Origin of the sequence: Plantactinospora sp. B5E13, assembly GCF_039871775.1 — a bacterium.
GTDB lineage: Bacteria > Actinomycetota > Actinomycetes > Mycobacteriales > Micromonosporaceae > Plantactinospora.
The window spans coordinates 113,214-170,233 of record NZ_JBDPLT010000004.1; the positions used below are offsets into that span (position 1 = coordinate 113,214).

A 57,020-nucleotide genomic window follows, 5' to 3' on the forward strand; every position below is an offset into this window, starting at 1 on the left:
AGCGACGTGCGTTCCGGGTCCCAGGTACGCGCGGTGAGCAGGACCGGGATCGGGATCTCGGCGCGCTCCTGGGCGTCCTCGACCTGCCTGCGGTGCCGAAGGGCTTCGAGCACGGCGAGGATCGCGGCCGCCGACTTACCCGCCCCGGGCTCGCCGAGCACCACCACCCGACCGGATTCGAGGCCGGCGTAGATGGTGAAGAGGTCGGCGAGACCGCCGCCGCGTACCGTGTCGACGGTCGCCGCCTCGATTCCCGGTAGCGGCGCGAACCGGCCGTGGGCCGGGCCGTCGAAGCCGCCGACCGCCTCCTCCACCCGGCCGCTCACCGGTCGGGTGGACCAGACCCAACGCACCGGGATCGGGCGAACGAGTCGGCGGTCGCGCAGCGCCGGTTCCCACTGCTCCTCGACCGCCCGGGCCAGGTGGTCGCCGGCCAGCGTCAGCGCCGCCGCCGGATCCAGTCCCTCCCAGTGCCGGCGCCGCCACAGTGCCACCGCGACGGCGCTGATCAGCGGGGCGAGAATCGCCGTGGCGACCGAGACGACCACGGCGACCAGCTGCTCGTTGCCGTCGGTGAGGAGCAGGGCGAGCACCGCCGCACCGACCAACGCCAGGACAAAGAGGGTGAGCCCGACCAGCGGCCACGGTCGCAGGCGTTCGGTGCCCCGCATGACACGAAGTGTGACAGGCCCACACCCGGTACACCATCCCGGCGGATCAACCGGTGCGCACCGGCCTCAACGCATACGATCAGGGGCGGAACATCGCGGTTCGCCACGGAGGCGGGCAGGCACCTGGTGGTCCTCACGGTCTTCAAAACCGATGTGACCGAGTAACTCGGTCGGGCGGGTTCGATCCCCGTACGCCTCCGCCACCCTCGTCCCGGCTCCGGCACCAAGGGCGCCCGGGCCGACGGTCAAGGCACCTGTTCCGTGGCCAATGACCACAAACAGTCCACGCACCTTAACGGACAGTTGCGATCTTCGTGGCTGTCGTTACCGCCCCGTGATGAACTCGATTGCGTTCCAGCACGTCAGGTCCCCTAGAGTTGCGTCACCGATTCAGCGGAATCCGGTGTGACAGACCGTGGACGAGACAGGTGGGGCATGACCGAGCGGAGCCAGGCGGGCGAAGTGAGTGGTACGACCGACCAACCGCTCATCCGGCTTGACGGGGTCAACAAGTGGTTCGGCCCGCTGCACGTGCTGCAGGACGTCAACCTCTCGGTGAGCCGGGGTGAGGTCGTCGTGGTGATCGGACCCTCCGGGTCCGGCAAGTCGACCCTGTGCCGGGCGATCAACCGCCTCGAGGCCATCAACGCGGGGACGATCACCTTCGACGGCCAGCCGCTGCCGGCCGAGGGCCGGGCCCTGGCCCGGCTGCGCAGCGACGTGGGCATGGTCTTCCAGTCGTTCAACCTCTTCGCCCACAAGACGATCCTGGAGAACGTCACCCTCGGACCGATCAAGGTGCGTAAGGAGAAGCCGGAGTCGGCGCGCAAGCGCGCCCTCGAACTGCTCGACCGGGTCGGCATCGCCTCCCAGGCCGACAAGTTCCCGGCGCAGCTCTCCGGTGGGCAGCAGCAGCGGGCGGCGATCGCCCGGGCCCTGGCGATGCAGCCCAAGGCCCTGCTCTTCGACGAGCCCACCAGCGCCCTCGACCCGGAGATGGTCGGTGAGGTGCTCGAGGTGATGACCTCGCTCGCCAAGGACGGCATGACCATGGTGGTGGTGACGCACGAGATGGGCTTCGCCCGGCACGCCGCCAACCGGGTCATCTTCATGGCCGACGGACAGCTCGTCGAGGACGCGCCGCCCGCCGAGTTTTTCGCCAACCCGCGCAGCGAGCGGGCCAAGGACTTCCTGTCGAAGATCCTGACGCACTAGGCGTCCTGTGTGGAGCGCCCGGTCGGCTGGCCGGCGCGCTAAGTCGAAGAAGGGGAAGAGGAATGCGAATCACGCGCGTGGCGGCGATGGCCGCGGTCGCGGCACTCTCGTTCACCGTCGCCGCCTGCGGCGGTGATGGCAACGGTACGGGTTCGGGCGGCTCCGCATCCGGGATCGTCGGCAAGGCGGAGTCGAGCAAGAAGCTGGTCATCGGCGTCAAGTCCGACCAGCCGGGTCTCGGTCTGCAGACCGGTAGCGCGTACGAGGGCTTCGACATCGAGATCGGCAAGATCATTGCCAAGGGTCTGGGTGTCGAGGAGAGCGGCATCGAGTGGAAGACCACCACCACGCCCAACCGGGAGCCGTTCATCCAGCAGGGCACCGTCGACCTCGTCGTGGCGACCTACACCATCAACGACGAGCGCAAGCAGAAGGTCAACTTCGCCGGGCCGTACTACATCGCCGGGCAGGACCTGCTGGTGAAGGCGGACAACACCGCCATCACCGGGCCGGAGGCGCTGGAGGGCAAGAAGGTCTGCTCGGTGAACGGCTCGACGCCGGCCAAGCGGATCCAGACCGACTACCCGAAGGCGACGCTGCAGCAGTTCGACGCGTACACCAAGTGCCTGCCGCTGCTGGAGAACGGCCAGGTCGACGCGGTGACCACCGACGACATCATCCTCGCCGGCTACGCCGCGCAGGACCAGTACGCCGGCAAGTTCAAGGTGGTCGGTAAGCCCTTCTCCTCCGAGCCGTACGGCATCGGGCTGAAGAAGGAGGACACCGAGGGCTGCAAGAAGGTCAACGAGATCCTCACCGCCGCCGCCGCGGACGGCAGCTACAAGGCCGCCTGGGACAAGACCCTCGGCAAGAGCGGCACCCCCGCCCCGACCCTGGACACCAGCAAGCTGACCAACTGCCCCGCCTGATCGTCTGACCCGGGGCCGGCGGCGAAGACCCGCCGGCCCCGGCTGTCGTTCAGGGCCCGATGTGCTCTCCAGGAGCAAGGACACATGGACGTATTCGGTGATCCGGGGAACGTCGACGCCACGGTGTCGGGCTTCGTCTGGATCCTCAAACTGACCGGCGCCTCCGCGGTGCTCGCACTGGTGCTCGGCGTGATCCTCGCCGCGATGCGGGTCTCCCCCATCCCGGTGCTGCGGCTGTTCGGCGCCGGCTGGGTCAACATCTTCCGCAACACGCCGCTGACCCTGATCATCTTCTTCTGCTACTTCGGGCTCTACAGCACGCTCGGCCTGACCCTCTCCGAGGACCTCTTCCGCAACATCTACTGGCTGGGCGTGATCGGGCTCGCGACGTACACCGCCGCGTTCGTCTGCGAGGCGATCCGGTCGGGCATCAACACCGTGCCGGCCGGTCAGGCCGAGGCGGCCCGGGCGATCGGGCTCACCTTCGCCCAGACGTTGCGCATCGTGGTGCTGCCGCAGGCCGGCCGGGCCGTCGTCGCACCGCTGGGCAGCATCCTGATCGCGCTCTGCAAGAACAGCACCATCGTCGGCACCATCGGCCTGATGGAGTCGTCAAGCGTGATGAAGGACCTGATCAACTCGTACGGCAACGCCGGCATCCTGATCTTCGCGGTCTTCGCCGGCGCCTTCGCCCTGCTCCTGATCCCGACGGGCTACTTCTTCGGATGGCTCGCCAACCGGCTGGCGGTGAAGCGCTGATGAGCAACACCACCTCGGTCCTCTACGACCACCCCGGCCCCCGGGCCAAGGTCCGCAACGCGGTCCTGACCGTCGCCTTCGGTCTCGCCCTTCTCGCCCTGCTCTGGTGGGTCTACCGCAAGTTCGACGCGGCGGGGCAGTGGTCCGGCAACCTCTGGAAGCCGTTCGCCGAGTCGGAGACCTGGACCGGGTTCATCCTCCCCGGCCTGCTCGCGACCCTGCAGGCGGCGGCCGCCGGCATGGTGTTCTCGCTCGCCTTCGGCGTCATCTTCGCGGTGGGGCGACTCTCCGAGCACCGGTGGATCAGCATCCCGGCCGGCGCGGTCGTGGAGTTCTTCCGGGCCGTACCGCTGCTGCTGATGATCTTCTTCATCTTCTACGCCGTGCCGTTCCTGATCCAGGCACCCGTCTCGGGCTTCTGGGCGGTGGTCATCGGACTCACCCTCTACAACGGGTCGGTCCTCGCCGAGGCGTTCCGGGCCGGCATCCGGGCGGTGCCCCGGGGCCAGTCCGAGGCGGCGTACGCGATCGGCATGCGGAAGACCCTGGTGATGCGGCACATCCTGGTGCCGCAGGCCGCCCGGTCGATGCTGCCGGTGATCGTCAGCCAGCTGGTCGTCCTGCTCAAGGACACCGCGCTCGGTTACATCGTCGCGTACCCCGAGTTGCTGCAGCGCGGCGTCAACGACCTGTCCGCGAACTACGGCAACGTGGTCGCCGCCGCGATCGTGGCCGCGGTCATCTACATCATCATCAACTCGCTGCTCACCATGCTCGCCAACTGGCTCGACCGGCGCAGCCGCACCCGTGGCGGCCGGGCTCCCAAGGTCGCCGACACGCCCCAGCCGCCCGTACCGCAGGGTGCGGGTGAGGGCGCCGTCGTCGGCACCTGACCGACCAGCCCTGGCCGGCCAGACCGGCGCTGACACACCGCACCGGCGGTCGCCTCCCCTCGTGCGGGAGGCGACCGCCGGTTCCGCTTCTCCGCCGTACGGGCCAGCGGGCCCGGCCTCAGCGCGCGATCTCGGTGACCCGCGACTCGCGGACCACGGTCACCCGGATCTGCCCCGGATAGGTCAGCTCCTCCTCGATCTGCTTCGCCACGTCCCGGGCCAGCACCGCCGCGCCGATCTCGTCGACGTCGTCCGGCTTCACCATCACCCGGATCTCCCGGCCGGCCTGCATCGCGAAGACCTTCTCCACCCCCGACTTGCCGCCGGCGATCTCCTCGATCCGCTCCAGCCGCTTGACGTACGCCTCCAGGCTCTCCCGCCGGGCACCCGGCCGGCCGCCCGAGCAGGCGTCCGAGGCCTGGGTCAGCACCGCCTCGACGGTCTGCGGCTGCACCTCGTTGTGGTGCGCCTCGATGGCGTGCACGACCTCCTCGGCCTCGCCGTACTTGCGGGCCAGGTCGGCGCCGATCAGGGCGTGGCTCCCCTCCACCTCGTGGGTGAGCGCCTTGCCGATGTCGTGCAGGAACGCCGACCGCTTGATGATCGGCACGTCCAGGCGGAGTTCGGCGGCCATGATCCCGGCGATGTGCGCCGTCTCCACCAGGTGCTTGAGCACGTTCTGCCCGTACGACGTCCGGTAGCGCAACCGGCCGAGCAGGGTCACCAGCTCCGGATGCATCTCGGTGATCCCGACCTCGACCAGGGCATCCTCGGCCGCCCGTTGGCAGAGCCGTTCCACCTCGTGTTTCGCGGTCTCGAAGACCTCCTCGATCCGGTGCGGGTGGATCCGGCCGTCGAGCACCAGTTTCTCCAGGGTCAGCCGGCCGATCTCCCGGCGTACCGGGTCGAAGCAGGAGAGCAGCACCGCCTCCGGGGTGTCGTCGATGATCAGGTTGACCCCGGTCACCGACTCGAAGGCCCGGATGTTGCGGCCCTCCCGGCCGATGATCCGGCCCTTCATCTCGTCACCGGGCAGGTGCAGCACGCTGACCACGCTCTCCGCGGTCTGCTCGCTCGCCACCCGTTGGATCGCGTCCACCACGATGTGCCGGGCCCGCTGTTCGGCGGTGCTCCGGGCGTCCGCCTCGATGTCGCGGACCAGGATCGCCGCCTCCCGCTTGGCCTGGCCCTCGATCGCCTCGACCAGTTCGAGCCGGGCGGCGTCGGCGGTCAGGCCGGCGATCCGTTCGAGCTCCCGTCTGCGCTGCTCCTCGGCCTCGACCAGCGCCGCCTCCCGGGACGCCAGGGCCGCCTCCCGGGCGGTCAGGTCCGCCGCGGCCGCGGTCAGCCGACGCTCCCGTTCGGCGAGCCGTTCGACCTCCTCGGCGTGCAGACGCTCCCGCTCGTCCATCCGCTGGGCCCGCCGCTCGACCTCGGCGGCCTGCTCCCGGGTGGTGGAGGCGAGCAGCGAGATCTCCCGCTCACCGCTGCGCCGGGCGGCGGCCCGGACCTGCTCGGCGTCCGCCTCGGCCTGCCGGTGGGCCCGGTCCAGCACGGTGTCCGCCTCGGCCCGGGCGGCGTCGAGCACCCGCTGGGCCTCCGCCCGGGCGGCGCTCGCCTCGGCCTTCGCGGCGGCGGCCTCGGCCCGGGCCGAGGCGGCGGCCGACTTGGCCACGTCGACACTCGAGGACGCCTCGTCTGCGGCGTTGCGCAACGCCGCCAGGGACTGCTCCTGCCGGTCCTTCTCGGCGACGTACGCGGGGTCGTCGGGCAGCGGGGCCGTGGCGACCGCGCCGAGCCGCCGCAGTGCCCGGGCGCCGAGCGCGACGGCGCCCAGGACCAGTCCGGTCAGCAGGATGATCGCGGCCAGCAGGGCCCACTCCAGGCCGCTCATGGTGTCGCCTCACCGCGCTCGAGACTCCACCGGGCCGGCACGCCGACCGCCGCCGCCGACCGCTCGACCGCCGGCTGTTCACCCGCCGGCCGGGGCGCCGCCGCGGCGGGATGCCCTTCCGGCCCGTGACGCGTCGGCCTGCCGTGCCTGGTTCTGCTCCGATCCGTGGCCCGCTCCGTCATGGCCGCCTCCCCTTTGCCGTCCGGCGCCGGAGGGGCTGCACCTGTGGGTGAGGCGCGCGCCCTACGGCTGTCACGACGCCCGACCGAGGCGGCTGGCCGAGGGTACGGCCACTCGGCAGTGCCCATGGGGACACTGCCGACGACCGGAGTGTGGTACCACGGTTACCGGACCGGCCCGCCGGTAGCGTGTATCTGGCCGGCAGAACCGGCCGAAGTGATGCCGTACTGTTACGCGATCTATGTTGTGCGCTTAGCCTGCGATGGTCGGGAAAACTCGTCTAAGGCGAGGCTAGGTCGCGATGGGGCATTCGGTCAAGAAACTCATGATCCGACGGGTCCCCTGACACAGGGCAGCTGTGCGCTCACCCCACGCCAAGGAGGTCACGGGCATAATGGGGCGAGTCAGGAATCCGAACTTCTCCGGTGGGCATGATTCTGAGCGTGGACCCCGCCCCCACGGAAGCGCTCCCAGAGTACCCGCCACGGCGATAGCGGGACCGGCCCGGACCGGCCGGCCGATTCAGCTTCCGGTCGGCTCAGCTTCCGGTCGGCTCGGCTGCCACCGGGTCCGGCTCGACGAGTAGCCGGGCGTAGTTGGCCACCGAGCGCTGGTACTGCCTCAGATGGGGCGCCAGCGCGGTGAGCGCGAGCGAGGCCGCCTCCCGGGCACGTCCGGCGTCCACCAGGGCCAGCGCCAGAAAGGCGCGTACCGCGTCGTCCAACTGGTCCGAACCGGCCGCCAACTCCGCGGTGAGCAGGCTGATACTCTGCTCCGGCCGGCCGAGGTTACGCACCGAACTGGCCAACTGGATCACCGCCGCCCGCCGGCGTTCACCGGCCAGCCCGGCGGCCAGCGCCTCCTCGTACAGCGGCACGGCCAGATCCGGACGGTCCGTCGCGTCGAAGGCCGACGCCCGCTCGTACGTCCCGACCGGACTCCCCTCCGGCAGTTCGGCCACCAGTTGGTCGATCAACGCCCGGAACTCCGTCTCGGTCCGCTGATCGAAGGACTCCCAGGTCTCGGCCAGTCGGCGTGCCCAGTCCGCGTCATCCATCGGGCGACCCTAACCGATGTGCGGCCGCCGATGATCACGAGCTGCCCGCCCCGGACCGCCGGCCGTCGGTGCCGACCGGCGGCAAACGGTGGCGACAGCGGGTCGCGCTACCGGTCGAGTTCCGCCTCGGCCTCGGCGAGCGCGTCCGCGTCGATCTGGTCGGCGAACTCGGCCGCCTCGGCGTCCCGCTCGGCCAGCGCCTCCTTGACCGCCCGGATCGCCACCCCCGGCGGATAGCCCTTCCGGGCCAGCATGCCGACGAGCCGCCGGAAGACCGCGTCGGGGGTGCCGGTCACACTTCTCAGCTTGCGGTCGACCAACGCCCGGGCGGTTTCGGCCTCGGTCGTCTCGTCCAGCTCGCCGAGTGCTTCGGTCGCCGTCTCGGCGTCCACCCCCCGCTGACGCAGCTCGTTGGCGAGCGCCCGGCGGGCCAGCCCTCGGCCCTGGTGTCGGCTGCTGACCCAGGCCCGGGCGAACGCGGCGTCGTCGATGATGCCGACCTCGTCGTACCGGTCCAGGACCTGGTCGCTGACCTCCGGGGAGATGCCCTTGCGGGCCAGCGCGGTGGCCAGCTCCGCCCGGGTCCGTGGCCGTACGGCGAGTTGCCGCAGGCAGATCTCCCGGGCCTGTTCGGCCTCGTCGACCGGGCGGGCCGGCTCGACCCGCTCGACCGAGCCGCCGTCCTCGTCCCGGGGCTGGCCGTCGGCCGGCTCACCGCGCCGGGACTGTCCCCAGGCTCCGGCGCGTCCCCGGCGGGGCCGTCCCGCCTCACCACCGCCCGTACGGGCCGGAGCCGCGTCCCAGCCCCGGCCCGTACGGGCACCACGTCGTCCCGCCATGGTGTTGTCGACTCAGCCGACGACTCAGAAGTCCACCGGCGGCAGCTCCGGCCCGCCGGCCGCGTCAGCGCCGGCCACTCCGACACCGAGCTTCTCCAGGATCTTCTTCTCGATCTCGGCCGCCACGTCCGGGTTCTCCCGCAGGAACTCGCGGGCCTTCTCCTTGCCCTGGCCGAGCTGGTCGCCGTCGTAGGTGTACCAGGCACCAGACTTGCGGATGATCGACTGCTCCACGCCGACGTCGATCAGCGAGCCCTCCCGGGAGATGCCCTTGCCGTACATGATGTCGAACTCGGCCTGCTTGAACGGGGCCGCGACCTTGTTCTTCACGACCTTGACCCGGGTCCGGTTACCGACCACGTCGGTGCCGTCCTTGAGACTCTCGATACGTCGCACGTCGAGCCGGACCGAGGCGTAGAACTTCAGCGCCCGACCACCCGTGGTCGTCTCGGGACTCCCGAACATCACACCGATCTTCTCCCGGAGCTGGTTGATGAAGATCGCCGTGGTGCCGGTGTTGTTGAGCACACCGGTGATCTTCCGCAGCGCCTGGCTCATCAACCGGGCCTGGAGGCCGACGTGGCTGTCGCCCATCTCGCCCTCGATCTCGGCCCGCGGCACCAGCGCGGCGACCGAGTCGATCACGATGATGTCCAGCGCGCCGGACCGGACGAGCATGTCGGCGATCTCCAGCGCCTGCTCACCGGTGTCGGGCTGGGCGACCAGCATCGCGTCGGTGTCGACGCCGAGGGCCTTCGCGTACTCCGGGTCGAGCGCGTGCTCGGCGTCGATGAACGCGGCGATGCCGCCGGCCCGCTGGGCGTTGGCGACCGCGTGCAGCGCCACCGTCGTCTTACCGCTGCTCTCCGGCCCGTAGATCTCGACGACCCGGCCGCGCGGGAGCCCGCCCACGCCGAGCGCCACGTCGAGCGCGATCGAACCGGTCGGAATCACGGCCGTCTGGATGACCGGCTTCTCCCCCAGCCGCATCACCGAGCCCTTGCCGAACTGCTTGTCGATCTGAGCGAGAGCTAGGTCGAGTGCCTTCTCCCGGTCAGGTCCTGCCGCCATGGTCGCCACCCCTGCCTTCGCCGGCGTCTTCGCTGCACTTTTCGTCACGCGCACACGCTAGGCGCTCGGTCCGACAGAAAACAGCCGGCTGGCCGCGGCCTGTGGACGGGCGCCCCGCTGTGGACAATAGCCGAACAGGTGTACGACTCCACGCACGACACGCAAAAATACCCTAAGCACTTACGTGATCACTCACTGAAGCGGAGTTCAGCGTAGTCGGGCCGGCACCCGGTCGGGGTACGCCGCGCAGACCGCCCGCCAGACCACCACCGTCTCCTCGCCGGCGTCGAGCGCCTCCCGGATCGTCCGGCCCCCCAACTGGGGCAGCACCTGGTCGGCGGCGAGACTGCCGGCGTACGCCGGACCGAACGTCTGCTCCAGACGCGCCCAGAAGTCTGTCAGCCGCACCCCGACACTCTCCTTCCCCACCGGGATCTCCACACCGGTCACGCCGCCGACATCGACGGCGGGGCCGGAACCGTCCGCAACGCTAGCGCCAGCAGCGGCACCACGGCGACCGCGGCCAACAGGTTCAACACCGGGTAACCCGCCGTCTGGATGACAAACCCGCTCAACGCCCCGGCGAGCGCGCCGGCCAGCCCCATGGTCAGGTCCGACAGTCCCTGGACGGCGGGCCGAACCTCGGCCGGCACCGACTCCGAAAGCAGGGTCGAGCCGGCCACCATGGTGCCCGACCAGCCGAGGCCGAGCAGCGCGAGCCCGATCGACACCCGTACCGTGTCGTGCCCGGCCGTGCCGGCGACCGCGCAGGCGGCGAGCAGCGTACCGGTCCCTCCGATGATCACGGCCCGCCGGCCGACCCGGTCGGTGAGCCAGCCGACCACCGGGGCGAACGCGAACATGCCGGCGATGTGCAGGCTGAGCACGACGCCGACGATCCGCAGCACGTCGGCGTCGGAGTGCCACTCGCCGAGATGCACCGGGGTCATCGTCATCACCCCGACCATCACCAGGTGGCCCACCGCGACCGCGGCGACACCGAGCCGGGCCACCGGGCGGGCACGCAGCAGTCGTACCGCCGCACGCAGCCCGTCGCCGCGACCGGCCGGCGGCGTCCCGGCCGGACCGACACCGGCGGCGCCGGGCGCCGACCCCGGCCCGGCGGCGGCGAGGCGTCGCGCGGTCAGCAGCGGGTCCGGCCGCAACAGCACCAGGAGTACGCCGGCGGCGAGCACGAAGGCGAGCACGCTGACCACGAACGGGCCGGCCAGCGGGGGCAGGCCGGTCCAGCCGAGCGCGTCGTCGGCCGGTGCCGCCAGGTTGGGCGCGGTCACCGCACCGATCGTGGTGACCCAGATGACCAGTGACAGTTGTCGCCCCCGTCGGGTCGGCTCGGCCAGGTCGACGGCGGTGTACCGGGCCTGGAGGTTGGCGGTCGTGCCGCCGCCGAAGAGCAGTGCGCCGGCGAAGAGCAGCGGCACCCAGCCGGTCGCGGCCGCGACCACGATCAGGGTTCCGCCGACCGCTCCGACCAGGTACGCGGTCACCAGTCCGGGCCGCCGGCCGCCGCTGCGCATGATCCGGGTCACCGGTACGGCGAGCAGGGCGCCCCCGACCACCGCGGCGCTCTGCACGAGGCCGGAGACGGCGGTGCCGCCGAGCCGGGCGGCGAGCAGTACACCGACGGACATTCCGATGGTCATGCCGACCCCGCCGATCACCTGGGTGACGCAGAGCAGCGACAACGTCCGGCGCTGGATCCGGGCCACCGTGCCGGGCTCCGACCCGACGTCCCCGCCACCGGCTCCACCGGCGTCCGGTCCGACCGTCGTGGTCCGCGACTCTGTTGTCATCTCCGCTCCCCGTTCCCCGCTGTCCGGTGGGGAAGGACCCTTCCTCGACAAAAAGCGTCAAGAAGGGGCCCTTCCGTACCGGCGTACGGTACGACGGAGGAATGGACACGGTCACCGTCCGCCTCACCGACGGTCCCGCCGACGGCAGGCTGCTGGAGTTGCCGGCCGAGCCGGGCGGGCTGCCGCCGGCGCGCTGGGTGCTGGCCGACGCGCGGCCGTCCGGGCCGGGCGCCGAGCACCTGTACGCACGGGGGCCACGACCGGACGACGACGGCCGATGGACGATGCGCTGGGTCCGGACCGACCTGGTCGGGATGACGGAGTGAGCCGCCGGTGGGCGGGGAGCTCCGGTGCCCGGCCGGACGGGGTCAGCTGAGCACGCCGGCGGCCACCTTCAGGTCGGCGACGAGTCCGGCGTACGCGGTGTCCCGGTCGTCGGCGCGGAGCACCGCGGACGGGTGGATGGTGGCGACCAGCCGGGTCTGTGCCACCGACGCCTGCTGACCGGTCGGTCCGACCGGCACCTGGGCGAAGTCCTGCGGCCGTTGCGCGGACTCCGGCCAGGGCAGCACCACACCCCGGGAGCGGGTGACCCGGAACGAGGGCCCGAGCAACGCCTTCGCGGCGGTCGCGCCGAGCACCACGACAACCTCCGGACGCAGTCGGGCGAACTCGGCGACCAGCCAGGGCCGGCAGGCCACGATGTGCGTCCCGTCGGGTGTCTTGTGGATGCGTCGCGTGCCGCGCGACTCGAAGCGGAAGTGCTTCACCGCGTTCGTGATGTACAGCTGGGTCGGGTCGATCCCGGCCTCGTCGACGGCCCGGCGCAACAGGTGTCCGGCCGGTCCGACAAAAGGCAGTCCCTGCCGGTCCTCCACGTCGCCGGGCTGTTCGCCGACGAAGACCACCCGGGCGCGTTCGTCTCCCCGCCCGAAGACGGTCTGGGTGGCGTCGCGGTGCAGTTCGCAGCCGCGGCAGCCGCCGGAGGCGGTGCGCAGGTCCGCCAGGGTCCTCGCGTTCGACGGGATGAATTCCTGGGCCCCGGGGGCGGTCTCGGTTTCCGACATGCCGCAGGTTCTACCCCATACCTCCGACGTCACGCACTCAGGGTCGTCGGTGTGGCGGGGGCGGCGGCCCGGGCCACCGCGTCGGCCAGCGGAACGATGTCGGCGGCCGTCAGCGGGCTGACCGTGATCCGGATGCCGGGGGCGCTGCCGAGCCGGAAGAGGGCGCCGGGGGCGACGACGTACCCGGCGTCGCGCAGTCCGGCGACGGTCCGGGTCTCGTCGGGGACCGGCACCCAGACGTTGATCCCGGTACGCCCGTACGCGGTCAGCCCGCGTTCGGTGAGCGCGGTACGCAGCGCGGTGACCCGCCCGGCGTACCCGTCGCGGGCCCGGTCGATCCGGTCGGCCACCCGTGGGTCCCGCCAGAGCGTGAGGGTGAGCCGCTGCAGCACGGTGGAGACCCAGCCGGCGCCGACCCGCAGCCGCCCGGCGACCCGGGCGACGGTCGCCTCGTCCCCGGCGAGGATGGCGAGCCGCAGGTCCGGCCCGTACGGCTTGCTCGCCGACCGGACGAACGCCCAGTTGGCGGTCGCCGCGGCGAGCGGGTGCAGCGGTTCGACGGAGAGTTCGGCGGCGTGGTCGTCCTCGATGAGTAGGACGTCGGGGTGTCCGGCCAGCACCTCGCGCAGCCGCGCCGCCCGGTCGGCGGTGACCGCGGCCCCGGTCGGGTTGTGGGCCCGGCTGGTGACGATGACCGCCCGGGCACCGGCGGCGAGGGCCGCCCGCAGGCCGGTCGGGGTCGGCCCGTCGTCGTCGACCGGCATCGGCACGATCCGCAGCCCGAGCGCGGCGACCAGGTCCATCAGGTTGGCCCAGCCGGGGTCCTCGACCGCGACCGCGTCACCGGGGCTCAGGTTGGAGACGAGCAGCCGTTCGATGCCGTCGGAGGCGCCGCCGGTGACGGTGACGGCGTCGGCCGGTACGCCGTCGGCGGTCAGCCGGTCCCGGGCCGCGTCGACCAGTTCGGGCAGCACGCCGCCGCGTTCGTAGCCGGTCGGTTCGCCGGTCTCGGCGGCGAGCTTCGCCAGGTGCGGGCCGAGCGGCGGCAGCAGTCGCTGGTCGGGGCCGCCGACGGAGAGGTCGAGGGCGCCGGGCGGGGCGGGCAGCCGCAGGTCGGCCCGGCGTCCGCCGACCGGCGGTTCGGGGCGGACACGGGTGCCGTTGCGGCCTGCGGTCTCCACCACACCGCGTTGGCGGAGCACCTGGTACGCCTTGGCGACGGTGCCCGGGCTGACGCCGAGTTCCGTGGCGAGGGCCCGGACGGCGGGGAGCAGGGTGCCGGCGGGCAGGGCGTTGGTGCGTACCCCGCTCTCCACGCTGGCGGAAATCTCGGCTGCCGTCGTACCGGCGATCTGATAATGTGCTGCCACAGTTCTGAGATTGTACTAGAACAAATTACCTGGAGCAAGGAGGTCGCGCGGATGGACAGCTCGACGGCGACGTACGAACAGACCGGTCGGACCACCGCGAGCCGGGACCGGGGCCGGATCAGCTACCAGCGGACCGCCGCCCACGACCTGCTCGACGAGGCCCACCACTGCCACCTCGGGTTCACCGTGGACGGTGAACCCCGGCTGCTGCCCACCCTGCACGTCCGGGTCGGCGAAACGCTCTACCTGCACGGCTCCACCGGAAGCCGCCCGCTGCTCGCCGCCCGGGGCGCGGCCGGCCTGCCGGTCTGCGTCGCGGTCACCTCGCTCGACGGCCTGGTCTACGGCCGCTCACAGTTCCACCACAGCGCCAACTACCGGTCCGTCATCGCGCACGGCACCGCCCACCTGGTCACCGACGAGGCGGAGAAGCGGGCCGCGATGACCGCCCTGGTGGAGAAGGTCGGCCGGGGCCGGGCCGCCGACAGCCGGCCGCCGACCCGCAGGGAACTCGCCGAGACCGCGGTGCTCGCCCTGCCGCTGCGCGAGGTCTCGGTCCGGACCCGCACCGGCGGCGTCGTCGACGAACCGGCGGACCACGCCCTGCCGCACTGGGCCGGGGTACTGCCGCTGCGTCTGGTCGCCGGACGGCCCGAGCCGGACGCCGGAGTCACCGCGCCGCTGCCCGAGTACCTACGGAGCACCCCCTCGCCCTGGCACGTCCCGGTGTCGATGGCCGGCGACCACGTCCGGCTCGAACCCCTCGCCGAGTCCCACGCGGACGGGCTCTGGGCGGCCACCCGGGACCTGGAGGTCTGGTCGTTCCTGAGCGTGCCGGCGCCGACCGGCCCGGCGGACCTCGCCGGCATCGTCCGGGACGCCCTGGACGCGGCCTGGCGGGGTGAGCGGGTGCCGTGGGTGATCCGGGACGCCGACACCGGCGAGGTCGCCGGCACCACCTCGTACTACGAGATCAACCCCGTCCACCGGGCGGTCGCGATCGGACACACCTTCCTCGGCCGCCGCTGGTGGCGTACCGGGGCGAACACCGAGGCGAAACTACTGCTGCTGGGCCGGGCCTTCGACGAGTTGGGGGCGGAACGGGTGGTCTGGCACACCGACATCCGCAACGTCCGGTCCCAGCGGGCCATCGAACGGCTCGGCGCGACCCGGGAGGCGGTGCTGCGCCGGCACCGGCTGCGCCCCGACGGCACCTGGCGGGACACCGTGCAGTACGCGATGTTCGCCGACGAGTGGCCGGAAGCACAGGCTGAGCTGCGGAAAAAACTTCGTCCAGGGACACCCGTGGGGTGATGATGTCCGGCGTGCTGGGAATCACCGACATCTGGACGTACGTGCTGGGCACCGTCGCCATCATCCTGCTGCCCGGACCGAACTCGCTCTTTGTGCTCAGCACCGCCGCCCGGACCGGGGTACGCGCCGGCTACCGGGCCGCCGCCGGGGTCTTCCTCGGCGACGCGGTCCTGATGCTGCTCTCCGCCGCCGGGGTGGCGTCGCTGCTGACCGCGTACCCACCGGTCTTCCTCGTGATCAAGTACGTCGGCGCGGCGTACCTCGGTTATCTCGGGCTGACCATGCTGCGCGGCGCGTGGCGGCGCTGGCGTGCCCGCAACGCCCCGGCGCCGTCACGGCAGGCCGACACCGCACGTCAGACCGACACCGCGCGCCCGGCCGGGGTGGTCGACCGCCCGTTCCGACGCGCGGTGGTGATCAGCCTGCTCAACCCGAAGGCGATCCTCTTCTTCATCTCGTTCTTCATCCAGTTCGTCAACCCGGACTACCGCTACCCGGCGCTGTCGTTCCTGCTACTCGGACTGATCGCCCAGGTGGTCAGCGCGCTGTACCTGACCACGCTGATCTTCACCGGCACCTTCCTGGCCGCCCAGTTCCGCGCCCGGCGGCGACTCGCCGCCGGGGTCACCACCGGGATCGGCGCCCTCTTCCTCGGCTTCGGTTTCAAGCTGGCCACCGCCAGCATCGGCTGAGCCCCGCCCGGACCCGGCCGAACGCACTCAGGTTCCGCTGCCGCCGCCACACACTCAGGTTCCGCTGCCGCCGCCACACACTCAGGTTCCGCTGCCGCCGCCACCGCCGATGCCGCCCTCACCACCCGAGGTCTCCCGCAGGCCCCGGCCCGAGTCGGTGCCGCCCGGTCCCGACGAGCCCGCCGGGCCCTGCGGTTCCGGGGCGGACGGTGAACTGTCCGGAGTGTCGGTGCCGGACGGGCCGGGATGAGCCTCCGGCCGGTCTGGCGGACGGACCGGGGCCGCCGGCCGGGGCGCGGCCCGCACCGGGTAACCGGCGGCGCCCGCACCGGTAGCGGCGTGCCGCGCCACCGCGTACCGGATCCAGCCGTCCACCACGGTGAGCCAGTCGAGGTCGGCCGCACCGGCGTGCTCGACCCGGAACCGGCTGATGCTGGCGTGGCCGACACCGGCGAGCGCCACCCGGCGGTCGAGCGTGAAGATCACCTCGACCTGGTACGGGTCGGCGAAGAAGGTCACCTCCAGCTCGCTGAACGCACCGCCGTACAACGGCGCGGCCCAGAAGCCGATCCGTTGGTGGAACGGCAGCCGCTGGTCGACCCCGGGCAGCCGGCCGGCGAGCAGCCCGACCTGACGGAGCTGGAAGCCGAGGTCGGCCAGGGTGCTGAGCACCCCCTCCTGGGCCGGCAGCGGGTGTACGTACACCGGGCGCAGGTCGCCACGGTCGAGCAACCGGCTGACCGCCGCCTCGGCCCGCAACCCCACCCGCAGGTTCAGGTAGAGATGTCCGTTGATCACCGTCACCGGGGTCTCCCACGGGATCGGCACCCGGACGTCCAGCGTGCGGCGCTCGTCGGCGGCGAGCACAAACGTGCCGCTGAGGTACACCCGGTGGAACTCCGTCAGCACGTACTCGGTGGAACCGTCGGCCGGCTCGACCCGGGCGACCAGGCCCAGGGCGAGCTGCTCGACGGTGGCCGCGGAGCGGCCGGCGATGAGGGTGACCCGGCCCGGCAGGGTCAGCCCCGGCCGGGTGCTCGGATTCGTCAACGCGGTCCGCACGGTCAATCCCGCGCCGGGCAGGAACCTCCCGAAACCCACCGGCCGGTCCTTCCCGCCCCGCCGGACCGGAAACCCGCACCTGGTGCGGGTTTCCGGTCCGACCCGGCTCCGGGCCGGGGCGGATCAGCGCAGCCGGCGGCCCCGGGGCACCGGGTCGGTCTCGTCGTCGAACTCCCCGATGACCTCCTCGAGCAGGTCCTCCAGGGCCACGAAGCCGACCGGCCGGCCGGTCTCGACGTTGTCGCTGACCAGCGCGAGTTGCGCCTGGTCGGCACGCATCGCGGCGACCGCCTCGGTCACCGTCGCGGTCGCCGGCAGGATGAACGGCACGCTCATCAGCTCCCGGGCCGTCGCCTCCCGGCCGGCGGTGGTGACCCGGACCGCCTCGCGGACGTGCACCACCCCGGCCACCTCGCCGGGACGGTCGAGTACGGCCAACCGGGACCGCCCGCTGGTCCGGCACACCTGCTCGATCCGGTCGGCGGTGTCGTCGCCGCGGACCGACACGATCTGGTCCACCGGTTCCATCACCTGCGCCACCGTGGTGGCCTGGAGTTGGAGCATGCTGGTCAGCATCTCGTGCTGGTCGGCGGCGAGCAGCCCGTGCTCCCGCGACTGCTGCAGCAGCATCCGCAGTTCCTCGGGCCCGTGCGCGTGCGCCAACTGGTCCTCGGGGCGTACCCGGGCGAGCCGAAGGGTGAGGTTTGCCAGGCCGTTGAGTCCGGCCAGCACCGGCCGGGCCACCCGGGCGAAGCCCCGGAACGGCAGGGCGAGCAGCAGCGCCGACCGCTCGGGGTCGGTGATCGCCCACGACTTCGGCGCCATCTCCCCGACCACCAGGTGCAGGAAAGTGACGATGGCGAGCGCGAGCAGCAGCGCGATCACGTGACTGGCCGCGGTCGGCAGTCCCACCGCGTGCAGCAACGGGCTGAACAGGTGCTCGATCGCCGGCTCGGCGAGCGCGCCGAGCCCCAGGGTGCAGACGGTGATGCCGAGCTGGGCGCCGGCCAGCATCAGGGTCAGCTCGCGGACCCCGTCCAGCGCCGCCCGGGCGGCCCGGCCGCCGGAGGCGGCGGCCTGTTCCAGCCGGTAGCGCTTGCTCGCCAGCAGGGCGAACTCGGCCGCCACGAAGAACCCGTTGAGTGCCAACAGCACCAGGGAGATCAGAAGTGCCCACGTCGCGCTCATGCCGTCACTCCGCTGCGCTCCGTGCCGTCATGAGCCGCAACCCTGAGCCCACTGATTCGCTCGCTCCGCTCGCTCATGCCAGCACTCGCAGTCGTACGGAGTCGGCCACGTGCCGGTCGACGGCGAGCACCTCGACGTGTGCCCGGGGCAGGGCGTGCTCGGCGTCGCCGTCGCCCTCCGGAGAGAGCCGGATCTCCAGCCGGTCGCCCACCTCGGGCACCCGGCCGAGTTCCCGCATCACCAGCCCGGAGAGGGTGTCGTACTCGGGCGCCTCCGGCAGGGTGATGCCGGTGCTGTCGGCGACCTCGTCGATGCGCCACCGGGCCGGCACCACCCAGGAACCGTCGGCCTGCCGGATCGGCGCCCGTTCCGGCGGGTCGTCCTCGTCCCGGATCGGCCCGACCAGTTCCTCGGCGATGTCCTCCAGGGTGATCACCCCGGCGAACCCCCCGTACTCGTCGACCACGCAGGCGAGCTGACGGTGCCCGGCCCGCAGCCGGTCCAACACCGTCGGCAGCGGCAGTGTCGCCGGCACCAGCAGCGGCGGTACGGCGACCGCCTCGACCGGGGTGTTGGCCCGCTCCGCCGGCGGTACCCCGAGTACGTCCGCGATGCCGACCACGCCGACGACGTCGTCCACCCCCTCGGCACCCCGGACCGGGAAGCGGGAGTGGCCGGTGTCGAGCATCTCGACCAGCTTGCTCAGCGGCTCGTCGGCGCGGACGGTGTACACGTCGACCCGGGGCACCATCGCCTCGGCGGCGGTGAGCTGCCGGAAGTCGAGCCCCCGGTCGAGCAGGGTGGACATCTCGGCGTCGAGCTGCCCCTCCTCGCGCGACTCGGCGATGATCTGCTCCAGGTCCTCGGGGGTCGCCCCGCTGGGCAGCTCCTCGACCGGTTCGATGCCGAGCCGGCGCAGCAGCCGGGTGGCGGCGGCGTCGAAGAGCCGGATCACCGGACCGGCCACCGTGAGGTAGATCAGGGTGGACCGGGCGAGCGCCCGGGCCAGCGGTACGGCCCGGACGATGGCGAGGTTCTTCGGGGCCAGCTCGCCGAAGACCATCTGCACGACGGTGGCGATCACCAGGGCCAGCGCGACCGACAGTGGTGTGCTGACCGCGGCGGAGACCCCCGCCACCCCGAGCAGGTCGGCGAGCCCGTCACCGAGGTACGGCTCGGCGACGTAACCGACGAGCAGAGCGGTGACGGTGATGCCGAGCTGGGCGCCGGAGAGCATGAAGGAGAGCCGTCCGGTGACGGTCAGCGCCCGTTGGGCGGCGACGTCCCCGTCTTCGGCGAGTTGGCGGAGTTTGCCCCGGTCGACGGCGACATAGCCGAATTCCTGGGCGACGAAGTAACCCGTCGCCGCGGTGAGCACGATAATCAGAAGCAGACCGAGTGCGATCAACACGGGTGGCTCAGCGCTCCCCGCTGCCGCGACTGGTGCGATGGGTGCCGGGTCCGACCCGGCTGGCTACAGCTGCCCTCCTGGGCAGTTGAGTCGATCACCCGACCATCGTACCGAACCCTTCCGGCCATCGGTCGGATTACCGACACCGGTCCGCTCGGTAAGGTATGAAATTAAATCTGCTCCTGACATAACGGCGTAGGTGCGAACTGGCGGACGCACGGCTTCGGCTACTGGACGGTGTGCCGGACGGCCGCCAGGGTCAACTACCGCCGGCCCGCCACGGCCACCACCGGCCCGCGCCCGGCCGACACGCCGGTCATCGGCAGCAGCCCGCAGACCATAGCCACCGCGCCGAGCGGCAGCAGGTCCAGGTTCAGGCCGAAGAGGGCGAAGCCGACAACCGTCAGCACCGGACTCCACCAGCGGAGCCGACGCGGCGCGACGGTGGCGACGAGCACGGTCAGCAGGATCACCGAGGCCGGGAAGAAGACCTGGCCGATCAGGTCGAGCGCGCTGACCAGGCCACTGGGCAGGAAGCCGGGAGAGCGCTCGTACCGCAGGAAGAGCTCGTGCATCCCGGCCCGGTCGACCGCCCGCAGCCCGACGATGATGTCGACCACCACGACTCGGACGAACGCGACCAGCCCCACGGCCCCGGCGACCACCGCCACGGTGCCGGCGGCCCGGTACCGTGGCAGGGCGTTTCGCAGCCCGACCAGCACCACGCCGAACAGCCCGAGCGAGATCAGGTACAGCAGGTGGCCGATGGTCCAGGCCGGTCCGGGGCCACGACTGCCGTCGATCCCGTCGATCATCCGGGCCAGACCGTAGCCCAGCAGCAGCACGGGCGCGGCGAGATAGCAGTACTTCACGAGAACTCCTCAGATCCGGTGTGTGAATCCGATTCTCGGGTTCCACGGGACGTCCCGGATCGCCGTGCCGGGTGAACTCCCACCCCGGTCTCCCCCGCACGGGGGAGCCCCGGACCGGGGCCGTGACCAGGGTCGGGTCAGCGCGACCCGACCAACCCCGTCTCGTACGCGACGATGACCGCCTGCACCCGGTCCCGCAGGTGCAGTTTGCTCAACACGTTGCTGACATGGGTCTTCACCGTGTGTTCGCTGACCGTCAGCGCCGCCGCGATCTCCGCGTTGGACAGCCCCCGGCCGAGCAGCCGCAACGTCTCCCGCTCCCGCCCGGTGAGCCCGGCCAGCCGCTCGGCCGACGGGCCCTCCTGCCGGGGGCGGTGCCGGATCAGGTCGGCGATCAACCGGCCGGTCACCGTCGGGGCGAGCAGGGCCGCCCCGGCCGCCACCACCCGTACCGCGTGTACCAGGTCGTCCCGGCGCACGCTCTTGAGCAGGAAGCCGCTCGCGCCGGCGTAGAGCGCGTCGTAGACGTAGTCGTCCCGGTCGAAGGTGGTCAGCATCACCACCCGGGTACGGGTCTCGGCGCAGACGATCCGGGCCGCCTCGATCCCGTCCATGGTCGGCATCCGGACGTCGAGCAGCGCCACCTCGGGCCGGTGCCAGCGGATCCGCTCGACCGCCTCGGCACCGTCGGCCGCCTCGGCCACCACGCTGATGTCCGGTTGCGCGTCAAGGATCGCCGCGAACCCGCTGCGGACAAGTTCCTGGTCGTCGGCGAGGACCACCCGGATCGTCCCGCCCTCCGGCGTGCTCCCCACCGGCACCTCCTCCGTCACCCCGTCGCCTCCCCGCCGGCCACTGCCGGCCATCGGCCACTGCCTGCCGTCCGGCCGCTGCGTCATCGACCGCCGCCGGCCAGCGGCAACCGGGCACGGACCCGGAAACCGGACTGCCCCGGTCCCATCTCGGCGGTGCCGCCACAGGCCGCCGCACGTTGCCGGATCCCGGCCAGCCCGTGCCCGCCCCAACGACCGGGGCCACCGTTCGGCCCGAGTCCACCGTCAACCGCTGCTGCCCGGCCTGCGCCGTCGTCGGTGACGGTGAGGACAAGCTCGTCGTCGGTCCAGTCGAGGCGTACCTCGGCCGAGCTGGCCGCCGCGTGTTTCAGCGTGTTGGTCAACGCCTCCTGGACGATGCGGTAACCGGCGGTCTCGGCACCGACCGGCAGCGGCCGTGCCGTGCCGTGCACGGTCAACCCGACCGGCAGGCCGGTGCCGCGTACCTGGTCCACCAGCGCCGCAATCCCGGCCACCGTCGGCGGCGGCACCCGGACGCCGACGTCCGACGCGGACCTGAGCGCGCCCAGGGTCCGGGACAGCTCCTCCATCGCCGACCGGCCGGCCTCGGCGATCACGTCGAAGGCCCGTTCGGCCCGCCGCGGCTCGGTACGCAGCAGCACCGGTCCCGCCTCGGCCTGCACCACCATCACACTCACCGCGTGCGCGAGCACGTCGTGCATGTCCCCGGCGATCCGGTTCCGCTCCTCGGCCGCGGCCCGGGCGGCGTCCGCCTCCCGTCCGCGTTCCAGCTCCGCCGCCCGCTGCGCCACCGCCACGATCCGGGCCCGGTTCGTCCGGGCCAGCGTGCCGAGCAGGTACGCGGTCAGCGGCAGCAGCATGGTGAACATGAACTCGGCGAGCGTGTTGCGTTTCAGCAGGAAGGACGCGGGCGGAAAGGTGAGCAGGATGACCCAGAGGAAGAGCCGCCGCTGCCACGGTCGACCGCGGTCGGCAATGGTGTAGATCACGACCAGACCGCTGTACTGCAGCATCTGCCCGGGCCGGTGGTGCAGTGAGACCAGCGCGGCGAAGACGTACACCAGCACCGCCACCGTGAACGGGGCCCGCCGTCGCCAGATCAGCGGCAGCACCGTACCCACGTTCAGGACGACGCCGAGCAGGGTCACGTGCCCCGGCGGCGAGGTCAGGAACGGCACCGACAGTGGTACGGCGACCGCGGCGGCCAACGCGCCGTCGACGACGTACGGGTTGGTGTTCCGGAGGCGGTCGACCACCCCGGCCAGCAGCGACGACGGTACGGACATGGACCCAAGTATGGGTGCGGGGGCGGAGTCAGCCTCCCCGCCCCGTACCCGCGTCCCGGTCGGCGAGTTCGTCCGTGATCAGCGACGCGGACTCCAGCCGTCCGCTCCGGTACGCCGCCCGGCCGATCATCTGCGCGGCGAGTGGCGCGGTGGCCAACTGGAACACCCCGATCAGCACCAGGGTGGCCAGGACGGCGCCGCTACGCAGACTCGCCGCCAACGCGCCCAGATTCAGCAGGGCCCCGAGAACCTGCGGTTTTGTCACGGCGTGCATCCGCGAGAGCACGTCCGGAAAGCGGACCAGACCGATCCCGGCGGCCAGGCTGAGCAGCCCGCCGGCGATCAGGCAGCCTGCGGTCACGACGTCCCAGACCGCCGCGCCGGTCACGCCTCCTCCCCGGCGGCGAAGCGGACCAGGGCGACCGTGCCGACGAAGCCCAACATGGCGAGGGCGAGCAGGATCGGCAGCGTGCTGGTGTGACGGTTCAGGGCCGCCTCCGCACCGAGCACCGCGACCAGGATCGACACCAACGCTTCCAGGGCCACCACCCGGTCCAGTGGTCCGGGCCCGCGGACCACCCGGGTCAGGGCCAGCAGCACGGCGGTCGAGAGCAGGACGGAGATGACGACGGCGACGGCGTTCACGGGGTACCTCCCGGTTCGGTGTGGTGGGTGGACGACAGTTGACGCAGCTCCGCGGCGGAGCCGAGCGCACGGACGAGCCGGGTTTCCAGGGCCAGGATCCGGGCCCGGTCCGCCGCCAGGTCGCCGTCGACGTCGAAGACGTGCGCGTACAGGGTGCCGCTCTCCCGGTCCACGTCGACGATGAGCGTGCCGGGGACCAGGGACACCAGTTCGGCGGTGAGCGTCAGGTTGAGGTCGGTGCGGACCCGCAGTCGCACCGCGATGATCGCGTTGCGGGGCCAGGGGCCGGGGCGCAGCGCGGCCCAGGCGACCTGGACGCTCGCGACCACCAGTTCGACGACGAACCGGGCGACGAGGTGGGCCAGGGCCAGCGGCCTGACCCGGCCGTCGAAGGTGACCCGGGGTAGCGGGAACACGGCCAGTACGACGACGGCGACCAGCACCCCGCCGACCAGGTTGCCCCAGGTGAACTCGCCCCACAGCAGACCCCAGGCGACCACCAGCCAGCCGGCGGTGAGGACCTGGTCCCGGGCACGGCGCCAGTTCAGTCGCCCGTCCCCGGCCCGCCCCGGCCCGGACCGTACCGCCCTGGGCCGGTCGCCCCGGCGCCGGTCCGCCCGCCCGGTCACGGTCCGTCCCCGGGCAGGACGGCTTCGACGTACGGCAGGCGGAGACGCAGGTCCTCGGCGGCCTCGACACCGATGTCGAAGATCGGCCCGGCGCCGACGGTCAACCCCAGACCGAGCAGGACCAGGACCGTGGTGGCACCGACCATCAGCGCCGGCAGGCCGGGAGCCGCGTCCGGGTCGGCCAGCCGGGGAGCACGCCAGAACGCCAGGTTCCACGCCCGCGTGGTCGCGTAGAGGGTGAGCAGGCTGGTCAGCGAACCGGCGGCCACCAGCAGCCCGGGTAGCAGTCCGCCGGCGTCCACCCCGGCCCGCAGCAGCCCCAGCTTGCCCAGGAAGCCGGAGAACGGTGGCACGCCGGCCAGGTTCAGCGCCGGTACGAAGAACATGATCCCGAGCAGCGGGGCCAGCCGGGCCAGTCCGCCGATCCGGTCCAGGTGGGTGCTGCCGGTCCGCCGCTCCACCAGGCCGACGGCCAGGAAGAGGGTGGTCTGGATGGTGATGTGGTGCACCACGTAGTAGACCGCCCCGGCAAGGCCGGCCACCGAACCCAGCGCGACTCCGAAGAGCAGATAGCCGATGTGGCTGACCAGGGTGAACGACAGCAGTCGCTTGAGGTCGTTCTGGGCGACCGCGCCGAGAATGCCGACCAGCATGGTCAACAGGGCCGCCACCATCAGGAGGCCGTCGGTCCGGCCGTCCGGGAAGAGCAGCGTCTCGCTTCTGATGATCGCGTAGACGCCGACCTTGGTCAGCAGGCCGGCGAAGACCGCGGTGACCGGGGCCGGCGCGGTCGGATAGCTGTCCGGCAACCAGGCGGAGAGTGGAAAGACCGCCGCCTTGATGCCGAAGGCGAGCAGCAGTACGAGCTGCAGCGCCAGCCGGAGATCGTCGGGGAGCGCGTCGAGCCGGCTGGCGAGCTGCGCCATGTTCACCGTTCCGGTGGCCGCGTAGACCAGGCCGACGCCGGTCAGGAAGATCAGCGACGACAGGAGGCTGACCAGGACGTACGTCGTACCAGCCCGGGTGCGTGCCTCGGTGCCGCCGAGGGTCAGCAGCACATAGCTGGCAGCCAGCAGGATCTCGAAGCCGACGAAGAGGTTGAACAGGTCGCCGGCGAGAAACGCGTTGGTCACGCCGGCGGTCAGCACCAGGAAGGTGGGGTGGTAGATGACCACCGGACTGTGTTGTCCGGGATCCGCCCGACCCTCGCCGACGGAGTAGAGCAGCACGCAGAGGGTCACCGCCACCGAGACCGCCAGCATCAGCGCGGCCAGTTGGTCGGCGACCAGGACGATGCCGACCGGCGACGGCCAGCCCCCGATCCGGACGACCTGCGGGCCGGACCGGTAGGCGTACCAGAGCAACAGCACCGCCACCACGAGGGTGGCGCCCAGGGCGGCGACGCTGATCGTCCGCTGCAGGACGGGACGGCGGACCAGGACGAGGGTGAGCGCCGCCCCCAGCAGTGGAAGGGCCACCGGCAACGGGACCAGGAAGGTCATCGGGGTCCCGCCGTCCCGCCCGGCGGCTGCGGCGGTTCCGTCGCCGGACCGTCGAACCGGCGGGGCGGCGGTTCCGGGTCGACCTGTTCGGGATCAAGACCGCCGAACCCGTCCGGTGCCAGCGGCCCCTCGGTGGTGCTGTCGTCCGGTCCCGAGACCTGATCCCGCTCGGCCCGGCGAACGATCCCACGGTCCTCCGGGTCGTCCCGCACCTCGTCGTGCCCGATCAACTGCCAACTCCGGTACGCCAACGCGAGCAGGAACGCGGTGAGGCCGAGGGTGATCACGATCGCGGTGAGGATCATCGCCTCGGGTAGCGGGTCGGCCATCTCCTCGGCGGGCGTGACGCCGAGGATCGGTACCCCGCCGGGATGGCCGGTGAGCAACAGGAGCAGGTTGACCCCGTTGCCGAGCAGGATCACGCCGAGCAACGCCCGGCTGAGGCTGCGTTCCATCAGCAGGATGGCGCCGGTGGCGAAGAGCACGCCGACGACAACCACCAGCACCAGGTCCGGCGTCATCCGCGTACCCCGGGGGTCTGCTCTCCGGAGGTGCGCAGTCCGCCACCCGGCGCCTCCTCCACCTCGATCTGGTGGTCCACCTCGGCGCCGAGGCTGCGCAGGATGTCGAGCGCCAGGCCGACCACGACCAGGTACACACCGATGTCGAAGAAGACCGAGGTGACCAGGTGCACGTCGCCGACCAGCGGCAGGTGCACGTCGACCCGGGCGCTCTGCAGCACCTGGCCGCCGAGCGGCAGCGCGAGCAGTCCGGTGCCGATCGCGAACAGCAGACCCGTTCCGAGCACCACACTGGCGTCGACAGGGGCCGCCTGGTCCAGTTCGTGTCGTCCTCCGGCGAGGTAGCGGAGCGCGAGCGCGAGGCCGGCCACCAGCCCTCCGGTGAAACCGCCGCCGGGGCCGTTGTGCCCGGACCAGAGCAGGAAGATGGAGAAGATCACGATGGTGTGGAAGATCAGCCGGACGACAACCTCCAGCACGATCGACCGGCGTCGGATGTGCAGGGTCGATCCGGCCCGCAGCCAGACCCGCTCCGGCCCGGGCGCCGGCAGGTCCGGCCGGCGGGCACGGGACGGGCGCCGGCGGAACTGGAAGATCAGGCTGGCCACTCCGGTGCCGGCGACGACCAGCACCGAGATCTCCCCCAGGGTGTCCCAGGCCCGGATGTCGACCAGGATCACGTTGACCACGTTGCGCCCGTACCCGAAGTCCCGGGCGAGTTGGGGGAAGTTCTCGGAGACCGGCGCGGCCTGCCGGCTGGCCCGGGCGACCAGGACGAGTCCGGCCATCACCGTGCCGACCGCCAGACCGAGTCCGATCCGTCCCCACCGGATGCGGCGCAGCCGCCGGCGGGAGAAATGCGTCGGTAGCCGGCGCAGCACCAACACGAAGATCACGATGGTGACCGTCTCGACCAGGAACTGGGTCAGCGCCACCTCCGGCGCGCCGTGCAGCAGGAAGAGCAGACCGGTGCCGTATCCGGTCAGCCCGACCAGGATCACCGCGGTGAGCCGGCGGCGGGCCCGGACGGCGAGCACCGCCGCCACCACCAGCACCACGCCGACGACCGCCTGGAGCGGGTTCTCCCAGTGCGCGGCCACGTGCGGCCGGACGTCTCCGAACAGCAGTACGCCGCCGGGCCCGACGACCAGGACCAGCAGGATGATGCCGAGATACTGCGGCAGCGAGCCGCGTTGGGTCGCCCCGGTCACCTCGACGGCGAGCCGGTCGAGGACCCGGGCGACGTACTGGTAGGCGGTGTCGCCGTCGAACGGTGCCCGCAGCCGGGCCAGGGCTGGACGAACCGGGCGGAAGAGCACGAAGAGCAGCAGGCCGCCGGCAAGGGCGGTGGCCGACAGGCCGAGCGCCAGCCCCGGGCCGTGCCAGAGCGCCAGGTGGTGGTCGGTGGCCCCGAACACCCCGGGGTACGTGCGAAGCGCCTCGCCGACTCCGCCGGCGAACGGGCCGAGCGCCAGCCCGGCGACGGCCAGCGCGGCGGCCGGCAGCAGCAGGACCGGCTCGACCGGGCGGGTCGGGGTCGGCTCGGCACCGGGTCGGTCGGCGAAGGCGCCCCAGACGAACCGGGCCGTGTAACCGGCGGTCAGCGCCGAACCCGCGACCAGGGCGGCGAGCAACGGCGGGTCGCCGACGAACGCCTCGAAGACCGCCTCCTTGGCGACGAAGCCGAGCAGTGGCGGCACTCCGGCCATCGAGGCGGCGGCGAGCAGCGCGACCGCGCCGACCAGCGGCATCCGCCGCCACAGCCCGGACAGCACGGTCAGGTCCCGGGTGCCGGCCCGCTGGTCGACGATCCCGACCACGAGGAAGAGTGTGGCCTTGAACAGGGCGTGCGCCAGCAGCAGTGTGGTTCCGGCGAGGGCGGCGTCGGGGTCGCCGGCGGCTACCAGCACGGTCAGCATCCCGAGCTGGCTGATCGTGCCGTACGCCAGCAGCAGCTTGAGGTCGACCTGCCGCAGCGCGGCCCAGCCGCCGAGCAGCATGGTGCCGGCACCGGCGACGAAGAGCAGGGGGCGCCACGGACCGACGTCGGCGTAAACCGGGGCGAGCAGGGCCACCAGGTAGATCCCGGCCTTGACCATCGCGGCGGCGTGCAGGTAGGCGCTGACCGGCGTCGGCGCGGCCATCGCGGCCGGTAGCCAGAAACTGGCGGGGAAGAGCGCCGACTTGGTGACCACACCGGCGACGATCAGCAGCACTGCCACGACCAGGTAGGCCCCGCCCGGCGGCGGGCGGGCCTCGATCTCCGACCAGCGGTACGTGCCGGCGTGCTCGCCGACGAGGATGAAGCCGACCAGCATGGCCAGCCCGCCCAGGGTGGTGACGATCAGCGCCTGGGTGGCGGCGCGACGGCTGGCCGCCTGCTCCGGGTGCTGTCCGATCAGCAGGTACGAGCAGACACTGGTCAGTTCCCAGAAAACGTAGAGCAGCAGCAGGTTGTCGGCGACGACCACGCCGAGCATGGCGCCGACGAAGCAGACGAAGATCGCGACGAACCGCCCGAGGCCGGGCTCGTCCGCGTCGAAGTAGCCGGCGCAGTAGACCAGTACCAGGGCGCCGATCCCGCCGACCAGCACCACCATCAGCCAGGAGAGGGTGGTGACCCGCAGGGCCAGGTCGAGCCCGAGCCCCGGCACCCACGGGTACGTCTCGACGACCGCACCGCCGTCGGTGACCCGGGCGGTGTGTCCGACCGCCCAGCCGAGCGCCGCGGCCGGGGCGAGCGCGAGCGGGTAGCAGGCACGTCGCCCCCAGCACCGGACCAGCACGGGTGCGACGGAGGCCGCCCCGAACTGGAGGGCCAGCAGCACCAGCATCAACACTCCCGGTGGTGTCGGCGCGGATTCCCGGCGGAGATCCCGGACTCACCGCCCCGGCGCCTCACCAAGGATCAGACGACACGGCCGCCGACAAAGACGGCGGTTTGCCGGAATCAACCCCGACACCGACCCGGCCCGCCCCGGTCGGCGCGGGGTCGCGGGACGACACCGCCGGCAGGTGCCGGGCGGAGTGCGATCGTCAGCAGACGGCGCAGGGCGAGTCGACCGGGTGCGGGCCGGCCACGACGCCGTCCGGGGTGCTGTGCACCGCCAGGTCCGGCCGGCCGAGTTGGCGGACCACCTGGTTGATCACCTGTTGGGCGGCGGCGAGTGACCGTCGGGGCAGCACCCGGCCGTGGGCCTCGCGACGCAGCACGAGGGCGTGCACGGCGGCCCGGACCCGGGCCCGGTCGGCGGCGCTGGCGGCGGTGGTGTCGGCGACCAGGTGCCGCAGGGTCACCGCGAGCCGCTCGACGAGTTCGAGGTCGGGCCCGCGCAGCGCGGTCCGCGCCACGGACAGGTACGTCTCCACCCGTCGGGCCAGCACGTCGGTCTCGCCCCCGCCGGCCTCCGGTACGGCGGACACCGCCGCGGCCCCCGGTACGGCGGACGTGGCCGGGGCGTCGCCAACCATCGGGATGTCGCGCGGAACGCTGGTCATCCGGGCCCCCTCGGCACGACTCAGGTTTCGGCGAAGTTACTTTAGGTCGCACACCTACCGCAAGCAGTTAAGTGAGACTTAGCCCTCATCTCCGGCGATACCAACGATCAAACAGGTACCGATCCCCCGTTCCGCCAGGATCGGGACCATCCGTGCCGCGCCGAATGTCGGACCGACCGGGCAGGATTGGCGGGTGACCGACGTGCTGCAGCCGTTCGGGGCGGCGACCCGGGAGTGGTTCGCCGCCGCGTTCGCCGCGCCCACCGACGCCCAGGCCGGGGCGTGGCGGGCGATCGGCGGTGGGCACAACGCCCTGGTGGTCGCACCGACCGGATCCGGCAAGACCCTGGCCGCCTTCCTCTGGTCGCTGGACCAGTTGGCCCGCCGGCCGGCACCCGACGACCCGCGACAGCGCTGTCGGGTGCTCTACGTCAGCCCGCTCAAGGCGCTCGCCGTCGACGTCGAACGCAACCTCCGCGCTCCGTTGACCGGGATCCGGCACGCCGCGTCCCGGCTCGGTCTGCCGCCACCCGAGATCACCGTCGGGATGCGGACCGGCGACACCCCGGCCGACGAGCGCCGGGCGTTCGCCCGTACCCCGCCGGACATCCTGATCACCACTCCGGAGTCGCTCTTCCTGCTGCTCACCTCGGCCGCCCGGGACTCGCTGCGCGGTGTCGAGACGGTGATCGTCGACGAGGTGCACGCGGTGGCCGGCACCAAGCGCGGCGCCCACCTGGCGCTCTCCCTGGAGCGGCTGGACGCGCTGCTGCCCGCCCCGGCGCAGCGGATCGGGCTGAGCGCCACCGTCCGGCCGATCGAGACCACCGCCCGGTTCCTCGGCGGCGCCCGCCCGGTGACCGTGGTGCAGCCGGCCACCGCGAAGACCATCGAGGTCAGCGTCGAGGTGCCGGTCGAGGACATGACCCGGCTCGACGAGCAGCCGGAGCCGGACGACGACGGGCTCGGCACACCCCGCCGGGCGTCGATCTGGCCGGCCGTCGAGGAACGGGTGTACGCGCTGGTCCGGGCCCACCGTTCGACAATCGTCTTCACCAACTCGCGGCGCAGCGCCGAACGGCTCTGCGCCCGGCTCAACGAGCTGGCGGCGGAGGAGTCCGAGGGGGCCCGGCCGTTGCCCCCGGACCGGCTGCCGGCGGAGATCATGGCGCAGTCCGGGGCGGCGGCCGGCGCACCGCCGGTGATCGCCCGGGCCCACCACGGCAGCGTCTCCCGGGAGGAACGCCAGCACATCGAGGAGGCGCTCAAGTCCGGTCAGCTGCCGGCCGTGGTCGCCACCTCCAGCCTGGAGCTCGGCATCGACATGGGCGCGGTCGACCTGGTCGTGCAGATCGAGGCGCCGCCGAGCGTCGCGGCCGGGCTGCAGCGGGTCGGCCGGGCCGGGCACCAGGTCGGCGCGGTCTCCCGGGGGGTGGTCTTCCCGAAGCACCGGGGCGACCTGGTCAGCTGTGCGGTGGTCGCGGAACGGATGACCGACGGTACGATCGAGGAGCTGCACTATCCGCGCAACCCGCTGGACGTGCTCGCCCAGCAGGTGGTCGCGATGGTCGCGCTCGACGAGTGGCGGCTCGGCGACCTGGCGGCCCTGGTCCGTCGGGCGGTGCCCTTCGCCGAGCTGCCCGACTCGGCCTTGCACGCCGTACTCGACATGCTCTCCGGGCGCTATCCGTCGACCGCCTTCGCCGAGCTGCGGCCCCGGCTGGTCTGGGACCGGGCGGCCGACGTGCTCACCGGCCGGCCGGGCGCGCAGCGGCTCGCGGTGACCAGCGGCGGCACCATTCCGGACCGGGGACTCTTCGGCGTCTTCCTGGCCGGTGCCCAGCGTGCCGCTCGGGTCGGCGAACTCGACGAGGAGATGGTCTACGAGTCCCGGGTCGGCGACGTCTTCCTGCTCGGCTCGTCGTCGTGGCGGATCGAGGACATCACCCCGGACCGGGTGCTGGTCTCCCCCGCCCCCGGGCAGGCGGCCCGGATGCCGTTCTGGAAGGGTGACCAGCTCGGCCGCCCGGTGGAACTGGGCCGGGCGATCGGTGCCCGGCTGCGCGGGCTGGTCCGGGCCGGCGACGACGAGACGGCCCGGGCCGGGCTGCGCGCCGGTGGGCTGGACGACTGGGCGGCCGGCAACCTGGTGGCGTACCTGCGTGAGCAGCAGGCGGCGACCCGGTCGGTGCCGGACGACCGGACGGTGCTGGTCGAACGCTTCCGCGACGAGCTCGGCGACTGGCGGGTGACCGTGCACTGCGTGCTCGGGGCACGGGTCAACGGCCCGTGGGCGCTGGCCATCGGCCGCCGGCTCGCGCAGCGGTACGGCGTCGACGCCCAGGTGGTCCCCTCCGACGACGGCATCGTGATCCGGTTGCCGGACACCGCCGAGGATCCGCCCGGCGCCGACCTGGTCGCCTTCGACCCGGAGGAGATCGCCGGGCTGGTCGAGGAGTCGGTAGGCGCCTCGGCGCTGTTCGCCGCCCGGTTCCGGGAGTGTGCCGCCCGGGCGCTGCTGCTACCCCGCCGCGACCCGCGCCGCCGCCAGCCGCTCTGGCAGCAGCGGCAGCGCGCCGCCCAACTGCTCGACGTGGCCCGCGAGTACGCCGACTTCCCGATCACCCTGGAGGCGGCCCGGGAGTGCCTGCAGGACGTCTTCGACCTGCCCGGCCTGGTGGCCCTGATGCGGGAGGTGGCCGCCCGCAGGGTCCGGCTGGTCGAGGTGGAGACGCCCCGGCCGTCGCCGTTCGCCCGGTCGCTGCTCTTCGGTTACGTCGGCGCCTTCCTCTACGAGGGCGACGCCCCGCTGGCCGAACGCCGGGCCGCCGCGCTGGCCCTGGACTCGGCCCTGCTCGGCGAGCTGCTCGGCCGGGTCGACCTGCGGGAGCTGCTGGACCCGGGCGTGGTCGCCGAGACCGAACGACAGCTGCGCTGGCTGACCGAGCAGCGCCGCCCCCGCGACGCCGAGGACGTGGTCGAGCTGCTCCGGCTGCTCGGTGACCTCTCCGACGAGGAGTTGACCGGACGCGGGGTCGCGCCGGACTGGCTGACCGGGTTGGCCGGGGCGCGGCGGATCCTGCGGGTCCGGGTCGCCGGCGAGGAGCGCTGGATCGGGGTCGAGGACGCCGGCCGGTACGCCGACGCGCTCGGCGTGGCGCTGCCGGTCGGGGTCGCGCAGGCGTACCTGGAACCGGTGGCCGACCCGCTCGGAGATCTGGTCGCCCGGTACGCCCGCACGCACGGCCCGTTCGGGGCGGCGACCTGCGCGGCCCGGTTCGGGCTCGGGGTTTTTGTGGTCGAACAGACGCTGCGCCGCCTCGGCGCCGACGGACGGGTGGTCTCCGGGGAGTTCTCGCCGACCGGCACCGGCACCGAGTGGTGCGACGCGGAGGTGCTGCGGCTGCTGCGCCGCCGCTCGCTCGCCGCGCTGCGCCGGGAGATCGAGCCGGTGCCGGCCCGGGTGCTGGCCGGCTTCCTGCCCCGCTGGCAGCAGGTCGGCGCGGCGGCCCGGGGGGTGGAGGCGGTCGCCGCCGTGCTGGAGCAGCTGCAGGGGGTCGCGGTGCCGGCCTCGGCGCTGGAGAGCCTGGTCCTGCCGGCCCGGGTCGCCGACTACTCCCCCGCCCACCTCGACGAACTCTGCGCCAGTGGTGAGGTGGTCTGGGCCGGCGCCGGGGCGATCGGCCGGGGGGACGGCTGGCTGACCCTGGCGTACGCCGACACCGCACCGCTGCTGCTGCCCCCGCCCGACGAGGCGCTGACCCTGACCCCGCTGCACGAGGCGGTGCTGGCAGCGCTCGCCGACGGGCAGGCGCTGTTCTTCCGGTCGCTGGCCGACCGGGTCGGCACCGCGCTGCCCGAGTCGGGGCTGGTCGGGGACGAGGCACTGGTCGGCGCGGTCTGGGACCTGGTCTGGGCCGGCTGGCTGACCAACGACACCCTGGCGCCGCTGCGGGCGCTGCTCGGCGGCGGGGGTGCGCACCGGGTCCGGGCCGGTGCGCCCCGGACCCGCTTCCGGCGCCCGGGGCGGCCGACGATGCCGACCCGGACCGGGCCGCCGACGATGGCCGGACGCTGGTCGCGGCTGCCCGACCGGGACACCGACCCGACCCGGCGGGCCGCCGCCCTCGCCGACGTGCTGCTGGAACGGCACGGGGTGGTGACCCGGGGGGCGGTGGTCGCCGAGGGCGTCCCGGGCGGGTTCGCCGCCGTCTATCCGGTGCTGGCCGCGCTGGAGGAACGCGGCGCGGCCCGGCGCGGCTATTTTGTCGAGGGGCTCGGCGCCGCGCAGTTCGCGGTCCCGGGTGCGGTGGACCGGCTGCGGGCGCTGGCCGAGCCGGAGGAGTCGGTACGCCGGTCCGGGGTGCTGGCCCGGGTGCTGGCCGCCACCGACCCGGCCAACCCGTACGGCGCCGCGCTGCCCTGGCCACCCCGGGTCGTCGACTCCGGGGACGGGACCGTCGAGCCGGGCGGCTCCGCGACCGGGCACCGGGCCGGGCGGAAGGCGGGTGCCCTGGTCGTGCTGGTCGGCGGCGAGCTCGTGCTGTACGTCGAACGGGGCGGCCGTACCCTGCTCTCCTTTGTGGACGACGCGGAGGCGCTGGCCGCCGCGGCCCGGGCGCTCGCCTCGGCGGTCGGCTCCGGCGCGCTCGGCGTACTCGCGGTGGAACGGGCCGACGGCGGTTCCGTGCACGCCTCCCCGCTGCGGGACGCGCTCACCGCCGCCGGTTTCCGGACCACCCCGCGCGGTCTGCGACTACGGGGTTGAGCCGCACCGGGCAGCTGGTGACGCCGCCCCGGCAGCCGGTAATCGGCTTGCGACCGCCGATAGCCTGACCTCAGCATGATCGACAATTCGTCAACGGGTCGGGTGCGGACAGTGGCACGACAGCGGGTCGGGCGGGGCGGACCGGGCGGCACACCCGCCCCGTACCGTGGCCCGGGATGGTTGCGGTCCCCGACGCTCGGGGTCGACGTCGGCGGGGTGATCGTCGCACTCTCCGGTCGGGACGAGGACACCTCGTTCTTCGGCAGTCGACCCCTGGAGACCCCGGCCACGGCGGGGGTCTTCGAGGCGCTCGCCGCGCTGACCACCGGACTCTTCGCCGGACGGGTGCACGTCGTCTCCAAGGCCGGCCCGAAGGTCGCCGCCAACACCCGCGCCTGGCTGGAGCACCACGACTTCGCCGACCGCACCGGCATCCCCACCGACAACCTGCACTTCGTACGGGAACGGCGGGACAAGGCGCCGGTCTGTCAGCGCCTCGGGGTCACCCACTTCGTGGACGACCGTCTCGACGTGCTGGCGCATCTGGAGACGGTGCCGCACCGCTACCTGTTTTGGGGTGGGACCGGCGAGCAGCTGGCCGATCCGGCACTGCCCGACTGGGCCACCCCGGTCGACAGTTGGGCGGAGGTGGTCACCCTGATCCGGGAATCGCTCGCCCCACCCTCCTGACCGACGGTCGCCGGCGGCGCGCGTTCAGCCCTGGTGACGGCCCCACTGTCCACGGTGGATGACCGCTTCGGCGCCACGTCGACGTCCGGCGACCGTCGGGTTCTGCGGAGGCAGGTCGTCGGCGCGGTAGCCGACACAGATGCCGCCGATCGGGGCGTACTCGTCGGGGATCCCGAACTCGGCCTTGAACGCGGCCGTGTGCGCGGGCACCTCCACCTCGGGGTCGAAGTCGTCACCGGCCATCGGCATGATGCCGAAGAAGCAGGCACCCAGACCCTCGTCGACGGCGGTCAGCAGCATCATCAGCGAGGCCATCCCGGTGTCGACGTACCAGTACGGCGCCGGCCACCGGGCCTCGGCCCGGTCCGTCCAGCCCTTGTCGGCCTGGGCGTACCGGGCCAGGTACGCGGCCTTGTGCGCCAACGGCACCACGACCAGCGGCGCGTCCTGCATGCTCGGCGTCTGCGCGACCCGGGTCGGGACGAACGGCCAGAACCGGGCCCGGTCGGCCGGGTCGGTGAGCGCGAGGAAGGCCCAGCCCTGGGAGAAACCCGCCGACGGCGCACGCAACGCGCTGGCCAGGATCTTCTCGACGACCTCGGGACTCAGCGGGCGGTCGGAGTAGTGCCGCACCATCCGGCGTCGGCGGATCACCTCAGCGAACTCCATGCCGCCATCCTGCCAGGCGGGCCGGAGGCCGGCTCAGACGAGCGACGGCCGGTCCGGGTCCAGCAGTTCGCTGACCCTGCCCCGGTCGAGCGCGGCGACGAGTGCGTTCGTACCCGCAGTGACCTTGAGCCTGACCTCGGCCGGATGCAGCGGCACCAGGGCGAGCAGGTTGATCTCCGTACCGTCCGGCACGGTGATGGTGCGGGCCTCCGGCGGCACGTTCAGCATCGGCGTGACGACCACGCCGGCGAACGGCGTACCGTCCGCGTACGGCTCCGCCGGATCCCCGTTCGGTACGGAGTGCCACTCGCCGATCCAGGTCCCGTACTCGTGGGGCAGCCGGGCCACCTGCTTCAACACCCGCACCGGCCACCCGGTCGCGTCGTCGCGCAGCGCCTCCTGGGTCAGCGGCCAGTCCGCTGGCAGGCAGAGCACCAACTCGGCGTACGGGCTGATTCCGCTCCCCTCGGGCACGGTCATCGGCCGTTCGCTCATCCCCGACGTGACCAGGGTCTGGTACGGACGCTCGGCGGTGGGACCGATGACGTACACGTGCACCCCGACCAGGTGCGAGGCGAGCTCGTGCCAGACGAACGACACCGGTCCGAAGTGGGTGGTGAGGTGCGCGTCGATCGCCTCGGCCACCTGCGGCCGCTGACCCGCCGCCGCCACGAATCCGTCGTACCGCGGCTGGTGCCGCACGATTCCCGTACCTGTTGGGTCGCCCATGACCTGGCAGCCTAGACGACCGATGGTCTGCGGCACGGGCGGTGGACAGGTTGACGGACGCCCGCTCGGGTCGGTCGTCGACGTGCGCCCGGCCCGGCCGGTGACGCGCCCCGACGGGATGTTCGCGGCCCCGGACGACACTGCCGTTTGGGCTGGCGGCCAGGCTGGTCGATATGGCTGCGGACAACAGCGACCCTGCCACACGATCGTGGTAGCCGGTGCGGGTTCGTTGGTGACGAGGAATCGGAGAGGCCATGCCATTCGTGACAGTAGGGAACGAAAACTCCGCCCCGATCGATCTGTACTACGAGGACCACGGATCGGGCCAACCAATAGTCCTGATCCACGGTTTCCCGTACGGAGGTTCGTCCTGGGAGAAGCAACTCGGGCCACTGCTGTCCGCGGGATACCGGGTGATCACCTACGACCGGCGGGGCTTCGCCAACTCGAGCCAACCTGCCATGGGGTACGACTACGACACGTTCGCCGCCGATCTCGACATCCTGATGAGCGAGTTGGAACTGAACGACGCGATCCTGGTGGGTCACTCGATGGGCACCGGAGAGGTGGTCCACTACCTGGGCAAGTACGGGTCGGAGCGGGTGAGCCGGGCGATCGTGCTGAGCCCGCTCGCCCCGTTCCTGTTGAAGACCTCGGACAATCCGGAGGGGGTGGAGCAGAGCCTGTTCGACGGTTTCAAGAAGGCCGTGGTGGAGGACAGGTTCGCCTATCTGACCAGCTTCGTGACGGCCTTCTTCAGTTACGACGAGAACAAGGGCAAGCGGGTCAGCGAGGAGGCGTTCCGGGCACACTGGAACGTCGGCGCGCGGGCTTCCGGAATCGCCACGTTGCAGAGCATCGACGCCTGGCTGACGGATTTCCGGCCGGACCTGCCGCGGATCGACGTACCGCTGCTGATCGTCCAGGGTGACAAGGATGCCGTTCTGCCGTTCCCGGTGACCGGGCAGCGGTTGGCACCGATGGTGCCGGGCAGCAAACTCATCACCCTGAAGGGCGCGCCGCACGGGATCCCGTGGACCCACGCCGACGAGGTCAACAAGGCGATCCTGGAGTTCATCGGGGCGAAGACCCCGGCGACGTCCGGCAAGCGCTGAGCGCGACGAGCGGTCCCGGCCCTGGACAGTCGGGGCCGGGACCGGGACGCGTGGGCCAGCCCGGGCCCGGACACCGGGTGTCGGGCCGTCCCCCGTGACCCACCGGCACGTGACCCGCCTCGGAGGTTAGGCTAACCTAACGAAAGCTCGCGTGCCGGGGTGCCGGCGTCGGCGGGTACGAGTCGTCGCGCCCCGAAAGGCAGGCCGAGCCTGATGACCGAGGTCTCCACCATCACTCCCACGGTCGCCGCGTGGCGGCTCTTCCACACCGAGGTCGCCCGGCTGCGCCGGCTGAGCCCGTCCTTCCTCCGGGTGACCCTGACCGGAGCCGACCTGGACACCTTCGCCGACCCCGGCTACGACCAGCGGATCAAACTCGTCTTCCCGGTCCCGGTGCACGGCTTCACCCACCTGCCGGACGGCCCGGACTGGTACGCACGCTGGCGGGCACTCCCCACCGCTCTGCGTAACCCGTTCCGGACGTACACCACCCGGGCCGTCCGGCGGCACCTGCGGGAGGTGGACGTCGACATCGTGCTGCACGACGACGGCGGATCGTACGGCCCGCACGGCCCGGCGGCCCGCTGGGCGCTCGCCGCCCGCCCCGGCGACCGGGTCGTGGTCATGGGTCCGGAGCACCGCTACCCCGGCGACCACGGGGGTCGGGAGTTCCAACCGACCCTGACCGGACGCACCCTGCTGCTCGCCGGGGACGAGACGGCGGTGCCGGCAATCGCCGCGATCCTCGAACGGCTCCCGGCCGGCAGCCGGGGCGAGGCGCTGCTGGAGGTGCCGCTCCCGGAGGACCTCCTGGACCTGTCGGCCCCGCCGGGACTCACCGTCACCTGGCTGCCCCGCTCCGGCGCACCGCACGGCAGCCGGCTGATCCCGGCGGTCCGCGCGGCGGCCGAACGGCTGATCCCGACGTCGCCCGGGGCGACGGCCGGCGACGGCGCCACGCCGGACGACAGCGGGGTCGTCGACCCGGACGACGAACTGTGGGAGGTGCCGGTCGGGCTCTCCGGCGGCGGGCACTACGCCTGGCTGGCCGGCGAGTCCGGCGTGATCCGGGCCCTGCGCCGGCACCTGGTGACCGAACGCGGCCTGGACCGCGAGGCGGTGGCCTTCATGGGCTACTGGCGACTCGGCCGCGCCGACGACGCCGCCTGAGACCGGATCGACGTCCGCTCAGAGCCGGGGCGCCACCTCGGCGGCGATCAGGTCGAGGTGGTCCAGGTCGGCCAGGTCCAGCACCTGGAGGAAGAGGCGTTCCGCACCGTGCCGGGCGTACTCCTGGATCTGCTCGACCACCTGGTCCGGCGTACCGGCCACACCGGGACCGGCCCGCAGTTCGTCCGGATCCCGGCCGATCGCCTCGGCGCGCCGGCGTACCTCGGCGTCGGAGCGACCACAGACCACCGTGACGGCGGCGGAGAGCACCAGCGGCGCGCGGCCGGCCGCCGCCCGGCCGACCTGCTCGCTCGCCCGGGCCGCCGCCGCGTAGCTGCGGCCCACACTCTCCGCCGGCTCGAACGGCACGTTGAACTCGTCGGCGAACCGGGCGGCCAACATCGGGGTACGCCGTGGCCCCTTGCCCCCGATGATCACCGGCGGCGTCGGCGACTGCACCGGCTTCGGCAGCGCCGGCGAGTCGGTCAGCTGGTAGTACTTGCCCTGGTAGTCGAAGGTCCCGCCGAGCGGGGTACGCCACAGTCCGGTGACCACCTCGAGCTGCTCGGTCAGCCGGTCGAACCGCTCGCCGAACGGCGGGAACGGGATGCCGTACGCCCGGTGCTCCGGCTCGTGCCAGCCGGTGCCGAGGCCCAACTCGACCCGGCCGCCGCTCATCGCGTCGACCTGGGCGACGCTGATCGCCAGCAGGGCCGGGAGCCGGAACGTCGCCGAGGTGACCAGGGTGCCGAGCCGGATCCGGGAGGTCTGCACGGCCAACGCGGCCAGGGTCAGCCACGCGTCGGTCGGCCCCGGCAGCCCGTCCCCGCCCATGGCCAGGTAGTGGTCGGAGCGGAAGAAGCCGTCGAAGCCGCACTCCTCGGTGTGCCGGGCGATCCGGAGCAGGTCGTCGTACGACGCCCCCTGCTGGGGTTCGGTGAAGATACAGAGCCGCATACTGCTACCTAACCAGGGACGTCGGGAAGGGGCGGACGGGTGCCCGGGATCGTGGTACGTCCGGCGGCGCCACCGGACCGGAACGCGGTCGACGCGCTGCACGAACGGGAGTGGAGCGGGCCGTACGTGATCGCCCACGACGTCCGGTACGACCTGCGTGAGCTGCCCACCCTGGTCGCCGTCGACGCGGCCGGGGCGCTCCTCGGCACGCTCGTCTGGCGCCTCGACGAACGCGGTCTGGAGGTGGTGAGCGTGGTCGCCGACAAGCCTGGCGGCGGGGTCGGTACGAGGCTGCTCGCGGCCGCCGCCGACACGGCCCGCCAACACGGCGCGGACCGGCTGTGGCTGATCACCTCCAACGACAACCTGCGGGCACTGCGCTTCTACCAGCGACGTGGGCTGCGCATCGTCGCCGTCGACCCGGGGGCGGTGGACCGGGCCCGGCTGGTCAAGCCGACCATCCCGACCGTCGGCGAGGACGGCATCCCGCTGCACGACGAACTGGTGCTCGAACAGCGCCTGGCCGGCCCGGCCTGAGCCGCCCGCAGCGCCGCCGTCCGACCGCCCCAAGTCGGCGTCCCCGTCCGACCAGCCGGGTCGGCGTCCCGTCCCCGTCCAACGGCCGGGCCGGTCGGCGTCGGGCGATGCCATGACCGTGGTCGGCTCGTTGGCACGGTGAGGTCATCGGGTGGGAGGCCAGGTGCGCATTCGACGACACCAGCCGTGCCGGGGCGGGCGGTGCACGGATGGGTGAGGAGGCCGGTCGGTTGCTCCGCAGCCCGACCACGCCCCAACGGGCCACCTTTCTCGAACTCTTCCTCGATCTGGTCTTCGTCTTCGCACTCACCCGGATCTCGGCCCGGTTGATCGAGGACCTCACCGGTGACGGCGCACTCGCCGGCGTCGGCCAGTCCCTCCTGCTGTTCCTGGCCCTGTGGGTGGTCTGGGTACGGACGGTCTGGTCGACCAGTTGGCTGGAGCCGGAGACCCGGGTGATCCAGTCCGTCGTCGTGGTGACGGCGATCGGCGCCATGGTGATGGCCGTCTCGGTGCCCGACGGCTTCGGCGAGCGCGCCGGTCTCTTCGCCATCACGCTCGTGACCCTCCAGATCGGTCGGATCGTGTACTTCCAGATCGTCGGCCACGGCGGGCCGGACCCTCAGCAGGCCGTACGGAATCTGTTCTGGCTCGGCCTGGCCGCGCCGCTCTGGATCGTCGGCGGGCTGGTCGAACAGGGTACGGTCCGTGGCGCACTCTGGACGGTCGCGATAGTCGTCGACTGCGCCGGACTGCTCCTCGGGTGGCCGACCCCCGGACTCGGCGCGCATCGGGTCCGTATCGCCGCGACGGCGGCTGAACACCTGACCGAGCGGTACCAGCAGTTTCTTCTCATCTCGCTCGGCGAGGCGATCTTCGTCGTCGGGCTGGCCCTCAGCGGCAGCGCGTTCCACGCCGCGCAGACGGCCGGGTTCGCACTGGGGTTGACGAGCACCATCCTGCTCTGGCGGATCTACTTCCATCGGGCGGGCCGCCTGCTGGGCCCGGCGATCAGCCGATCCACCGACACCCCGCGCCTCGCCACCGAGGTGGCGTTCACCCACCTGGTCATGATCGCGGGAATCGTGCTGACCGGCGCCGGCTTCGAGTTGATCATCACGGCGCCGCTCGCAGGCTTTCGGGCGACCGGGCTCGTCGCCATCCTCGGCGGTCCCGCGCTCTTCCTCACCGGACGGCTGGCCGTCGAGTTCCAGATCTTCAGTCGGGTTTCCCAGTCCCACACGGTCGGCATACTGGCCCTCGGTGTGCTGGCGCCGGCGACCCTCCAGATGCCACCGCTCGCCGCCGGCACGGCGGTCGTCCTCGTACTGCTCGGCGTCGCCGCCGCCGACACGCGCTCCCACGGCAGATCGCGGGACGAGCCGACACCGCCGATCTGACGGTGGCGCGCCCCGGTGCCGGGCCTCCCCCGCCCACCGACCCTCGTGGCCGGGCCGGACAGACCGTCGGCCACCGATCCTGGTCCGCCCGGCGAGCGGACCGGGACGCCGTACCCGGTCGTCTAGGGGTGGCAATTGTCGCCACGCCGGTGGTCTTTGGCGTCCTTTGAGTTGTTATAGTGGTCACGATGAATTTGAAGGAATGGGCTGCGGCCACCGGTATCGCGTACGTCACGGCTCGACGGCAGTACGCGGCCGGGACGCTGCCTGTTCCCACTTACCGGGTCGGTCGTCTGATCATGGTTGGGGAGCCGGTGACCGGTGTTGCCCGCGGCGCCGGGCAGACGGTGGTGTACGCCCGGGTGTCCTCGGCCGATCAGGAACCGGATCTGGACCGGCAGGTCGCCCGGGTCGCCGTGTGGGCCACTGGCCGGAACCTCGCCGTGGACCGGGTGGTGACCGAGGTCGGCTCGGCGTTGGACGGGCACCGTAAGAAGTTCCTCGCCCTGCTTCGCGACCCGGCGGTGAGCACGATTGTGGTCGAGCGCCGCGACCGGTTCGCCCGGTTCGGGGCCGAGTACGTGGAGGCGGCGTTGTCGGCGCAGGGCCGTCGGTTGCTGGTGGTCGACCCGGCCGAGGTCGATGACGACCTGGTTCGGGACGTGACGGAGATCCTGACGTCGCTGTGTGCCCGTCTCTCTGGGCGGCGTTCTGCTGCGAACCGGGCCCGCCGCGCCGTCGAGGTGGCCACCGGGGGTGATTTGGTGTGAAGACGGTCCAGGCGTACCGCTTCGCTGTCGACCTCACGCCAACCCAGGAGCGCGCGGCGCTGGCGCACGCGGGCGCGGCCCGAGTCGCGCACAACTGGGCACTGGCCCTGGTTAGGGCGGTCATGGATCAGCGTGCGGCCGAACGCACCTACGGTGTCGCCAGCGCGGAGCTGACGCCCGTGATCGGTTGGTCGCTGCCCGCGCTGCGGAAGGCGTGGAACGCGGCGAAGGGTGACGTGGCGCCATGGTGGCGGGAATGCTCGAAGGAGGCGTTCAACACCGGCCTTGACGCGCTCGCCCGCGCGTTGAAGAACTGGACCGACTCTCGTAGCGGGAAGCGGGCCGGGCGGCCGGTGGGGTTTCCCCGGTTCAAGTCCCGCCGCCGCACCACGCCGTCGGTGCGGTTCACCACCGGCACGATCCGGGTGGAGTCGGACCGCAAGCATGTCGTGCTGCCCCGGTTGGGCCGGTTGAAGCTGCATGAGTCCTCCCGCAAGCTGGGTCGGCGCCTGAACAACGGCACGGCCCGGATCATGTCCCCCACCCTGCGCCGTGATGGTGGACGCTGGCACGTCGCGTTCTGTGTCGAGGTCGACCGTGTCCAGCGCGGCCCGGCCCGACCCGCGTCAGTGGTCGGGGTGGACATCGGGGTCAAGCACCTGGCGGTGTTGTCCACCGGCGAACTGGTGGCCAACCCGCGTCACCTGCTCGCCGCGCAGGCCCGGCTGCGGCAGCTCGGTCGGGCGCTGTCGCGCAGGACCGGCCCTGACCGGCGTACCGGGCAGCGCCCGTCGAAGCGGTGGCAACGCGCATCCGCCCGGCTGGGCCGCGCCCACGCCCGCGTCAGCAACCTGCGCCGCGACGGGCTGCACAAACTGACCACCCGACTGGCCCGCGAGCACGACACGATCGTCGTAGAAGACCTGCACGTCGCCGGGATGCTGCGTAACCGCAGGCTGGCCCAGCACATCACCGACGCCGGTTTCGCCGAGTTGCGACGCCAACTCGCCTACAAGACGGTCTGGAACGGCGGCCGGCTACTGACCGCCGACCGCTGGTATCCGTCCTCGAAGACCTGCTCAGGCTGCGGCGCGGTGAAAACCAAGCTGGCCCTGTCCGAGCGTGAGTACACCTGCCAGGCGTGCGGGTTGGTCCTGGATCGGGACCTCAACGCCGCGCTCAACCTCGCCGCCCTCGCGGCGAAATCCGCCGGGAGTGGCCCGGTGGCAGCACGTGGAGCCGACCAGAAGACCCGCGTACGCGGGCAGGTGGCCGTGAAGCGTGAACCCGGCACGACGCCAGTCGGCAAGACCGGGACCGTCCCACCGCAAGGTAGGACTACCAATCGCGTGCTCACTAAAGCGCACTGAAAGGTAACGGTTGACTGCTGTGTCCGGATACCCGTGGATCAGCCTGACCACCGACTACGGCCGCTCCGACGGTTTCGTGGCCTCCTGCCACGGGGTGATCGCCCGCCTCGCCCCGTCGGTCCGGGTGATCGACGTGACCCATCTGATCCCCGCCGGGGACGTCGTCCGGGGCGCCGCCGTACTGGCCCAGACCGTCGGACACCTGCCGTCGGCGGTGCACGTGGCGGTGGTCGACCCCGGGGTGGGTACGGCCCGGCGGGGCGTCGGGCTACGCACCCCGGGCGGGCTGCTGGTCGGCCCGGACAACGGCCTGCTGACCTGGGCCGCGACCGAGCTGGGCGGGGTGACCGAGGCGGTGGAGCTGACCAGCCCCGACTGGTTCCCGGCGGTGTCCCGCACCTTCCACGGACGGGACGTCTTCGCCCCGGCCGCCGCCCGGTTCGCGCTCGGCGCCGCGCTGCCCGAGGCCGGGCCGGTGGTCGATCCAGCCGGCCTGGTCCGGCTGCCCGAGCCGGTGGTGGAGCGGGGTGACGGTTGGCTCGCCGCCGAGGTGCTCACCGTCGACCACTTCGGCAACGTGCAGTTGGCGGCGCCGGGGACGGCGGTGGAACGGCTCGGCCCGACGGTACGGATCAACGGCCGTACCGCCGTGCGGGGCGGCACCTTCGGCGACGTACCCCCCGGTCACCTCGTGGTGTACGTCGACTCCGCCGACCGGGTCGCGGTCGGGGTCAACCGTGGCCGGGCGGCCGACGTACTGGGGGTCGGACCCGGGGACGTACTACGGTTGGCGTGACCGGGAGGGACGGCGCCCGACCGTCGGGAAAACACAAACCGTCTACTGTGCCCCCGGATACGGCTGTGAAATGCTTAACGCCGTGGGGAAACACTCGATCGATGTCGCCGCCTGCCCGTGTTGTGCACACCGGACGGGAAGCGGCACCTGTCCAGTATGTTTCTGGACCGACGACGGATCCACCGACGAGAACGCCGAGGTTGCCCGGGGCGGCCCGAACGGTGACCTGAGCCTGGCGCACGCCCGGCTCAACTACGCCATCTACGGCGCCAGCCACCCGCGCTACCAGGACGCGGTCCGCCCGCCCCGCCCCGACGAGCTGCCCTGAACCGGATCGACCGAGCCGCCGGAGGCACCCCGCCGACCTCTTGACCTTCTCCAGCCGGACCGGGCGCCGGTGGAGGAGGATGGACGGGTGCCCGAAGGCGACACCGTCTGGAACACCGCCCGCGCGCTGCGTCGCGCACTGGTCGGTGGCCGGCTGACCGCCACCGACCTCCGGGTGCCGCACCTGGCGACCGCCGACCTCACCGGGGCGACCGTGTCGGCGTCGGTCTCCCGGGGCAAGCACCTGCTGCTCCGGCTCCGCATGCCGGCCGGCGGGACACCACCGGACAACGGGACAACACCGGACAACAGGGCGCAACCAGACAACGAGACACAGCCGGACAACGGCGGACGCACGGTCGACCCGCCCGGCGGCGAGTCGCTGACCCTGCACTCCCACCTGCGGATGGACGGGGCCTGGCGGGTGTACGCCCCGGGCGAGCGCTGGGCGTCCCGGCCGGCACACACCGTACGGGCGGTGCTGCGGACCACGGACGCCGTGGCGGTCGGCTACCACCTGCACGATCTCGCCCTGCTCCGGACCGCCGACGAGGACACCCTGGTCGGGCACCTGGGACCGGACCTGCTCGGCCCGGACTGGGACCCGGTCGAGGCGGTACGTCGACTCGCCGCCCAGCCCGACCGGAGCATCGCCGAGGCGTTGCTCGACCAACGCAGCCTGGCCGGCATCGGCAACCTGTACAAGTCGGAGTTGCTCTTCCTCCGGGGCGTCTCGCCGTGGACGCCGGTACGGGAGGTCCCGGACCTGCCCGGCCTGGTGGCGCTCGCCCACCGGCTGCTGACGGCGAACCGGGGGCGCTGGACACAGAGCACCACCGGTTCCCTGCACCGGGGTCGGACCAGTTACGTCTACGGCCGCCGCGCGGAACCGTGCCGTCGCTGCGGTACCCCGATCCGTAAACAGGACCAGGGCGAACGGGTGACCTACTGGTGCCCGGTCTGCCAGCCCGGCGACCGGTAGGCACGCCAGAGCCGCCGCCCGGCGACCGGCAGGCACGCCCAGACTGCCAGCCCGGCGACCGGTCGACCCGGCCCGGCGGGCGGCCGGATTCTCCGGGCGAAGGAGGCGTCACCGACGATTCGGCCGTATCCATTTCTGGCGCTACGCGGTTGACTGCTTACAGATCGTCAGCAGGCTCTCGGGGATGGGACCCGCCGGCGGGTGCGCCCCGGGACCGGTCCCCGGGCTCGCGCTGGCGGACCGGGGCAGGCGGTCCGATCTTCCGGGGAGGGCGTCACCATGTTCAAGAGATTCGCCGCGCACCGGGCGGCCCGCGCCGAGCGGGCCCGGAACCAGCGCGCCGGGCGGACCACGCCGGTGGTCCCGGCGGCCCGGGTGGGCGCCGACCCGGTGGCCGACCTGACAGTCGACCCGACCGCCCCACCCGACTACTTCGGCTTCGTACCGAACTTCGCCCACAGCCCGCTGCCCGAGCTGGACGTCGACGGTCGGATACTGCCCGGCACCGGAATCCGGAAGTTCGTCGCCCCGCTCCCCCTGGTCGGCCGGGAAACGACCGAGCTGGGCGCCCGGATCCCGGTCGCGGTGCCGGACACCACGTCGTACCCGGGATGTGACTACTACGAGATCGGGGTGCAGGAGTACACCCAACGGCTGCACCCGGACCTGCCGCCGACCCGGCTACGGGGCTACCGGCAGCTGAACAACGGCACCGACCCGGCCGGACACAACACGGTGGCGCCGCCCGGCCGGCCGTACCATCTCGGGCCGATGATCGTGGCGCACCGGGACCGCCCGGTCCGGGTCAAGTACGTCAACCAGCTGCCGACCGGCTCCGCCGGCGACCTCTTCCTGCCGGTGGACCCGACGGTCACCGGCGCCGGCGCCGGTCCCCGCAGCGGCCTCGAACGCTATCCGCAGAACCGCTGCACGATCCACCTGCACGGCGGCGACGCCCCGTGGATCAGCGACGGCGGACCGCTCCAGTGGTTCACCCCGGCAGGTGAGTCGACCCACTATCCCCGGGGCGCCGGCTGGGCCGCCGTACCGGACATGCCGGAGCCCGGCGCGGGCGCGGCGACCGCCTACTACCCGAACCAGCGCGGCGCCCGGCTGCTCTGGTACCACGACCAGAGCGAGGGGATCGCCCGGCTGACCGTCTACTCCGGGCAGGTCGGCCTCTACCGGCTGGACGACCCGGTGGAACGGGAACTCGTCGACGACGGGGTGATCCCCACCGACGAGGTCGTCCTGGTGCTGGAGGAGAAGACCTTCGTACCGGACCGGGCCCAGCTCGCCGCCGAGGATCCGACCTGGGACGTGGCGACCTGGGGCGGCCGGGGTGCCCTGTGGTTCCCGCACGTCTACCTGCCCCGGCAGAACCCGTACAACGAGTCGGGGACGAACCCGATGGGCCGGTGGGACTACGGGCCCTGGTTCTGGCCGCCGAACGCCGGTGTCACCCACGGGCCGGCGCCCAACCCGCACCACGACCCCGCGACCCGCCCCTGGCAGCCGCCGGCCCAGCCCGGCACCCCCACCCCGTCGGCGGTGCCGGAGACCTTCCTGGACACGCCGCTGGTCAACGGGGTCGCCTACCCGTACCTGCGGGTCCGGCCGGCGGCGTACCGGTTCCGGATCCTCAACGCCTGCCCCGACCGCAGCCTGAACCTGCAGCTCTACCACGCCGCGTCGAACGCGCCGATGTGGCACTCGGACGGCACCCTCGCCGACGCCGGGGCCGGTGAGGTGCCGATGGTGGCGGCCCTGGCCAACCCCGACCTCCCGCCGGGCTGGCCCACCGACGGTCGGGAGGGCGGGGTGCCCGACCCGGCCGCCGCCGGCCCCGACTGGATCCAGATCGGCTCCGAGGGCGGCCTGCTGCCGGCGGTCGCCGTACTGCCCCACCAGCCGATCGACTACCGGTACAGCCGCCGGGACGTGACGGTGCGCAACGTCACCGGCCACACCCTGCTGCTGGCCCCGGGCGAACGCGCCGACGTGATCGTCGACTTCTCCGCCGTACCGCCGGGATCGAACCTGATCCTCTACAACGACTGTCCGGCGCCGATGCCCGGCAACGATCCGCGGTACGACCACTACACCGGCAACCCGGACCAGACCGGCTCCGGAGGGACCCCGCCCACCCGGCCCGGCTACGGCCCGAACACCCGCACCCTGCTGCAGATCCAGGTGGTCGGTGCGCCGGCTCCGCCGTTCGACCTGGACCGTCTCCGGGACCGGCTCCCCGAGGCGTACGGGCGCAGCCAGCCACCGCCGCCGGTGCCACAACCGGCCTACGACGCCGCGTTCGGCACCGTCACCCCCTGCGACACGTACGCGTCGATCGAGGACACCTCGCTGCGCTTCGTCCCGTACGGCGGCACCGGGCCGGTGACCCTGCCGTTGCTCCCGAAGGCGATCGTGACCGGGTTCGACCCCGAGTACGGTCGCCGGAACGTCCTGCTCGGCACCGAGCTGCCGACGACCGGCACGCTGGTCCCGACCACCGTTCCGCTGACCCCGATCGACCCGCCGACCGAGGTGCTGCTGCCGTCCGACCCGGCGGTGCCGGTCGGGACGCCGGGCGACCACACCCAGCTCTGGAAGATCACCCACTACGGCACGGAGACCCACGCCCTGCACTTCCACCACGTGAACGTCCAGTTGGTGAACCGGGTCGGCCGGGACGGGGCGGTCACGCCGCCGGCGCCGAACGAGGTCGGCTGGAAGGAGACGGTCCGGGTGAATCCGTTCGAGGCGGCCGTGGTGGCGGTGCGGCCCGTCCTGCCCGGACCGTTCCCGTTCACGGTCGGCGACAGCGTACGGCTGTCCGACCCGACCCGACCGGCCGGCACCAGCGACGGCTACACCCAGGTCGACCCGGGCACCGGCGAACCGGCGACGGTGACCAACCGGACGCACCATTTCGGCTGGGAGTTCGCCTGGCGGTGCTCCCAGCTCGGCCACGCCGACCAGCAGATGAGCCGACCGATGGTGCTGCGGTTCTCCCCCGCCGCGCCGACCGGGCTCGCCGTCCGGCCGGCGCCCGGCTCGGCCACCGTACTGCCGGGCATCGTGGTGGCCTGGACCAACAACGTGACGGCGGTGGGGCCGGGCGCGACCCGCAACCTGCTCCAGCGCTGCACCGACCCGGGCTTCCGCCACGAGGTGACCGGCTTTGTCGTCCCGGCGACCGTCAGCCGCTACACCGACTCGACGGTCACCCCGGGCGTCACCTACCACTACCGGGTCCGGGCCGAGAACGGTGTCGCGCACTCGGCGTACTCCAACAGCGCCGACTGTGCGGTGCACCTGCCGCCGCCGACCGGACTGGTCGCGACCGTCGCCGCCGGTACGCCGCTGCGGGTCAACCGGGCCTGGGTGAACCGGTCCTTCGCGACCACGGTGGACCTGCAACGCGCCACCAACCCGACCTTCACCAGCGGGCTGGTCACCACCACCGTCCCGGTCACCGGCAGTTGCCCGGACACCCCGGTCGCCGCCGACACCACCTACTACTACCGGGTCCGGACCAGCTATCTCGGCGCCTCGTCACCCTGGTCGAACGTCGCCACCGTGGTCACCCCGGCGGTGCCGGTGGTACCGACGGAACTGACCGCGACCCCGTACGACGGTGTGGTGCCGGGGCCGGGCGCGGCGGTCCGGCTGGGCTGGTCCGTCCCGGTCACCAGCACGGTCAGCGGCTTCACCGTGCACCGGTCCACCAGTCCGACCTTCGGCGCCGGGCTGACCACGTTCACCGTCCCCGGCGCCGCCCGCTCGTACGTCGACACCAACCTGGCCCGGGACACCGTCTACCACTACCGGATCCAGGCCAGCAACCCGGCCGGATCGTCCCCGGTCAGCACGGCGGTCTCGATCCGCACCCCGACCTGATGCCGCGGTCCGGCAGAGCCCGACGCCGGGGCCGGAGGGGTCAGCCGTCGGCCTGCGGGGTGCGGCGGCGCAGCTCCGCCAGGCCGGCCGCGACGCCGCGGAGCAGGTCGGTCGCCTCGGTGAGCCGGGACGCGGCGGTGTGCCCGTGGTCCTCCCAGCCATCCTCGGCGACATAACCGGCGGCCGCCGCGACCAGTCCCTCGTACGCCGACACACCGTGGTCGAGCTGCCCGAGCAGGTTGCGGTGCGCGTCCGCCAACCCGGCCCGGGTGTCGGCGGGGGCGAGCCGCAGCGCCCGGTCCACACTGGCCGCCCGGTCGGCGAGGTCCCGCAGCGAGCGCTCCGCCACCGCCGCCTCGAGCGCGGCCGACGCGGCGGGACCGTTCAGTCGACCGGCGAGGCCGGCCATGGTGGTCGACGCCCGGTCCAGTCGAACCCACGCCTCGGCCGCCGACGTGCCCCGCAGGGCGATCCGGGTCCGCTGCCGGCGTACCTCCGCGAGGGCCTGGCGCCCGGCGGGCATCCGTTCGACGGCGGCGACCAGCCGGGCCCGGGCCTGCTCGGCGGTGACCGGCTCGGGCGGTGGCGGCACCGGCTGGGCGGCCAGCGCCCGCAGGTCGGACCAGCGCCAGCCGGCCAGCATCACGGACCCGCCGGCGGCGGCCGCCCAGACGGCGTCCGGCAGCCCGAGTCCCTGGTACGGGGTGAGCACGGCAGCCGCCCCGGTCAGCCCGCCGGCCAGCACACTCCAGCGACGGACCGCCCGGCGCAGACCGCGCAACCGGCGCAGGTGTCGGGTACGCGGGTCGGCCATCTCGCCCTTCTCCCAGCTCGGTGGTGGCTCAGCCGGCCGCGGTGTTGCCGCCGGTCTGCTTGTCCCGGGCCAGGCTGGCCCGGATCTCGTCGAGGCGGGCCACCCCGGCCGGGTCCGCCGCCGGGGCGGCCGGTTCGACTGCGGGCGTGGCCGTACCGCCGGCGAGTTTCTCCCCGGCCATGCTGGCCCGGATCTGCTCCAGTCGGGACGCGCCGGCCAGGTCGAGTGTCGACTTCTGCAGCTCCAGCATCCGGCCCTCGACCGAGTTGCTGGCCAGCTCGGCCCGGCCCATCGCGGTGGCGTACCGCTGCTCGATCCGGTCCCGCACCTCGTCGAGCGAGGGGGTGCCGCCCGGGGCGGTGAGCGCGGACATCGACTCCAGCGAACGGGCGACGCTCTCCTGCATCTTCGCCTGCTCGAGCTGGCTGAGCAGCTTGGCCCGCTCGGCGAGCTTCTGCTCCAGGAGCATCTTGTTGTTCTCGACCGCCCGGCGGGCCTGCGCGGCGGCGTTGATCGCCTGGTCGTGCAGGGTCTTCAGGTCCTCGGTCGACTGTTCGGCCGAGACCAGCTGGGTGGCGACGGTCTGCGCGGCCTGCTCGTACTTGACGGCCTCGGCCTCGTCACCGCCGGCCCGGGCCCGGTCGGCGAGGACCAAGGCCTGCCGGGCCATCCCCTGCAGGCGCTCGACCTCGGACATCTGCCGGGAGAGCCGCATCTCCAGTTGGCGCTGGTTGCCGATGACCGCGGCCGCCTGCTGGACCAGCGCCTGGTGCTGGCGCTGTGCCTCCTCGACGGCCTGCTGGATCTGCACCTTGGGGTCGGCGTACTCATCGATCTTGGCACCGAAGAGCGCCATCAGATAACGCCAGCCCTTAGCGAACGGGTTCGCCATGTTCCCCGATATCCCCTCAGTGTCGATCGCTCCGCCTGACCGTGCCGGCCGGCCCACCGGGGAACCCGCGCGGCACGATCTCCATCGTCCCAGTCCCGCGCCACCCCGGCGTACGACCTGAGAGGGATATCCACCGGATATGCCGCTAGGGGCCCACGGTAACCCGCCGTTGCCGTACCAGGCCACACCTTCGACCCGGATCCCGGGCCGCTGGCCCGGGGCAGTCCGGGAGGATCCCGCTCAGCCGACGCAGACGACGTCGCGGTCCTGCTTGGTGGTGGGCTGGATGCGGCGGGTGGCGCGTAGGGTCGCCTTCAGCGGAGACTCCTGACGAACCGTGACCGACACCGTGCCATCGGTGGTGATCTGCCGCACCGTGTCCGCCGGCACCGGCCGGACCCCGTTCTCGGTACGGGCGCGCCCCGGCGCCTGGTTGCGGCCCGGGCGCGCGGTGATCCCGTCCGCCAGCGCCGACTGCCGGGCCGGCTGCGCCGCCGGATCGGCGTCCGACCGTGGCCGGGCGGGCTCGCCCCGGTACGTCGGAGCGCCGGTCGTCCGACCCGTCCCCGCACCCCGGACCGGGGTCGCGGACGCCGGAACCGGCCGGGTCTCCGGACCCTGCCGCTCCCCCTGGACCGGCACCAGTACGTCGGGCAGCCGTTCGGCGACCTCGACCGTCTCGCTGACGTCCCGGAGCAGTTCGGAGAGGCGGGCACCGAGGGCGTCGCAGATGGCGGCGAGCAGCTCGCTCGACGCCTCCTTCTGGCCGCGTTCGATCTCGGAGAGGTAACCCAGACTCACGTTGGCGGCCGAGGAAACCTCGCGCAGGGTCCGATGCTGCCCCTGCCGACGCGCCCGTAGCGCATCACCGATCACCCGGCGTAGCAGGACCATCGCACCTCCCGTGTCGCGGGACCAGACTCCCCGGACGTCGGACCGGCGCCGTCGGCCCACCGCGTCGACCTCACCGTGGGCCCACCGTCGGGCGGTGGGGGCCCACGACGCGGCGGTGGTGACGTCCGACGTCGGCTTTCCGAGCCTTCCCGCAACCGTACCCGTTGACGGCCGCCACGACATCCCGGCCCGCCACCCCAATCCGCGCCGAACGCCGGTCGAACCGTCCGGACACGACCGGCCCGCTACTCCGAACGCCCCGGCGGTCCAACCGTCGACCGGCACCCGGCGGTCCAGTCGTCGACCGGCACCCGGCGGTTCAGTCGTCGACCCGGACCGTCGGGGCCTCGCCGTGCAACCGGTCGGCGAGCAGGTTCAGCGCCGCCTCCACCGCGCCGGTCCGGATGTGCAGCCGGTTGCCGTCGATCTCCAGCCGCCGGACCTCGGTGCCGGACGGTCCCGCCGCCGCCACGAAGACCAACCCGACCGGCTTGCCGTCCTGCGGCTCCGGCCCGGCCACCCCGGTGGTGGCCAGGCACCAGTCGGCACCGCAGCGCTCCCGGCCACCCTCGGCGAGCGCGACCGCCACGTCCGGGTCCACCGCGCCCCGTTCGTCGAGCAGGGCGGCCGGCACCCCGACCAGGGATGCCTTCAACTCGGTCGCGTACGCCACCACACCGCCCCGGAACACGCTGCTCACCCCGGCGATGTCCACGATCGTGGCGGCCAGCAGCCCGCCGGTGAGGGACTCCACCACGGCGAGGGTGCCACCCCGGTCGGCCAGTGCGTGCACCACCGCCGCGGCCGCGCTGCCGGCGGCCCGCTCACCGTCCTCCATGCCACGTCCCCTTCCGTGCGGTCACCCGGTCCCCGCCGTCCGGTTCAACGGACGGAACGGCGCAGTCGCAGTGCCCGTACCACGTAGTCGAGCCCGGTCACCACGGTCACCACGAGGGCGACGCCGAGGATCCACGGACCGACCCAGTCGACAACCTCCGGAACGGGCCACAGGTACCAGACGATCGCCAGGATCTGCACCGCTGTCTTGACCTTGCCGCCCCGGCTGGCCGCGATCACGCCGTACCGGATCACCCAGAACCTCATCAGGGTGATCCCGAACTCACGGGCCAGGATCACCACCGTTACCCACCAGGGGATCCGGTCATACCAGGAGAGCAGGACCAGCGCGGTGCCGGTCAGCGCCTTGTCCGCGATCGGGTCGGCGACCTTGCCGAACGAGGTCACCAGCGCGTACCGGCGGGCGATCCAGCCGTCGACCAGGTCGGTCGCCGAGGCGAATCCGAAGGTCAGGCAGGCGACCACCCGCCAGCCCGGATCGGTCATCTCGGAGACGAACACCAGCCCGGCGAAGACCGGGACCAGGACGAGCCGCAGCGCGGTCAACCCGTTGGCGGCGTTCACCACCGGAACCGGGCCGACCCGGCCAGCCGGCGCCCCGTCCGTGACACCGGACCGCACCGGACCGACCTGCCCGGCCGCCACTCCGGTCTCCCCCGCCGACGTCCCCGCGCCGGTGGGCACCGGCTCCGCCGCCTCCGTCACGGCGTCATCCGACCGCACTCGACGACACCCCACCGGCGGCAGGTCCCGCACCCGACGAGACCCCACCGGCGGTCCGTCGGGCCCCGGCCACGCCCCGGTCCACCCGCGTCGACCTCACCCGGCCCTCCGCGGAGCCGCCGAGATCATCCCGTCCGGTACGGCGATCAGGTCCACACCCTCGGTCCCGGTCACCGTCGCCCGCACCAGGTCACCGGGGCGCAGCGCGGCCAGGTCGACGGTGCCGTCGTCCGGGGCGACAAGTGTGGTGGAGCCGTCGACCTCGGGTGCCTGGTGGGCGGCGCGTCCCTCCAGCACCCCACCGTCGACCGAGTCGACAAGCACCTCGACCGTGGCGCCGATCCGTTCCTCGGCCCGCTGGGAGCAGAGTTCGTCGGCCAGCGCGGCCAGCTTGTCGTACCGGCGCTTGATCGTCGCCGCCGAGACCTTGCCGGGCAGGTCGGCGGCCTCGGTGCCGTCCTCGTCGCTGTAGTCGAAGACCCCGATGGCGTCGAGTCGGGCGGCGCTGAGGAACCGGACCAGCTCGTCGACGTCGGCCCGGGTCTCACCCGGGAAGCCGACGATGAAGTTGCTCCGCGCCCCGGCGTCCGGCGCCAGCTGGCGGGCCGAGGCGAGCAGCTCGAGGAACCGGTCGGTGGAACCGAACCGCCGCATCCGGCGCAGCACCGGCTCGCTCGAGTGCTGGAAGGAGAGGTCGAAGTAGGCGGCCACACCGGGGGTGGTGGCGATCGCCTCCACCAGGCCCGGCCGGGTCTCCGCCGGCTGCAGGTAGCTGGCCCGTACCCGGACGATGCCGTCCACCGCCGCGAGCTGCGGGAGCAGCTTCTCCAGCAGCCTCGGGTCGCCGAGGTCCTTGCCGTACGAGGTGGAGTTCTCGCTGACCAGCACCAGCTCCCGGACCCCCGACTTGGCCAGCCACTCCGCCTCGGCGAGCAGCTCGTCCGGGGTACGGGAGACGAAGGCGCCCCGGAACGCGGGGATGGCGCAGAACGCACACCGTCGGTCGCAGCCACTGGCCAGCTTGAGCGAGGCGACCGGACCGGAGTCGAGCCGCCGGCGCAGCACCGGACGCAGGTGGGCCGGGGTGTGCTCGTCGGTGAGCAGCAGACCGTCGGCGGGCCGGCCGGCCGGCGCGGCGGACCCGTCGGCCGCGCCGTGACCAGGGTGGGCGGTCCCGGCGGCTCCACCGTGACCGGGGACCACCACGCCGCTGCGTTGCCGGGCCACCGGGGTCAGCGGCAGCAGCTCCCGCCGGTCCCGGGGAGTGTGCGCGGGCAGTTCCGTGCCGGCGAGGACCGCGTCGAGCCGGGCCGCGATCTCGGGGTAGTCGTCGAAGCCGAGCACCGCCTGCGCCTCGGGCAGGCTGTCGGCGAGCTCGCGACCGTACCGTTCGGCCATGCAGCCGGCCGCCACCACCTTCGCGCCGGTCTCGGCGGCGGCGAGCAGCGTCTGGATGGAGTCCTGCTTGGCCTTCTCGACAAAGCCGCAGGTGTTGACCAGCACCACGTCGGCGCCCTCGCCGTCGGTGCTCACCTGCCAGCCGTCGGCGTGCAGTCGGGCCGCCAACTCCTCGGAATCGACCTCGTTACGGGCACAGCCCAGGGTGAGCAACGCGACCCGGCGGCCGGCGGCTGAGGAGGAGGAAGACGTGGCAGACACCATCCGAGGGTACCGGTCGGACCTGACACGCCGTTCCGGGCGTACCGCCGGCACGAATCCGGACGGCGGGCGCTGTCGGGTTGTTACCGGGTCAACCGGTCGAGCAGGAACACCTCGCTGCCGGCCAGCCCGACCGAACAGAAGACGGTCACCTGGTCCGCCGTGTTCCGGCCGGGCTGGGTCCCGGCCAGCACCGCGCCCAGCGACAGCAGCCGTCCGGCGTACGGCTCGACGGCGGCGAGCATCGGCGGGTCGTACGCCCCGGCCTGGGCCGGCGAGTCGGTGACCAGGACGTCCGCCCGGTCCAGCAGGTCGGGCCCGAACTCGGCCCGCCCGACCTGTTTGAAGCCCACCAGGTTGACGTGACAGCCGGGGCTCAGGTCGGTGGCGGAGAGCACCGGGGTCGGGCTGGTGGTGGCGAGCACCACCACGTCCCGATTGCGAACCGCCCGCCCCGGGTCCGGCACCGCCCGGGCGGGTACGCCGAGTTCCGCCTCGACCCGGGAGACCAGCTTCTCCCGGCCCGCCGGTGTACGGCTGAAGACGGTGACCTCCCGCAGCGGGCGTACCGCCGCGATCGCCCAGAGCTGGGTCCAGGCCTGGCGGCCGGCCCCGATTACCCCGACGGTGGCAGCCTCCGGCCGGGCGAGCGCGTCCACCGCCACCCCGCCGAGCGCCCCGGTACGCCGGGAGCCGATCTCCTCGCCGACACAGACCGCCCGGATCCGGCCGGTGCCGGCGTCGTGCAGCACCACCACCTGCTCGCCGTCGGGCCGGTCGAGGGTGTCGTACGAGCGGAAGCCGTACCAGTCGTCCCGCAGGTGCCCGGCGGTGAGCACCAGCCGTCCCCCGTCGAGTGGTGCGGAGACCCGGGGTGGGGCGAGCAGCCGGCCCTGCTCGGCGGCGACCAGGGCGTCCCGGATCGCCGTCACGGCGGTCGCGGCGTCCAGTCGCGCGGCGACCTCGGCGTCGGTGAGCAGCACGGTCATGTCGACCATCCTGATAGCTGAAGCCCGGTTGAGGTCAACCTGTGGCACCGTTCGGTGCCACCGCGACCGTGATCCCGGCGCCACCACCGCCGCGGTTCCGGCCCACCCCCAGGCAGCTACTCACTCGGGGCGGAGGGCAGCGAGGGCCTCCTCCAGTTCGTCCGGTTTGACCAGGACGTCCCGGGCCTTGGAGCCCTCGGACGGGCCGACGATGCCCCGCGTCTCCATCAGGTCCATCAGCCGGCCCGCCTTGGCGAACCCGACCCGGAGCTTGCGTTGCAGCATCGACGTGGACCCGAACTGCGAGGTGACCACCAGTTCGATCGCCTGCACCAGCAGGTCGAGGTCGTCGCCGATCTCCTCGTCGACCTTCTTCTTGTTGTCCTGTACCGGGGTCGTCACGTCCGGCCGGAACTCCGGCTCCCGCTGGTCCTTGCAGAACTTGACGATGTCGTTGATCTCACCCTCGGAGACCCAGGCGCCCTGGATCCGGACCGGCTTCGAGGCGCCCATCGGCAGGAAGAGCCCGTCACCGCGGCCGATCAGCTTCTCCGCGCCCGGCTGGTCGAGGATGACCCGGGAGTCGGCGAGCGAGGAGGTGGCGAAGGCGAGCCGGGACGGCACGTTCGCCTTGATCAGGCCGGTCACCACGTCGACCGAGGGCCGCTGGGTGGCCAGCACCAGGTGGATGCCGGCGGCCCGGGCCAACTGGGTGATCCGGACCACCGAGTCCTCGACGTCCCGGGGGGCGACCATCATCAGGTCGGCCAACTCGTCGACGATCACCAGCAGGTACGGGTACGGCCGGATCTCCCGC

51 protein-coding genes, 1 tRNA gene and 1 pseudogene (2 of these 53 cut by a window edge) are annotated in these 57,020 nt (G+C 72.7%); 20 read left to right on the forward strand and 33 right to left on the reverse strand.

Translation table 11 applies throughout. The features are described from left to right. Positions 1 to 671, reverse strand: the start of a protein-coding gene (locus ABGB05_RS05695) for a hypothetical protein (RefSeq protein ID WP_347652087.1). Its footprint begins 1,690 nt before the window's first position; 671 of the gene's 2,361 nt are visible here — the first part of the coding sequence; its start codon is at positions 669 to 671; its stop codon lies beyond the left edge, outside the window. A gap of 107 nt (positions 672 to 778) precedes the next feature. On the opposite strand from ABGB05_RS05695, the gene ABGB05_RS05700 reads away from it, so the two are divergent. From ABGB05_RS05700 to ABGB05_RS05720, 5 genes are all read left to right on the forward strand, one after another. Continuing rightward, positions 779 to 874 (forward strand) — tRNA-Sec (locus tag ABGB05_RS05700). Between the two features lie 232 nt (positions 875 to 1,106). After that, positions 1,107 to 1,886, forward strand: a complete 780-nt coding sequence (locus ABGB05_RS05705; protein ID WP_347652088.1) for an amino acid ABC transporter ATP-binding protein — start codon at positions 1,107 to 1,109, stop codon at positions 1,884 to 1,886. A gap of 62 nt (positions 1,887 to 1,948) precedes the next feature. Beyond that, positions 1,949 to 2,815 (forward strand): glutamate ABC transporter substrate-binding protein, encoded by an 867-nt coding sequence (locus ABGB05_RS05710; protein ID WP_347652089.1) that lies wholly within the window; start codon positions 1,949 to 1,951, stop codon positions 2,813 to 2,815. An 84-nt stretch (positions 2,816 to 2,899) separates the two neighbouring features. Next, complete coding sequence (locus ABGB05_RS05715) at positions 2,900 to 3,574, forward strand: amino acid ABC transporter permease (RefSeq protein WP_347652090.1); 675 nt, start codon at positions 2,900 to 2,902, stop codon at positions 3,572 to 3,574. Continuing rightward, on the forward strand, positions 3,574 to 4,467 hold the full coding sequence (locus ABGB05_RS05720; protein WP_347652092.1) for an amino acid ABC transporter permease: 894 nt from the start codon (positions 3,574 to 3,576) through the stop codon (positions 4,465 to 4,467). Before ABGB05_RS05715 ends, ABGB05_RS05720 begins: the two co-directional genes overlap by 1 nt. A 118-nt stretch (positions 4,468 to 4,585) precedes the next feature. On the opposite strand, the gene rny is transcribed toward ABGB05_RS05720, so the two are convergent. From rny to ABGB05_RS05750, 6 genes are all read right to left on the reverse strand, one after another. Further along, positions 4,586 to 6,361 (reverse strand): ribonuclease Y, encoded by a 1,776-nt coding sequence (rny, locus tag ABGB05_RS05725; protein WP_347652093.1) that lies wholly within the window; start codon positions 6,359 to 6,361, stop codon positions 4,586 to 4,588. 718 nt (positions 6,362 to 7,079) lie between these two features. Then, entirely contained in the window at positions 7,080 to 7,598 is a 519-nt protein-coding gene (locus tag ABGB05_RS05730) for a tetratricopeptide repeat protein (RefSeq protein ID WP_347652094.1), read from the reverse strand. A gap of 107 nt (positions 7,599 to 7,705) precedes the next feature. Further along, positions 7,706 to 8,437, reverse strand: coding sequence for a regulatory protein RecX (locus ABGB05_RS05735; RefSeq protein ID WP_347652095.1), 732 nt, complete (start codon positions 8,435 to 8,437; stop codon positions 7,706 to 7,708). 24 nt (positions 8,438 to 8,461) lie between these two features. Further along, on the reverse strand, positions 8,462 to 9,508 hold the full coding sequence (gene recA / locus ABGB05_RS05740) for a recombinase RecA (protein WP_347652240.1): 1,047 nt from the start codon (positions 9,506 to 9,508) through the stop codon (positions 8,462 to 8,464). A gap of 207 nt (positions 9,509 to 9,715) precedes the next feature. After that, on the reverse strand, positions 9,716 to 9,916 hold the full coding sequence (locus ABGB05_RS05745) for a DUF3046 domain-containing protein (RefSeq protein WP_347652096.1): 201 nt from the start codon (positions 9,914 to 9,916) through the stop codon (positions 9,716 to 9,718). Between the two features lie 38 nt (positions 9,917 to 9,954). Next, positions 9,955 to 11,322, reverse strand: a complete 1,368-nt coding sequence (locus tag ABGB05_RS05750; protein WP_347652097.1) for an MFS transporter — start codon at positions 11,320 to 11,322, stop codon at positions 9,955 to 9,957. 101 nt (positions 11,323 to 11,423) lie between these two features. On the opposite strand from ABGB05_RS05750, the gene ABGB05_RS05755 reads away from it, so the two are divergent. Further along, positions 11,424 to 11,648, forward strand: coding sequence for a hypothetical protein (locus tag ABGB05_RS05755; protein ID WP_347652098.1), 225 nt, complete (start codon positions 11,424 to 11,426; stop codon positions 11,646 to 11,648). A gap of 42 nt (positions 11,649 to 11,690) precedes the next feature. On the opposite strand, the gene ABGB05_RS05760 is transcribed toward ABGB05_RS05755, so the two are convergent. After that, positions 11,691 to 12,389 (reverse strand): UdgX family uracil-DNA binding protein, encoded by a 699-nt coding sequence (locus ABGB05_RS05760; RefSeq protein WP_347652100.1) that lies wholly within the window; start codon positions 12,387 to 12,389, stop codon positions 11,691 to 11,693. Positions 12,390 to 12,418: 29 nt separating this feature from the next. Then, positions 12,419 to 13,759 carry an aminotransferase class I/II-fold pyridoxal phosphate-dependent enzyme gene (locus tag ABGB05_RS05765; RefSeq protein WP_347652101.1) on the reverse strand — a complete coding sequence of 447 codons (1,341 nt, stop codon included), beginning with the start codon at positions 13,757 to 13,759 and terminating at the stop codon, positions 12,419 to 12,421. A 51-nt stretch (positions 13,760 to 13,810) separates the two neighbouring features. Between ABGB05_RS05765 and ABGB05_RS05770 the strand changes: the two genes are divergently transcribed. Next, positions 13,811 to 15,073: a bifunctional pyridoxamine 5'-phosphate oxidase family protein/GNAT family N-acetyltransferase gene (locus ABGB05_RS05770; protein WP_347652102.1), complete on the forward strand. Its 1,263-nt coding sequence runs from the start codon at positions 13,811 to 13,813 to the stop codon at positions 15,071 to 15,073. Further along, the gene (gene leuE / locus ABGB05_RS05775) at positions 15,073 to 15,765 is read left to right on the forward strand and encodes a leucine efflux protein LeuE (protein ID WP_347652241.1); all 693 of its coding nucleotides are present in this window, start codon (positions 15,073 to 15,075) and stop codon (positions 15,763 to 15,765) included. The genes ABGB05_RS05770 and leuE overlap by 1 nt, the downstream gene beginning before the upstream one ends. Before the next feature lie 81 nt (positions 15,766 to 15,846). On the opposite strand, the gene ABGB05_RS05780 is transcribed toward leuE, so the two are convergent. The 13 genes from ABGB05_RS05780 to ABGB05_RS05840 all read right to left on the reverse strand — a co-directional run bounded on the left by ABGB05_RS05780 (position 15,847) and on the right by ABGB05_RS05840 (position 29,194). After that, a complete protein-coding gene (locus tag ABGB05_RS05780; RefSeq protein WP_347652103.1) occupies positions 15,847 to 16,866 on the reverse strand; it encodes a sporulation protein in 1,020 nt (339 codons plus the stop codon). 84 nt (positions 16,867 to 16,950) lie between these two features. Continuing rightward, positions 16,951 to 18,015: a hemolysin family protein gene (locus tag ABGB05_RS05785; RefSeq protein ID WP_347652104.1), complete on the reverse strand. Its 1,065-nt coding sequence runs from the start codon at positions 18,013 to 18,015 to the stop codon at positions 16,951 to 16,953. A 73-nt stretch (positions 18,016 to 18,088) separates the two neighbouring features. Then, entirely contained in the window at positions 18,089 to 19,426 is a 1,338-nt protein-coding gene (locus ABGB05_RS05790; RefSeq protein WP_347652106.1) for a hemolysin family protein, read from the reverse strand. A 263-nt stretch (positions 19,427 to 19,689) separates the two neighbouring features. Then, positions 19,690 to 20,298 carry a hypothetical protein gene (locus tag ABGB05_RS05795; RefSeq protein ID WP_347652107.1) on the reverse strand — a complete coding sequence of 203 codons (609 nt, stop codon included), beginning with the start codon at positions 20,296 to 20,298 and terminating at the stop codon, positions 19,690 to 19,692. Between the two features lie 137 nt (positions 20,299 to 20,435). Further along, entirely contained in the window at positions 20,436 to 21,113 is a 678-nt protein-coding gene (locus ABGB05_RS05800) for a response regulator transcription factor (protein ID WP_347652109.1), read from the reverse strand. An 80-nt stretch (positions 21,114 to 21,193) separates the two neighbouring features. Beyond that, positions 21,194 to 22,399, reverse strand: a complete 1,206-nt coding sequence (locus ABGB05_RS05805; protein WP_347652110.1) for a histidine kinase — start codon at positions 22,397 to 22,399, stop codon at positions 21,194 to 21,196. A 28-nt stretch (positions 22,400 to 22,427) separates the two neighbouring features. Further along, on the reverse strand, positions 22,428 to 22,787 hold the full coding sequence (mnhG, locus tag ABGB05_RS05810) for a monovalent cation/H(+) antiporter subunit G (protein ID WP_347652112.1): 360 nt from the start codon (positions 22,785 to 22,787) through the stop codon (positions 22,428 to 22,430). After that, entirely contained in the window at positions 22,784 to 23,044 is a 261-nt protein-coding gene (locus ABGB05_RS05815) for a monovalent cation/H+ antiporter complex subunit F (protein WP_347652113.1), read from the reverse strand. Before ABGB05_RS05815 ends, mnhG begins: the two co-directional genes overlap by 4 nt. Beyond that, entirely contained in the window at positions 23,041 to 23,592 is a 552-nt protein-coding gene (locus ABGB05_RS05820) for a Na+/H+ antiporter subunit E (protein ID WP_347652242.1), read from the reverse strand. Before ABGB05_RS05820 ends, ABGB05_RS05815 begins: the two co-directional genes overlap by 4 nt. Before the next feature lie 77 nt (positions 23,593 to 23,669). Then, a complete protein-coding gene (locus tag ABGB05_RS05825; protein WP_347652114.1) occupies positions 23,670 to 25,175 on the reverse strand; it encodes a Na+/H+ antiporter subunit D in 1,506 nt (501 codons plus the stop codon). Then, positions 25,172 to 25,696, reverse strand: coding sequence for a Na(+)/H(+) antiporter subunit C (locus tag ABGB05_RS05830; RefSeq protein WP_347652116.1), 525 nt, complete (start codon positions 25,694 to 25,696; stop codon positions 25,172 to 25,174). Before ABGB05_RS05830 ends, ABGB05_RS05825 begins: the two co-directional genes overlap by 4 nt. Then, positions 25,693 to 28,530: a Na+/H+ antiporter subunit A gene (locus ABGB05_RS05835; RefSeq protein ID WP_347652118.1), complete on the reverse strand. Its 2,838-nt coding sequence runs from the start codon at positions 28,528 to 28,530 to the stop codon at positions 25,693 to 25,695. The genes ABGB05_RS05830 and ABGB05_RS05835 overlap by 4 nt, the downstream gene beginning before the upstream one ends. A gap of 202 nt (positions 28,531 to 28,732) precedes the next feature. Continuing rightward, the gene (locus ABGB05_RS05840) at positions 28,733 to 29,194 is read right to left on the reverse strand and encodes a hypothetical protein (protein ID WP_347652120.1); all 462 of its coding nucleotides are present in this window, start codon (positions 29,192 to 29,194) and stop codon (positions 28,733 to 28,735) included. Between the two features lie 202 nt (positions 29,195 to 29,396). On the opposite strand from ABGB05_RS05840, the gene ABGB05_RS05845 reads away from it, so the two are divergent. Both ABGB05_RS05845 and ABGB05_RS05850 read left to right on the forward strand, forming a co-directional pair. After that, a complete protein-coding gene (locus ABGB05_RS05845) occupies positions 29,397 to 33,962 on the forward strand; it encodes an ATP-dependent helicase (protein ID WP_347652243.1) in 4,566 nt (1,521 codons plus the stop codon). A gap of 111 nt (positions 33,963 to 34,073) precedes the next feature. Further along, positions 34,074 to 34,652, forward strand: coding sequence for a hypothetical protein (locus ABGB05_RS05850; protein ID WP_347652122.1), 579 nt, complete (start codon positions 34,074 to 34,076; stop codon positions 34,650 to 34,652). 24 nt (positions 34,653 to 34,676) lie between these two features. Here ABGB05_RS05850 and ABGB05_RS05855 read toward each other — a convergent pair whose 3' ends face one another. Continuing rightward, a complete protein-coding gene (locus ABGB05_RS05855) occupies positions 34,677 to 35,321 on the reverse strand; it encodes a nitroreductase family protein (protein ID WP_347652124.1) in 645 nt (214 codons plus the stop codon). Positions 35,322 to 35,354: 33 nt separating this feature from the next. Beyond that, positions 35,355 to 36,050, reverse strand: coding sequence for a suppressor of fused domain protein (locus tag ABGB05_RS05860; protein ID WP_347652126.1), 696 nt, complete (start codon positions 36,048 to 36,050; stop codon positions 35,355 to 35,357). Between the two features lie 254 nt (positions 36,051 to 36,304). On the opposite strand from ABGB05_RS05860, the gene ABGB05_RS05865 reads away from it, so the two are divergent. Beyond that, complete coding sequence (locus tag ABGB05_RS05865) at positions 36,305 to 37,165, forward strand: alpha/beta hydrolase (RefSeq protein WP_347652128.1); 861 nt, start codon at positions 36,305 to 36,307, stop codon at positions 37,163 to 37,165. A gap of 213 nt (positions 37,166 to 37,378) precedes the next feature. Continuing rightward, positions 37,379 to 38,335 carry a siderophore-interacting protein gene (locus ABGB05_RS05870; RefSeq protein WP_347652130.1) on the forward strand — a complete coding sequence of 319 codons (957 nt, stop codon included), beginning with the start codon at positions 37,379 to 37,381 and terminating at the stop codon, positions 38,333 to 38,335. Positions 38,336 to 38,353: 18 nt separating this feature from the next. On the opposite strand, the gene ABGB05_RS05875 is transcribed toward ABGB05_RS05870, so the two are convergent. Next, a complete protein-coding gene (locus tag ABGB05_RS05875) occupies positions 38,354 to 39,292 on the reverse strand; it encodes an LLM class F420-dependent oxidoreductase (protein WP_347652131.1) in 939 nt (312 codons plus the stop codon). Between the two features lie 39 nt (positions 39,293 to 39,331). Here ABGB05_RS05875 and ABGB05_RS05880 point away from each other — a divergent pair, with 39 nt between their 5' ends. The 8 genes from ABGB05_RS05880 (at position 39,332) to ABGB05_RS05915 (ending at position 49,374) form a co-directional block, all read left to right on the forward strand. Continuing rightward, a complete protein-coding gene (locus tag ABGB05_RS05880; RefSeq protein ID WP_347652132.1) occupies positions 39,332 to 39,829 on the forward strand; it encodes a GNAT family N-acetyltransferase in 498 nt (165 codons plus the stop codon). Between the two features lie 209 nt (positions 39,830 to 40,038). Further along, a complete protein-coding gene (locus ABGB05_RS05885) occupies positions 40,039 to 41,229 on the forward strand; it encodes a low temperature requirement protein A (RefSeq protein WP_347652133.1) in 1,191 nt (396 codons plus the stop codon). Between the two features lie 188 nt (positions 41,230 to 41,417). Further along, on the forward strand, positions 41,418 to 41,999 hold the full coding sequence (locus tag ABGB05_RS05890) for an IS607 family transposase (RefSeq protein WP_347652134.1): 582 nt from the start codon (positions 41,418 to 41,420) through the stop codon (positions 41,997 to 41,999). Then, positions 41,996 to 43,369 (forward strand): IS607 family element RNA-guided endonuclease TnpB, encoded by a 1,374-nt coding sequence (gene tnpB / locus ABGB05_RS05895; RefSeq protein WP_347652135.1) that lies wholly within the window; start codon positions 41,996 to 41,998, stop codon positions 43,367 to 43,369. Before ABGB05_RS05890 ends, tnpB begins: the two co-directional genes overlap by 4 nt. Positions 43,370 to 43,388: 19 nt before the next feature. Next, positions 43,389 to 44,165 (forward strand): SAM-dependent chlorinase/fluorinase, encoded by a 777-nt coding sequence (locus tag ABGB05_RS05900; protein WP_347652244.1) that lies wholly within the window; start codon positions 43,389 to 43,391, stop codon positions 44,163 to 44,165. Between the two features lie 70 nt (positions 44,166 to 44,235). Then, positions 44,236 to 44,493 (forward strand): CPCC family cysteine-rich protein, encoded by a 258-nt coding sequence (locus ABGB05_RS05905; RefSeq protein ID WP_347652136.1) that lies wholly within the window; start codon positions 44,236 to 44,238, stop codon positions 44,491 to 44,493. An 87-nt stretch (positions 44,494 to 44,580) separates the two neighbouring features. Further along, complete coding sequence (locus ABGB05_RS05910) at positions 44,581 to 45,474, forward strand: DNA-formamidopyrimidine glycosylase family protein (protein ID WP_347652137.1); 894 nt, start codon at positions 44,581 to 44,583, stop codon at positions 45,472 to 45,474. 279 nt (positions 45,475 to 45,753) lie between these two features. Continuing rightward, positions 45,754 to 49,374 (forward strand): hypothetical protein, encoded by a 3,621-nt coding sequence (locus ABGB05_RS05915; RefSeq protein ID WP_347652139.1) that lies wholly within the window; start codon positions 45,754 to 45,756, stop codon positions 49,372 to 49,374. A 40-nt stretch (positions 49,375 to 49,414) separates the two neighbouring features. On the opposite strand, the gene ABGB05_RS05920 is transcribed toward ABGB05_RS05915, so the two are convergent. From ABGB05_RS05920 to ABGB05_RS05955, 8 genes and pseudogenes are all read right to left on the reverse strand, one after another. Continuing rightward, complete coding sequence (locus ABGB05_RS05920) at positions 49,415 to 50,188, reverse strand: hypothetical protein (protein WP_347652140.1); 774 nt, start codon at positions 50,186 to 50,188, stop codon at positions 49,415 to 49,417. A gap of 28 nt (positions 50,189 to 50,216) precedes the next feature. Next, a complete protein-coding gene (locus ABGB05_RS05925; RefSeq protein WP_347652141.1) occupies positions 50,217 to 51,080 on the reverse strand; it encodes a PspA/IM30 family protein in 864 nt (287 codons plus the stop codon). Positions 51,081 to 51,665: 585 nt separating this feature from the next. Continuing rightward, positions 51,666 to 51,974: pseudogene (locus ABGB05_RS05930) on the reverse strand (helix-turn-helix transcriptional regulator); the annotation flags it as partial. A gap of 319 nt (positions 51,975 to 52,293) precedes the next feature. After that, positions 52,294 to 52,812 (reverse strand): CinA family protein, encoded by a 519-nt coding sequence (locus ABGB05_RS05935; RefSeq protein WP_347652142.1) that lies wholly within the window; start codon positions 52,810 to 52,812, stop codon positions 52,294 to 52,296. A gap of 44 nt (positions 52,813 to 52,856) precedes the next feature. Continuing rightward, positions 52,857 to 53,453 carry a CDP-diacylglycerol--glycerol-3-phosphate 3-phosphatidyltransferase gene (gene pgsA, locus ABGB05_RS05940; protein ID WP_347652245.1) on the reverse strand — a complete coding sequence of 199 codons (597 nt, stop codon included), beginning with the start codon at positions 53,451 to 53,453 and terminating at the stop codon, positions 52,857 to 52,859. 198 nt (positions 53,454 to 53,651) lie between these two features. Further along, positions 53,652 to 55,217: a 30S ribosomal protein S12 methylthiotransferase RimO gene (gene rimO, locus ABGB05_RS05945; RefSeq protein WP_347652143.1), complete on the reverse strand. Its 1,566-nt coding sequence runs from the start codon at positions 55,215 to 55,217 to the stop codon at positions 53,652 to 53,654. Positions 55,218 to 55,297: 80 nt separating this feature from the next. Then, complete coding sequence (locus ABGB05_RS05950) at positions 55,298 to 56,203, reverse strand: ornithine cyclodeaminase family protein (RefSeq protein WP_347652246.1); 906 nt, start codon at positions 56,201 to 56,203, stop codon at positions 55,298 to 55,300. A gap of 120 nt (positions 56,204 to 56,323) precedes the next feature. Continuing rightward, positions 56,324 to 57,020: the 3' portion of a DNA translocase FtsK 4TM domain-containing protein gene (locus tag ABGB05_RS05955; RefSeq protein ID WP_347652144.1), read on the reverse strand. The gene runs 1,781 nt beyond the window's last position; 697 of the gene's 2,478 nt are visible here — the last part of the coding sequence; its start codon lies beyond the right edge, outside the window; its stop codon occupies positions 56,324 to 56,326.

What these genes read in the sequence shown, in the direction of transcription:
- ABGB05_RS05705 (WP_347652088.1), top strand. Translation starts at nt 1,107, where the DNA reads ATGACCGAGCGGAGCCAGGCGGGCGAAGTGAGTGGTACGACCGACCAA.
- ABGB05_RS05710 (WP_347652089.1), top strand. Translation starts at nt 1,949, where the DNA reads ATGCGAATCACGCGCGTGGCGGCGATGGCCGCGGTCGCGGCACTCTCG.
- ABGB05_RS05715 (WP_347652090.1), top strand. Translation starts at nt 2,900, where the DNA reads ATGGACGTATTCGGTGATCCGGGGAACGTCGACGCCACGGTGTCGGGC.
- ABGB05_RS05720 (WP_347652092.1), top strand. Translation starts at nt 3,574, where the DNA reads ATGAGCAACACCACCTCGGTCCTCTACGACCACCCCGGCCCCCGGGCC.
- rny (WP_347652093.1), bottom strand. Translation starts at nt 6,361, where the DNA reads ATGAGCGGCCTGGAGTGGGCCCTGCTGGCCGCGATCATCCTGCTGACC.
- ABGB05_RS05730 (WP_347652094.1), bottom strand. Translation starts at nt 7,598, where the DNA reads ATGGATGACGCGGACTGGGCACGCCGACTGGCCGAGACCTGGGAGTCC.
- ABGB05_RS05735 (WP_347652095.1), bottom strand. Translation starts at nt 8,437, where the DNA reads ATGGCGGGACGACGTGGTGCCCGTACGGGCCGGGGCTGGGACGCGGCT.
- recA (WP_347652240.1), bottom strand. Translation starts at nt 9,508, where the DNA reads ATGGCGGCAGGACCTGACCGGGAGAAGGCACTCGACCTAGCTCTCGCT.
- ABGB05_RS05750 (WP_347652097.1), bottom strand. Translation starts at nt 11,322, where the DNA reads ATGACAACAGAGTCGCGGACCACGACGGTCGGACCGGACGCCGGTGGA.
- ABGB05_RS05755 (WP_347652098.1), top strand. Translation starts at nt 11,424, where the DNA reads ATGGACACGGTCACCGTCCGCCTCACCGACGGTCCCGCCGACGGCAGG.
- ABGB05_RS05760 (WP_347652100.1), bottom strand. Translation starts at nt 12,389, where the DNA reads ATGTCGGAAACCGAGACCGCCCCCGGGGCCCAGGAATTCATCCCGTCG.
- ABGB05_RS05770 (WP_347652102.1), top strand. Translation starts at nt 13,811, where the DNA reads ATGGACAGCTCGACGGCGACGTACGAACAGACCGGTCGGACCACCGCG.
- leuE (WP_347652241.1), top strand. Translation starts at nt 15,073, where the DNA reads ATGATGTCCGGCGTGCTGGGAATCACCGACATCTGGACGTACGTGCTG.
- ABGB05_RS05785 (WP_347652104.1), bottom strand. Translation starts at nt 18,015, where the DNA reads ATGAGCGCGACGTGGGCACTTCTGATCTCCCTGGTGCTGTTGGCACTC.
- ABGB05_RS05805 (WP_347652110.1), bottom strand. Translation starts at nt 22,399, where the DNA reads ATGTCCGTACCGTCGTCGCTGCTGGCCGGGGTGGTCGACCGCCTCCGG.
- ABGB05_RS05825 (WP_347652114.1), bottom strand. Translation starts at nt 25,175, where the DNA reads ATGACCTTCCTGGTCCCGTTGCCGGTGGCCCTTCCACTGCTGGGGGCG.
- ABGB05_RS05830 (WP_347652116.1), bottom strand. Translation starts at nt 25,696, where the DNA reads ATGACGCCGGACCTGGTGCTGGTGGTTGTCGTCGGCGTGCTCTTCGCC.
- ABGB05_RS05835 (WP_347652118.1), bottom strand. Translation starts at nt 28,530, where the DNA reads ATGCTGGTGCTGCTGGCCCTCCAGTTCGGGGCGGCCTCCGTCGCACCC.
- ABGB05_RS05840 (WP_347652120.1), bottom strand. Translation starts at nt 29,194, where the DNA reads ATGACCAGCGTTCCGCGCGACATCCCGATGGTTGGCGACGCCCCGGCC.
- ABGB05_RS05855 (WP_347652124.1), bottom strand. Translation starts at nt 35,321, where the DNA reads ATGGAGTTCGCTGAGGTGATCCGCCGACGCCGGATGGTGCGGCACTAC.
- ABGB05_RS05860 (WP_347652126.1), bottom strand. Translation starts at nt 36,050, where the DNA reads ATGGGCGACCCAACAGGTACGGGAATCGTGCGGCACCAGCCGCGGTAC.
- ABGB05_RS05865 (WP_347652128.1), top strand. Translation starts at nt 36,305, where the DNA reads ATGCCATTCGTGACAGTAGGGAACGAAAACTCCGCCCCGATCGATCTG.
- ABGB05_RS05870 (WP_347652130.1), top strand. Translation starts at nt 37,379, where the DNA reads ATGACCGAGGTCTCCACCATCACTCCCACGGTCGCCGCGTGGCGGCTC.
- ABGB05_RS05875 (WP_347652131.1), bottom strand. Translation starts at nt 39,292, where the DNA reads ATGCGGCTCTGTATCTTCACCGAACCCCAGCAGGGGGCGTCGTACGAC.
- ABGB05_RS05885 (WP_347652133.1), top strand. Translation starts at nt 40,039, where the DNA reads ATGGGTGAGGAGGCCGGTCGGTTGCTCCGCAGCCCGACCACGCCCCAA.
- ABGB05_RS05890 (WP_347652134.1), top strand. Translation starts at nt 41,418, where the DNA reads ATGAATTTGAAGGAATGGGCTGCGGCCACCGGTATCGCGTACGTCACG.
- ABGB05_RS05905 (WP_347652136.1), top strand. Translation starts at nt 44,236, where the DNA reads ATGCTTAACGCCGTGGGGAAACACTCGATCGATGTCGCCGCCTGCCCG.
- ABGB05_RS05915 (WP_347652139.1), top strand. Translation starts at nt 45,754, where the DNA reads ATGTTCAAGAGATTCGCCGCGCACCGGGCGGCCCGCGCCGAGCGGGCC.
- ABGB05_RS05920 (WP_347652140.1), bottom strand. Translation starts at nt 50,188, where the DNA reads ATGGCCGACCCGCGTACCCGACACCTGCGCCGGTTGCGCGGTCTGCGC.
- ABGB05_RS05925 (WP_347652141.1), bottom strand. Translation starts at nt 51,080, where the DNA reads ATGGCGAACCCGTTCGCTAAGGGCTGGCGTTATCTGATGGCGCTCTTC.
- ABGB05_RS05935 (WP_347652142.1), bottom strand. Translation starts at nt 52,812, where the DNA reads ATGGAGGACGGTGAGCGGGCCGCCGGCAGCGCGGCCGCGGCGGTGGTG.
- rimO (WP_347652143.1), bottom strand. Translation starts at nt 55,217, where the DNA reads ATGGTGTCTGCCACGTCTTCCTCCTCCTCAGCCGCCGGCCGCCGGGTC.
- ABGB05_RS05950 (WP_347652246.1), bottom strand. Translation starts at nt 56,203, where the DNA reads ATGACCGTGCTGCTCACCGACGCCGAGGTCGCCGCGCGACTGGACGCC.